The organism is Nostoc sp. 'Peltigera membranacea cyanobiont' 213, from assembly GCF_002245975.1.
Taxonomy (GTDB): domain Bacteria; phylum Cyanobacteriota; class Cyanobacteriia; order Cyanobacteriales; family Nostocaceae; genus Nostoc.
In genome coordinates this window covers 1-50,423 of sequence record NZ_NOLI01000044.1, presented here as the reverse complement: position 1 = coordinate 50,423, position 50,423 = coordinate 1, and the positions used below count along the sequence as shown (strand labels likewise).

50 protein-coding genes are annotated in these 50,423 nt (G+C 41.8%); 26 read left to right on the top strand and 24 right to left on the bottom strand.

All coding sequences use genetic code 11. The features are described 5' to 3' along the window. Positions 1 to 229: 229 nt before the first annotated feature. Complete coding sequence (locus CDG77_RS14610; RefSeq protein ID WP_094330082.1) at positions 230 to 1,375, bottom strand: site-2 protease family protein; 1,146 nt, start codon at positions 1,373 to 1,375, stop codon at positions 230 to 232. Between the two features lie 578 nt (positions 1,376 to 1,953). Further along, complete coding sequence (locus tag CDG77_RS36520) at positions 1,954 to 2,127, bottom strand: hypothetical protein (protein ID WP_190233981.1); 174 nt, start codon at positions 2,125 to 2,127, stop codon at positions 1,954 to 1,956. 96 nt (positions 2,128 to 2,223) lie between these two features. On the opposite strand from CDG77_RS36520, the gene CDG77_RS14605 reads away from it, so the two are divergent. Next, on the top strand, positions 2,224 to 3,039 hold the full coding sequence (locus CDG77_RS14605; protein ID WP_223269813.1) for a PEP-CTERM sorting domain-containing protein: 816 nt from the start codon (positions 2,224 to 2,226) through the stop codon (positions 3,037 to 3,039). Positions 3,040 to 3,330: 291 nt separating this feature from the next. Here the strand turns inward: CDG77_RS14605 and CDG77_RS14600 are convergent, their stop codons facing one another. The 14 genes from CDG77_RS14600 to CDG77_RS14535 all read right to left on the bottom strand — a co-directional run bounded on the left by CDG77_RS14600 (position 3,331) and on the right by CDG77_RS14535 (position 17,626). Beyond that, on the bottom strand, positions 3,331 to 3,693 hold the full coding sequence (locus CDG77_RS14600) for a hypothetical protein (protein WP_094330081.1): 363 nt from the start codon (positions 3,691 to 3,693) through the stop codon (positions 3,331 to 3,333). 71 nt (positions 3,694 to 3,764) lie between these two features. After that, positions 3,765 to 4,640 carry a type I restriction endonuclease gene (locus CDG77_RS14595; protein ID WP_181154460.1) on the bottom strand — a complete coding sequence of 292 codons (876 nt, stop codon included), beginning with the start codon at positions 4,638 to 4,640 and terminating at the stop codon, positions 3,765 to 3,767. 240 nt (positions 4,641 to 4,880) lie between these two features. Next, positions 4,881 to 6,191 (bottom strand): nitrogenase iron-molybdenum cofactor biosynthesis protein NifN, encoded by a 1,311-nt coding sequence (gene nifN / locus CDG77_RS14590; RefSeq protein WP_094330079.1) that lies wholly within the window; start codon positions 6,189 to 6,191, stop codon positions 4,881 to 4,883. Next, positions 6,191 to 7,615 (bottom strand): nitrogenase iron-molybdenum cofactor biosynthesis protein NifE, encoded by a 1,425-nt coding sequence (gene nifE / locus CDG77_RS14585; protein WP_094330078.1) that lies wholly within the window; start codon positions 7,613 to 7,615, stop codon positions 6,191 to 6,193. The genes nifN and nifE overlap by 1 nt, the downstream gene beginning before the upstream one ends. 379 nt (positions 7,616 to 7,994) lie before the next feature. Continuing rightward, positions 7,995 to 8,951 carry a nitrogenase iron protein gene (gene nifH, locus CDG77_RS14580; protein ID WP_094330077.1) on the bottom strand — a complete coding sequence of 319 codons (957 nt, stop codon included), beginning with the start codon at positions 8,949 to 8,951 and terminating at the stop codon, positions 7,995 to 7,997. 503 nt (positions 8,952 to 9,454) lie between these two features. Then, the gene (locus CDG77_RS14575; RefSeq protein WP_094330076.1) at positions 9,455 to 10,645 is read right to left on the bottom strand and encodes a substrate-binding domain-containing protein; all 1,191 of its coding nucleotides are present in this window, start codon (positions 10,643 to 10,645) and stop codon (positions 9,455 to 9,457) included. A gap of 395 nt (positions 10,646 to 11,040) precedes the next feature. Then, positions 11,041 to 12,183 (bottom strand): phycobilisome rod-core linker polypeptide, encoded by a 1,143-nt coding sequence (locus CDG77_RS14570; RefSeq protein WP_223269812.1) that lies wholly within the window; start codon positions 12,181 to 12,183, stop codon positions 11,041 to 11,043. A 450-nt stretch (positions 12,184 to 12,633) separates the two neighbouring features. Beyond that, positions 12,634 to 12,972 (bottom strand): CpeR family transcriptional regulator, encoded by a 339-nt coding sequence (locus CDG77_RS14565; RefSeq protein WP_094330075.1) that lies wholly within the window; start codon positions 12,970 to 12,972, stop codon positions 12,634 to 12,636. After that, positions 12,966 to 13,592 carry a chromophore lyase CpcT/CpeT gene (locus CDG77_RS14560; RefSeq protein ID WP_094330074.1) on the bottom strand — a complete coding sequence of 209 codons (627 nt, stop codon included), beginning with the start codon at positions 13,590 to 13,592 and terminating at the stop codon, positions 12,966 to 12,968. Before CDG77_RS14560 ends, CDG77_RS14565 begins: the two co-directional genes overlap by 7 nt. A 94-nt stretch (positions 13,593 to 13,686) precedes the next feature. Further along, positions 13,687 to 14,223: a phycobiliprotein lyase gene (locus CDG77_RS14555; RefSeq protein WP_094330073.1), complete on the bottom strand. Its 537-nt coding sequence runs from the start codon at positions 14,221 to 14,223 to the stop codon at positions 13,687 to 13,689. A 440-nt stretch (positions 14,224 to 14,663) separates the two neighbouring features. Then, the gene (locus CDG77_RS14550) at positions 14,664 to 15,422 is read right to left on the bottom strand and encodes a phycobilisome rod-core linker polypeptide (protein WP_094330072.1); all 759 of its coding nucleotides are present in this window, start codon (positions 15,420 to 15,422) and stop codon (positions 14,664 to 14,666) included. A gap of 349 nt (positions 15,423 to 15,771) precedes the next feature. Next, positions 15,772 to 16,635 carry a phycobilisome linker polypeptide gene (locus CDG77_RS14545; protein WP_094330071.1) on the bottom strand — a complete coding sequence of 288 codons (864 nt, stop codon included), beginning with the start codon at positions 16,633 to 16,635 and terminating at the stop codon, positions 15,772 to 15,774. Positions 16,636 to 16,725: 90 nt separating this feature from the next. Continuing rightward, complete coding sequence (locus tag CDG77_RS37600; RefSeq protein WP_094330070.1) at positions 16,726 to 16,920, bottom strand: hypothetical protein; 195 nt, start codon at positions 16,918 to 16,920, stop codon at positions 16,726 to 16,728. A 124-nt stretch (positions 16,921 to 17,044) separates the two neighbouring features. Next, entirely contained in the window at positions 17,045 to 17,626 is a 582-nt protein-coding gene (locus CDG77_RS14535) for a phycobilisome protein (protein WP_094330069.1), read from the bottom strand. Between the two features lie 100 nt (positions 17,627 to 17,726). On the opposite strand from CDG77_RS14535, the gene CDG77_RS14530 reads away from it, so the two are divergent. Continuing rightward, positions 17,727 to 18,386, top strand: coding sequence for a HEAT repeat domain-containing protein (locus tag CDG77_RS14530; protein WP_094330068.1), 660 nt, complete (start codon positions 17,727 to 17,729; stop codon positions 18,384 to 18,386). Between the two features lie 149 nt (positions 18,387 to 18,535). Beyond that, positions 18,536 to 18,736, top strand: a complete 201-nt coding sequence (locus tag CDG77_RS14525; protein WP_094330067.1) for a hypothetical protein — start codon at positions 18,536 to 18,538, stop codon at positions 18,734 to 18,736. Between the two features lie 22 nt (positions 18,737 to 18,758). Here CDG77_RS14525 and CDG77_RS14520 read toward each other — a convergent pair whose 3' ends face one another. Then, positions 18,759 to 19,598, bottom strand: coding sequence for a pentapeptide repeat-containing protein (locus CDG77_RS14520; RefSeq protein WP_094330066.1), 840 nt, complete (start codon positions 19,596 to 19,598; stop codon positions 18,759 to 18,761). 116 nt (positions 19,599 to 19,714) lie between these two features. On the opposite strand from CDG77_RS14520, the gene CDG77_RS14515 reads away from it, so the two are divergent. From CDG77_RS14515 to CDG77_RS14450, 14 genes are all read left to right on the top strand, one after another. After that, entirely contained in the window at positions 19,715 to 20,290 is a 576-nt protein-coding gene (locus CDG77_RS14515; RefSeq protein WP_094330065.1) for a phycobiliprotein lyase, read from the top strand. 154 nt (positions 20,291 to 20,444) lie between these two features. Beyond that, positions 20,445 to 21,176 (top strand): 15,16-dihydrobiliverdin:ferredoxin oxidoreductase, encoded by a 732-nt coding sequence (locus CDG77_RS14510; RefSeq protein WP_094330064.1) that lies wholly within the window; start codon positions 20,445 to 20,447, stop codon positions 21,174 to 21,176. Between the two features lie 42 nt (positions 21,177 to 21,218). Further along, positions 21,219 to 21,965 (top strand): phycoerythrobilin:ferredoxin oxidoreductase, encoded by a 747-nt coding sequence (locus CDG77_RS14505; RefSeq protein ID WP_094330083.1) that lies wholly within the window; start codon positions 21,219 to 21,221, stop codon positions 21,963 to 21,965. Positions 21,966 to 22,946: 981 nt separating this feature from the next. After that, entirely contained in the window at positions 22,947 to 23,093 is a 147-nt protein-coding gene (locus CDG77_RS36515; protein ID WP_190233980.1) for a hypothetical protein, read from the top strand. A 337-nt stretch (positions 23,094 to 23,430) separates the two neighbouring features. After that, complete coding sequence (locus tag CDG77_RS14500; protein ID WP_094330063.1) at positions 23,431 to 24,660, top strand: sedoheptulose 7-phosphate cyclase; 1,230 nt, start codon at positions 23,431 to 23,433, stop codon at positions 24,658 to 24,660. Positions 24,661 to 24,664: 4 nt separating this feature from the next. After that, complete coding sequence (locus tag CDG77_RS14495; protein ID WP_094330062.1) at positions 24,665 to 25,498, top strand: O-methyltransferase; 834 nt, start codon at positions 24,665 to 24,667, stop codon at positions 25,496 to 25,498. Between the two features lie 114 nt (positions 25,499 to 25,612). Beyond that, on the top strand, positions 25,613 to 26,641 hold the full coding sequence (locus CDG77_RS14490) for a D-alanine--D-alanine ligase family protein (protein ID WP_094330061.1): 1,029 nt from the start codon (positions 25,613 to 25,615) through the stop codon (positions 26,639 to 26,641). Positions 26,642 to 26,865: 224 nt separating this feature from the next. Continuing rightward, positions 26,866 to 28,299, top strand: a complete 1,434-nt coding sequence (locus CDG77_RS14485; protein ID WP_442946420.1) for an ATP-grasp enzyme — start codon at positions 26,866 to 26,868, stop codon at positions 28,297 to 28,299. Positions 28,300 to 28,383: 84 nt separating this feature from the next. After that, positions 28,384 to 29,712, top strand: coding sequence for an ATP-grasp enzyme (locus CDG77_RS14480; RefSeq protein ID WP_094330059.1), 1,329 nt, complete (start codon positions 28,384 to 28,386; stop codon positions 29,710 to 29,712). A 618-nt stretch (positions 29,713 to 30,330) separates the two neighbouring features. Next, positions 30,331 to 31,353, top strand: coding sequence for a tetratricopeptide repeat protein (locus CDG77_RS14470; protein WP_094330057.1), 1,023 nt, complete (start codon positions 30,331 to 30,333; stop codon positions 31,351 to 31,353). Positions 31,354 to 31,523: 170 nt separating this feature from the next. After that, positions 31,524 to 31,742: a hypothetical protein gene (locus tag CDG77_RS14465; protein ID WP_094330056.1), complete on the top strand. Its 219-nt coding sequence runs from the start codon at positions 31,524 to 31,526 to the stop codon at positions 31,740 to 31,742. Between the two features lie 147 nt (positions 31,743 to 31,889). After that, positions 31,890 to 33,056 (top strand): pyridoxal phosphate-dependent aminotransferase, encoded by a 1,167-nt coding sequence (locus tag CDG77_RS14460; RefSeq protein WP_094330055.1) that lies wholly within the window; start codon positions 31,890 to 31,892, stop codon positions 33,054 to 33,056. A gap of 51 nt (positions 33,057 to 33,107) precedes the next feature. Further along, positions 33,108 to 33,545 carry a secondary thiamine-phosphate synthase enzyme YjbQ gene (locus CDG77_RS14455; protein ID WP_094330054.1) on the top strand — a complete coding sequence of 146 codons (438 nt, stop codon included), beginning with the start codon at positions 33,108 to 33,110 and terminating at the stop codon, positions 33,543 to 33,545. A 178-nt stretch (positions 33,546 to 33,723) separates the two neighbouring features. Then, a complete protein-coding gene (locus CDG77_RS14450) occupies positions 33,724 to 34,776 on the top strand; it encodes an aromatic ring-hydroxylating oxygenase subunit alpha (RefSeq protein ID WP_094330053.1) in 1,053 nt (350 codons plus the stop codon). Between the two features lies 1 nt (position 34,777). On the opposite strand, the gene CDG77_RS14445 is transcribed toward CDG77_RS14450, so the two are convergent. Beyond that, a complete protein-coding gene (locus tag CDG77_RS14445) occupies positions 34,778 to 35,455 on the bottom strand; it encodes an SDR family oxidoreductase (RefSeq protein ID WP_094330052.1) in 678 nt (225 codons plus the stop codon). 181 nt (positions 35,456 to 35,636) lie between these two features. Here CDG77_RS14445 and CDG77_RS14440 point away from each other — a divergent pair, with 181 nt between their 5' ends. From CDG77_RS14440 to CDG77_RS14410, 6 genes are all read left to right on the top strand, one after another. Continuing rightward, complete coding sequence (locus tag CDG77_RS14440; protein ID WP_094330051.1) at positions 35,637 to 36,032, top strand: hypothetical protein; 396 nt, start codon at positions 35,637 to 35,639, stop codon at positions 36,030 to 36,032. A 412-nt stretch (positions 36,033 to 36,444) separates the two neighbouring features. Beyond that, entirely contained in the window at positions 36,445 to 38,208 is a 1,764-nt protein-coding gene (locus CDG77_RS14435) for a WD40 repeat domain-containing protein (RefSeq protein WP_094330050.1), read from the top strand. A 435-nt stretch (positions 38,209 to 38,643) separates the two neighbouring features. Continuing rightward, positions 38,644 to 38,991 (top strand): hypothetical protein, encoded by a 348-nt coding sequence (locus CDG77_RS14425; protein WP_094330048.1) that lies wholly within the window; start codon positions 38,644 to 38,646, stop codon positions 38,989 to 38,991. 126 nt (positions 38,992 to 39,117) lie between these two features. Next, positions 39,118 to 39,678, top strand: coding sequence for a Uma2 family endonuclease (locus CDG77_RS14420; RefSeq protein WP_094330047.1), 561 nt, complete (start codon positions 39,118 to 39,120; stop codon positions 39,676 to 39,678). A gap of 132 nt (positions 39,679 to 39,810) precedes the next feature. After that, complete coding sequence (locus CDG77_RS14415) at positions 39,811 to 40,002, top strand: hypothetical protein (protein ID WP_094330046.1); 192 nt, start codon at positions 39,811 to 39,813, stop codon at positions 40,000 to 40,002. A gap of 91 nt (positions 40,003 to 40,093) precedes the next feature. Next, entirely contained in the window at positions 40,094 to 41,245 is a 1,152-nt protein-coding gene (locus tag CDG77_RS14410) for an AI-2E family transporter (RefSeq protein WP_094330045.1), read from the top strand. Positions 41,246 to 41,471: 226 nt separating this feature from the next. Here the strand turns inward: CDG77_RS14410 and CDG77_RS14405 are convergent, their stop codons facing one another. Continuing rightward, positions 41,472 to 42,503: a serine hydrolase gene (locus tag CDG77_RS14405; protein ID WP_094330044.1), complete on the bottom strand. Its 1,032-nt coding sequence runs from the start codon at positions 42,501 to 42,503 to the stop codon at positions 41,472 to 41,474. Between the two features lie 514 nt (positions 42,504 to 43,017). On the opposite strand from CDG77_RS14405, the gene CDG77_RS14400 reads away from it, so the two are divergent. Continuing rightward, positions 43,018 to 43,887: a sulfurtransferase gene (locus tag CDG77_RS14400; protein WP_094330043.1), complete on the top strand. Its 870-nt coding sequence runs from the start codon at positions 43,018 to 43,020 to the stop codon at positions 43,885 to 43,887. Here CDG77_RS14400 and CDG77_RS14395 read toward each other — a convergent pair. From CDG77_RS14395 to folK, 3 genes are read right to left on the bottom strand one after another with little or no spacing between them, the layout of a single operon-like run. Further along, positions 43,884 to 44,723, bottom strand: a complete 840-nt coding sequence (locus CDG77_RS14395) for an ADP-ribosylglycohydrolase family protein (RefSeq protein WP_094330042.1) — start codon at positions 44,721 to 44,723, stop codon at positions 43,884 to 43,886. The genes CDG77_RS14400 and CDG77_RS14395 overlap by 4 nt on opposite strands. Before the next feature lie 7 nt (positions 44,724 to 44,730). After that, positions 44,731 to 45,279 (bottom strand): NUDIX hydrolase, encoded by a 549-nt coding sequence (locus CDG77_RS14390; protein ID WP_094330041.1) that lies wholly within the window; start codon positions 45,277 to 45,279, stop codon positions 44,731 to 44,733. Between the two features lie 37 nt (positions 45,280 to 45,316). Continuing rightward, positions 45,317 to 45,865, bottom strand: coding sequence for a 2-amino-4-hydroxy-6-hydroxymethyldihydropteridine diphosphokinase (folK, locus tag CDG77_RS14385; RefSeq protein WP_094330040.1), 549 nt, complete (start codon positions 45,863 to 45,865; stop codon positions 45,317 to 45,319). Between the two features lie 247 nt (positions 45,866 to 46,112). On the opposite strand from folK, the gene CDG77_RS14380 reads away from it, so the two are divergent. Together CDG77_RS14380 and psb35 are read left to right on the top strand one after the other, a co-directional pair. Beyond that, the gene (locus CDG77_RS14380; protein WP_094330039.1) at positions 46,113 to 48,494 is read left to right on the top strand and encodes a transglycosylase domain-containing protein; all 2,382 of its coding nucleotides are present in this window, start codon (positions 46,113 to 46,115) and stop codon (positions 48,492 to 48,494) included. A gap of 199 nt (positions 48,495 to 48,693) precedes the next feature. After that, a complete protein-coding gene (psb35, locus tag CDG77_RS14375) occupies positions 48,694 to 48,921 on the top strand; it encodes a photosystem II assembly protein Psb35 (protein WP_094330038.1) in 228 nt (75 codons plus the stop codon). 40 nt (positions 48,922 to 48,961) lie between these two features. Here the strand turns inward: psb35 and CDG77_RS14370 are convergent, their stop codons facing one another. Continuing rightward, positions 48,962 to 49,384 (bottom strand): tellurite resistance TerB family protein, encoded by a 423-nt coding sequence (locus CDG77_RS14370; protein WP_094330037.1) that lies wholly within the window; start codon positions 49,382 to 49,384, stop codon positions 48,962 to 48,964. A gap of 57 nt (positions 49,385 to 49,441) precedes the next feature. Then, on the bottom strand, positions 49,442 to 50,423 hold a 982-nt coding region (gene rsmB / locus CDG77_RS14365), incomplete at its 5' end, for a 16S rRNA (cytosine(967)-C(5))-methyltransferase RsmB (RefSeq protein WP_143857030.1).

Below are 50,423 nucleotides of genomic sequence, written 5' to 3'. Positions count from 1 at the left end.
TTTGATTTTTGAAAAAATATAAGTATTTGTAGGGTGTGTTAGACGGAACGTCGTAACGCACCATCAGCTTGGGATGGTGCCGTACTCTCCCTGCTAACGCACCCTACCTAAGATTTCAAAAATCAAATACTAGTCCTATACTTCCAAAGTACGGAAAAAGGAAAGGGTTTTTATCATCCCTTTCCTCTTAACCTGAGTGGAGTCGAAACTAGAATTACAAATTATTGATCTATGCAGGGTTCGGTTGAGTTCGGCTTTGCAGTAGTTGGATAATTGCAGCTTTTTCTAAGATTCCAACTAGAACGCCATTCTTACGAATCACGGGAAGCACAGATAGCTTTTGTTGTTCGAGTAACTGCATTACTTCCAGCAGAGGTTGATCGGATTGGACTGTGGTAGATTCAGTAATTGGTCGCATGACTTCTTTGACTTGAGTTTCTGACCACAGTGCTGTTGGAATGCTTTGTAAATTATCAACTGCGTAGGCGAAGCCCACCGAAGGTATCGCACCTACTAATTGTCCATCATCATCAGTCACTAAGAACCGATGCCAGTTTTGCCCACTTATGACTCGCTCATCGGCAAACTCTCTCAGGCTAAGATTAGCAGATACAATCGGGCTATCAATAGTTACAGCATCTTCAGCAGTCAAACCTGTAAGTTTTTCTTGCACTCTGGCAAATTGAGCCGCATTACCAGCATTTTGCAACAAGAAGAAGCCAACTAACAAGTTCCAGAAGTTACCGAAGCTGCCAAAGAATAGTAGGGGAACTATACCGGAAAGAATTGCTACCCAACCAAAGATTTGCCCAACTCGACTCGCAAAGGTTACACCTTTATAAGGATTTCCTGTAATTTTCCAAACAATAGCTTTCAGTATATTTCCGCCATCTAAGGGTAAGCCAGGAATCAGGTTAAATAGGGCTAATGCTAAGTTAACAGAAGCGAGAACACCAAGTATTGCTGCTAACGGGCCTGATGCAGTAGTAGTAACGCCAATAGCTGTAACGATACCACATAGTAGTAAGCTTACCATTGGGCCAGCGATCGCTACCCAGAAAGCCTCACCAGGGGTTTTTGACTCTTTTTCTAAGCTAGCCAAACCGCCAAATATAAACAGTGTGATGGATTTGACATCAATACCCTGACGAATTGCAACGAAACTGTGGCCTAATTCATGGGCGACGACAGAGGCAAATAACATCAGCGCTGTCATCAATCCTAGTAGCAAAGCTAACCCCGCAGACAATTGGGGAAATTGTGCCGCCAGTCCACTGCTATAGCTCCAAGTTACTAAACCCAGAACTAAAAACCATGACGGATGGATATAGAAGGGAATTCCGAAGAGATTACCAACGCGAATTGTGCCATTCATGTCGTTTACCTTTGATTTCAGCTTCGAGAGGTTTGTTTTTGTCCTGCTCGATGTTTTTATTGTAACGAAAGGTTAAGAGATTTTCATCTTGATGATGGTAGTAGTGTCCGTCTGTAAAGGTGTGGTTATTAGTAATATTTGCGAATAATACCTTGCCACTACTTCTTATTAGTTTTTATTAGTAAACAAAATGCGTTTGTCTTGATGTGGTGGGATCTAAGAACTATTTGACCGGTTCCTGGCGGCCTTACTCCAAAAAACTATCACACATCTATGCTTCCAGTTTGTCATTGAGAATGGAAAGGCGATCGCTTCCCTCGCTCTAGGTATCGCAAAAGCACTACAGTCGTAGTTACTCCTGAAGTCTTCTCATGTGCGTAATTTCATCAAGATAACAAAACTTTTTACTTAAAGTTTTGATAAAGTCAGTGTTCAATTACGTAGTTGAATTGATTTTTTCCAACCAAGTTGGTATTATATCTTTATTCAAAAATACAAGTACGTATAAAAAGATATGTCATAAATACTGATGAGTAATTCATAAAGTTTAAACGCTCAGATGGAGGACTGTTTAAGCATTAGTTAAGCTGCTCCACATTAATTGACAAATATATATAGCGTTTCCTAATCACATGAGGTACATCATAGTCCCCTCCCCGCAAGCGATGAGGGGATTGGGGGTGGGGTTCTTGTACCTCACTCAACTGAGAACCGCTATATAGTTCTGTTGGCTGTTGAGTGTTAACACTCAACAAACATCATAAGTAACTATGCAATAAATATGTGTTTTAGCTTGCCAAAAACGAGTTTGAAACAAGCTGTTAGTAAATCCAAGGAGAAAACAAACTATGAATAAACAAACTATATTTCCTTTCTTTCCTCAAGTAATGGCCAAGATTAGTACAACCTTGATAGCAGGACTTACATTTAGTTTATTGCTTTCTAACCCTATCTATGCTGCCACCTTTGGTACTAATTTGATAGTCAATGGTGATGCAGAACTTGGGCAAGGAGATCCAATTGGTAACGCTGTTGGGGCTGATATACCTACTATCCCTGGCTGGACTCCGACGGGTAGTTTCAGTGTATTAAAGTACGGAGCAACAGGTTTTAGTTTTACCAACCCATTAGGTAATGTAGTGAATGTTACTGTTCCTGGTACTGATGTTCCAGGGCCAAGCGATCGCGGTCAAAATCTGTTTTTTGGCGGCGCAGATCGAGCCTCTTCCAGTGCTTCGCAATTAATCGATATATCTAATCTGGCTTCAACTATTGATGCAGGTGAAGGTACGTTTAACTTAAACGGCTGGTTGGGGGGATATAGGACTGATGAAGATAGTGCAGCACTAAACATTACTTTCCTCGATCGAGCTAACCAGTCTCTAGGCATAGCAAGTATTACTTCACCAACTGCCGCGCAAAGAAACAACACCACAGGCTTATTTTTGCAGTCAGCTGATGGCTCTGTACCTGTGGGTACACGTCAAATTAATGTACTGCTGAACGCCAATTATGCAAGAGGACGAGTAAACGACGCTTACGCAGATAATCTTTCGCTGGTAATTACTAAAGTCCCAGAACCATCAATCTCTGGTTTCTTGTTAATTGGCTTATCTTCTCTCACAGCATGGAAATTGCGTAGATATCATCAAGTATCGCAGTAGATAGCATCAGATTCTGCAACGGTTGAACTTCTCTAATTGTTGCAGTCTGAACTTTAATAAAGAGTTTTCCCACGAAATAAGTCGGTAGAAATAAATCAAACTATCTTACGAAATGTAAATAGGCTTGAAATCCTTACTAATGAAAAATGACAGAAAATGGCGTATTGTCGTGGTGCGCTAGCTAGTGCAAATATTCATTCAATCATGTGTGATTTTTGACTCTAGCATTCAAACAGTCCTTAAATTTTAGACTCAATAATTTCCGAGTAAGAGTCTTATTTACATGCTTGACTAACCTGCATCACCTAATGTTTCTTCAATCTCTATTTCCCAAGATTCTCCTTTATTATCCGGTGGAAAAAGGTTAATTTTGGATTTGTTAGAAAACTGCTTCAACTGTTTGATCAAATGGGGAATAGCATCGACGATATGCAGATAACTTTCTATGTCATAGCAAATAATGATTAACATCAAAGGACTAGTATTTATCTTGAAATACCAGTGACAATTTGATAGTAAAACTCGCATGAGTGGGCCGCAGGCTTGATAAAATCGCCTGCAAGTAGCTTCTTCTAGCTGTCTGTAGAACAACTCGTTAAGTATAGTTGCTCCAGTTGGAGGTAAATCATCTGCGGGGAGTGGGGATTTATTCATAACAAGTAATTAGGAAAGGGAAATTTATAATTGTGAGTTAGTTTTTCTACTAATCACTGATAACTCAGCATTTACAAGCCTTGGCACGAAGATTTTTTGTGTTGCTTTGTCGTGCAAAAAGGTCGGCGAAGTAATTTTTTACTAATGCTGGTTCCGTTTTTCTCAAACACTATCAAGTGCAATACTTGCTCTAGGAAACGCCGTTTGTCAAAAATTCCTTGAATCAGCACTTCTAGTTCTGTTGCACCTTTGGGAGGAAAATCCTCACCATCGATTGTGTACCAAGGTAAAAACTCCTGCCAGTCGGAGGTTAAGGTACCAACTCGTGCCCGATTTTGGCAAGTAATAACTAGGAGTGTATTGTAAGAAAACAGCTTCGGTATCTGTTGAAAGTAAGATTGCATTTGCCGATAACCTGCTTGGAATATAGCTCGTTCGTTGCTTGGATGGTTCGAGACAATAATTGCCAAAGGTAAACCGTTGATAAAGACAACTACATCAGGACAGTGAACATGATTCCCCTCAACAACAGTCAAGGGATGAATAGCTAGCCAATCATTATTCAGTAGATTAGACCTATCAATGAGCCACACTTTGTCATAAATTATTTCTTCGTCATTCAGGTATTCAACTTCCACACCATCAGTCAAGAATTTGTGAAAGCGAAGGTTATTTTCCAGTAAGTCGGAACTCTGTATACAAGTAACCTGATGGATAGCTGCGGCGATCGCTTCATTCGGTTTTTTCGGGTTAATTTTCTGCAAAGCCCTATGAAGGCGCTGATACAAAACCACATCACTATAACTACTCCGCCCTATCTGGTGCTTACCTAAAGCAATGTCAGATTCTAGCAAAACTGTGTAGCCAATAACCTCGAACCAGGTGAGCAAAGATGGTGTAATGACAGATTGTGTAACGTCAAAACGGCGGCGAAGTTTTCTTGTCACACAACTCGCTTTGGCAGTTGTTTTTTTTAGCTGTGCTGGATTCATGGACAGTAAAAGACTTAATTTGAGTCAATGCAGAAGCTAGTGCCTAGTTACTGGCATTGGTTGGTATACTCTTGATGGAGTACAGGGCTTGATAGTAACTATCAAAGCTAAAGTTAATGGACAAGATTGTATCTGGCGCTACATATTACCAATATTACTGGTAATACTGTAATGAATAGTTAGAGTTAGCTCTGTTTAATGTTTAACCTTTGTTTCCTGCTCTAAAAACAGGTTGCCAATATCAAATAAAAGCTGTGTAGTACCTCGGTAGCCAACCTTGGTAAACTGACTGCAATCTAAACGGTCAAAAATGGGAATCCCTTGACGGTAGAGAGGAATTTGTAAGCGTTGAGCGATCGCAACTCCATGAGAGTTGGTAATTAGCAAATCAGATCCAACCGCCAGTTGCTCAAAGTCTTCTAAATCGCCGATAGTGATGCTCTTAATCGGAAGTTTCTCTAGCAGAGGAAAGCGTGTTGTTGTCACTGCTGAGTGAATCTCAACTCCTAGCGATCGCAAAAAAGAAACTGTTGACCAAAGTAAATCTGGTTCCAGTGCCAAAGCAACTCGCTTGCAACCAAAGTAAAAGTGATTCTCCAACATCATATATTGTAACTGACGGCGTTGACGGCGGTATTTCTCTGGCACGCTGACACCACTGATATCTGACAAAGCTTGCAGGAATTTATCTACTGCCACTAAGCCTGTTAGTTCACCAAATACCTCATAGGGTATATTGAATCTCTGCCCCAAAATTTGCGCTGCACCCCGCATACTTTCGCCTAATGCCAAAGTGAATACAGAAGTGCCAATTGAGCGTAATTGGGCTGCATTTGTGCCATTCGCTGTAATGGCACTAGAGGAATCTTCTATAGAACCATCTAGTACGCCAGAAAGATCGGGTACAACAATAGGTACAAGTCCAAAAGAGGTGACAATCTCTTTGATTTCCTGTACATCCCCTGGTGTGAAAGCAGAACTCGCCAAAATAGTGATTTGTGTGGCACAAGCGTCTTGCTTAGAGCTTTTTTGGGGAATTTCCCTGACTATACTCTCAACTGCACCAGCAAAGCCATCCTGTAATGTACCTTTGAAATCCGGTGTAGAGACAAGCACAATTGGTAAATAATCTAGTTCTGGGTGACGGTGGCGAATCTCCTTAACAAAGCGCCCCATATCATCACCTCTGGTTTCCACCAGTCCAGTGCTACAAAGACCGATAATTTCTGGTTTGGATCTTTGCACCAAAGTCAAGATTGCTTGTTCAACTCTTTCCTCGCCACCCAAAATGGTTGCAACTTCTGTCATCGCCGTACTGGAAAGGGGAATCGCCTGACGGAAATGCTGTACTAATACCGCCTTAGTCAAAGCAGTACAGCCTTGAGAACCGTGTAATAAAGGCATGATTCCCTTCAACCCCAAAAAGGCTAAAACTGCACCTAAAGTTTGGCTTTGCTTCAGGGGATTAACTGCAACTGATGTACTCGTAACGCTAATAATCGCCATCAAATTTCCTCCTCTGAAGAATTTTCTGCTCCCCCTGCTTCCCCTGCTTCTCTACCCTCTTCCCACGGGGCTGGCTGGTATACTTGTTCCCACACAGGATTGTAAAAAGCGGCATACAACTCTCGTGCTACTTCTAAAATTCCTATATACCCTGCATAAGGATGGTTGCGTTCTTGATTAATATCTAGGAATGGAATCCTAGCTGTGAGAGAAGTATCTTGATAACATTTATCAGCAATTAACATATCAGCAAGATTAGAGTTAATTATCTGTAGGATCTCTTGAGGAGTATCTTGTTCTAGAATTATGCCATCTTGACCCAGCAAACTTTTGACTCTAATTCTATCTTCCTCAGTATTATTCTTAGTAAGAATAGCAATAACTTCCATCCCTAATTTTTTAGCCGCAAAGATAATCAACCAACTCTTGAAACTTCCAATAGAAAGGATAACGCGCTTACCTTGTAATCGGGTAATATACAGAACGAGTTTTTCATCTATTGCAGCAGTTTCTTCTGCAATTAGTTTTTCTGTACGTTCCTGCAAATCAGAATTACCTAACTTTGCAGCAATATTCCTTAAACATTGATTGATTGACTCTACACCATATATAGACTCTTCAATATAGGGAATGCCATATTTTTTCTCCATACTTTTTGCCATGTTAATTAGTGCTTTGGAAGAGAGCAGCACGTTAAGCTTGGCGCGATGGGCATAGCAAACTTCTTTGTAGATAGCATCTCCTGTAATTTTTGCTAAAACTCTAATACCTAATTTCTCCAATAACGGTAGAACATTCCATATTGCACCTGCAATATTGTGTTCACCAATTAAGTTGATGTCATCAGGTGTAATAGTATCTGGTTCAGCAGTTCCAATAACGTGTGAAAGCATTGCTTCACCAGCAACGCGGTTGCCCAAATTTTGGTTCCCAATGAATCCAGGGCAATGTACTGGGATAGTGGGTATTCCTGTTTTCTCGGTAGCATCTTTGCAAACTCCCTCAATGTCATCTCCAATCAAAGCGGTGATGCAAGTAGAGTAAACAAATACCGCCGTAGGTTTGTAGCGTCTTTGTAATTCTAAAATGCCTTTGTATAGCTTTTTGGCTCCACCGAAGATGATATCGTTCTCATCAATGTCGCTGCTAAAACGTATTTTATACAGCATCGAACCAGAGGAGAGACTGCTGTAACTTCCCCAAATACTGGCAGCACAGCCACTTGGCCCGTGAACTACATGAGCAGCATCGGTAATTGGTACTAGAGTCATCATTGCACTATCAAAAGCACAACTTCCTTGAGTAGTTCCAGGTTGGGGTAATTGTGTGGAGGACTTTTTTTTATGCGGTATCTGCTGCTGACGAGCATCTTCGGGATTTGAGTCACTGAGTGAATCGTTGGTTTTTCCTGGGGTGGGATTCATTTGTTTGGTGACAATAGGTAGAACTTGTTAGGTATTCACTGAATTCCCAAAGGCTGAGGAGGATTTTAATTTATTCACCGTGTATCTAAAGATGGAATAAAAGGGAATGAGAAAGGGAATTTCCCATCCCCTACAACATAAACATCATCTAGGTTAGAGAAGGAGAAACAAAAACATTAACTAGACTATTAAAGTATTAATGTTGCCATGTACGCATTCGTTGATTAGTGTTAACACGGTGAAGATAAAACGCACAGAATTAAGATTAGCTATTCGACTACCTCCATTTTAAATGATTGGTGAGAAGGTGGGCGGAAATAGCCCACCTAATATTTACTCTGTATTTAGCACCGGAGTCTGAACAAAAACTTTACTTGTTCTAGCTACCAGAAACTATTTCTACGTTTCCTTTTTTCACTGCTTCTAGTGCTTCACCTTGAGTGTCTTCTAGCTTTTTAGCAGCATCTGCTTGGCTAATCATTTTTGCAGCATTTTCTTCACTTTCAAGGATGCCGAACTCAATCAACAAATCTTCTAGCTCATCCATCTCGATGGGTGTAGGAACTGTAAGGTTTGTATTGCCGATAATCTTGTCCGCTAATGTGCGGTATTCATTAGCTTGCTTGCTATCAGGTGCATACTCGTTCACTGTCATCCGGCGTAATTCGGCGTGTTGCACGATATTGTCACGGGGGACGAAGTGAATCATGTGGGTATTCAATCTAGCTGCCAGGGTGCTAATCAGTTCATCTTCCCGGTCAGTTTGACGGCTGTTACAAATCAGCCCACCCAAACGCACACCACCAGTGTGAGCATATTTGAGAACGCCACGAGCAATGTTGTTGGCAGCAAACATCGCCATCATTTCACCAGAGGTAACGATGTAGATTTCTTGGGCTTTACCTTCACGAATTGGCATGGCAAAACCACCGCACACAACGTCGCCCAGTACGTCGTAGGATACGAAATCTACATCTGAGTAAGCGCCGTTTTCTTCGAGGAAGTTAATAGCAGTGATGATACCGCGACCGGCGCAACCTACACCAGGTTCTGGCCCACCTGATTCTACGCATCTGATATTTCGGAAGCCAGTGATTACCACTTCTTCGAGTTCGATATCTTCCACAGCGCCCCGTTCAGCAGCTAAGTGCAACACGGTGGTTTGGGCTTTACAGTGCAGAATCAATCGGGTAGAGTCAGCTTTGGGGTCGCAACCTACAATCAAGATGCGTTGACCCTTTTCTGCCATAGAGGCGAGGGTATTTTGGGAGGTAGTAGATTTACCGATACCACCTTTACCGTAGAAAGCAATTTGTCTAATTTTTCCGTCTGACATGATGATTTATCCTGTGATTGTTTGTTTGCTGAGTCTGTCGGTTTGTGAGGCGTTGGCACTTTGTGCCTACCGGAGGTACTCGCACTGTAAAATTACAGCAGCGACCATCTGTAGAACGTCGTTGGAGGCGCTCGCTCTACAGCAAAAAGAGTCCGAAGAAAGAACATATTCAAGTTGTGGTCAGTTTTCGTTGACCATTAGTCATTGTTTTTTCTGACTAATGGCTAGAGCGATAAGACATCACTCAAAGAATATTGCAAGTATTACCAGACCCTCACTCAAATGATTTCTCTGGCGGTAGTAATACCAATTGAGAAAAAGCTACAGATTCCAAACTGGAAACCCAAATTCAATCCGAATTCCTTAATTACGAATTACGAATTACGAATTACGAATTAGTTGTAATCTCCTGAAGGTTGCTCATACCTCAAGAGTGGTTGCAGCAGGATTGAAATTTACGCCAAGTTTTCCCTAAAGCACACAACCAACTATTGCAATCCACTCTAAACAGTCGCTACAACTTCCCCGATTTTGCTGATATCGTAACCGCCGAGAATTTCAAATTGGGAGTGAACCATCCGATGTCCCAAAGTACTCAGCAATTGCTGTACAGGTGCAACTTCGAGATATTCTTTGAGAATCACCAAATCATATCGTGACTGATGTAAAGGGATAAATCCCAGCCCAAAGGCAGTAGCTACAGATGCCGTACTCATACCAGCATCAGCAATTCCTCCTACTACAGCTTGGGCAACATCTTGGTGACTTTTGAGTATATTGTCAAAGCCCTGAACAGCATCGAACGGTATCTGCTCTTTTTGGAGTGTTTGTTCCAAAAGCATCCGACTACCAGAACCGATTTCGCGGTTGACAATAGTCGCTCCCCCAGCTACTAAGTCACTAACTGTTCTAATTCCCATCGGGTTGCCAGACTTAAACAAAAGTCCTTCTTCCCAGACACCAAGGGTAATCAGAACTGCTTCCCTCCCAGCCAGAACATCTCGAACAAAGGGAGTATTATACTCACCAGTCTCAGGATCGTACAGATGCATCCCAGCGATGTGCGCCTCACCTCTGCATAGACTGTGCAATGCAGCCATGCTATTGGCGAAGTTATATTGAACTCGCAGTTGGGGATGCCAGCGTTCGGTGGCTCTTGCCCATAGTGAAATCACTGGGGCACAACCAGCAATCACAACTGTGTTGTGAAGTGTGTCGAGATTATCATCTAGTAACCTGACTCGAACTTTATTTGTACCCGTTTGGCTAGTGCTTTCACCCTTCGGGTTCGACAGTTTGCTTATGCCGGGGAACCCGTCCACCGCAACTGTCTCACCATCAGCCGGAATCATATCTTGGCGAAAAGCATCCTTACCAATCAAGGGATAAGCTATCCATTGTCCGCCCACACGAGCCATGCTAACTCGTAATTGCTGACCATTAGGAACAGGTTTGGTAAGAACGGCTTCAATTTCAGGTAAATCCCGCTCTAACCAGAATAGATCCTCAACTTGACAGCCAAGCGCTTTGGCCAAGCGAAGAGTTGTGGCAACTGAGGGAGCATATAGTCCCGACTCTACACCACTAATAGTCTGACGAGTCACACTAGCGATGTTAGCCAAATCTTGTTGGCTCATGCCTAAGCGAGTTCTAATTGACTTCAAGTTATTACGGAGGTCGCTATCCTGCTTCATTGGCTTTGTCTCTTAGTTTCAAAAAGCCGTAGCGGATTTAAACATTGCATCTGCCAAGGCGAAAGTGTGGTCTTTGAGTTTATATCATTTCTCTTTGACGACTTTTTGTGCTTTCGCTGTCTTGATTCCCCATATAAAAAGACTATCACAGAAATTGCCAATTTACTTGCCAAGCGCAAATTATTTTTGCAGATGGTTGCTTTTTAGTCGGCGATTATCGCTCAAAAGCCCCAATTTCTAATAGACAGAGCATTGTCTAGCAAAAATAGCATACCAATTTTATTGGTGAAAAGTAGTATTTAATCCAGTTTTAGAAATTAGTTTTAGATTTTATGCTTGAGAGAAGATTGACATACTCCCCCGAACTCTATTCGGGGGTGCGATTCGTAAAGAAATTAACCATTAAAAACGCGACTGCGCCACTTATTCAATCGGGCTTCCCCAATTGTCGCAGAACGTCGGGCATCAGCAACTTGCTCTTGCAAAGCTGCAATCTGTTTTGCTTGCGCGTCAGCTTGTTGTTGTAAAGATGTATATTCACCTGTGCTGGTTACGTAACTGGAAGACTGCCAACTACTACTGAATTTTGTTGTACCGATGTTGGCAAAGGGTCTTAAGTCTGCTAGTTGTTGTTGCAAAGTTGCAATCTGGCTTTCTTGCTCTTGAATCTTTTGCCGCAAGCCTTGTTCAGCTTCTGTACGAGCTGCAATAAACGGATTAACTGGAGCAGCAGTTTCTGGTTTTGGCTTGAATATTTCAGCAAGTATTGCACTCACATCCGTGGGTTTCTGTTTACCGTAAGGAGTGTTGTTAATTAGCGATCGCACCAGTTGAGGTTTATTATTGGTTACTAGGTTCTTATCGCTACTAGAATTGCTCCGCAGCAGTTGCAGCATATTGCTAAATTCCAATATCTTTTTGCCCGTCTGGGTTTTATAGCCCCGGTAATATGGCACTATGTTCTCCCCAAAGGCATCTAAATACTCGTCGCTATCTAAATAAGAATCAATATCCGCCTCAAAACCCTGCTCATCAAGAATATTGCTGTGATATATCGTCTCAGAATAATCATCGGGAGCGCGTCCTAGTAAGTGTTTGAAGTTTAGTTCAATAGCACGGTAGCGGTAAATGTTATCAAAAAATCTGGAGCGATACAACTCTGATTTGGCAACCTGACGCACAAACTCACGGACATCGATTATACCTTGCTTGAGTTGGGATTCGGGAACGATCGGCCGTTCACTTTCCATAATGTAAGCATTACCCAACACTTGCCGATAAGCTGCCCTAATTACAATTTCAATGTCATCAGGTGAAGCAGTACTCCACAATTCGATGGGTTCTGCTTGGCGAAAGGCTTGATATTGGCTTCGTCTGGTTTGATCGTTTACGAAAGTCTGCATGGGGTTAATGTAGGTAGGAGGAACTAATGGCTGAGTTGAGGATGTTCGCAAGAAATTTAAATTGTTAAAGGTAATGGGAGGTAAGTATTTGTTAATGGTTAGTAAAGCTAATACCAATTCTTTATGAGACTGCATAAAACAAAGCTTGGTAAGACTTAGGGCTTAACATGAGTTTGACAAACCTCTCCCTACCTTGAACTAATGTTCAAGTTTCTCTCCAACTCGGAGAGGAATAGTTTTGCGTAGTAAAACCTCTTAGAGGTTTCAATATTTAAGCTAATTAGGCGGTTACTATATGAGCCGTCGAATTTACCTTGTCTTAAGTGCCAAGTTTTAAAGCAATCTCAGACGTAATCAGTATAAGCACTAACAAATTTTAATTCCCTTTACAGTCAGGATTAATTTATCAAGTTTTGGGGACTTTTTTAGTTACATTTTCTAACAAACTTAGACGGCTAACTGTTAATAAGTAACAGCTAATTATAGTAAACAATTAGCAATTAAACATTAACAATTAGCCGTCAACCCCCTTGGGGAGTATTTAAAATTCAAAATGTCAGAAGAATTTCCGTAGGAAAGTAATTTTCAAGCTCGCTCATCAAATCTAGTGTAGAAACCACCGTATTTTATCCAGTATTGTTTCAAAGTATGATGAGGGGTATGTAAACTAGCTTTTGCCTGATATAAAATTACTTGGCGATGATCGCCCATCCAAATTTTATTAACAGAATCAACGGATATTACTGTTCCTCCTAAAGAAGCAACACATTCAGAAAATCTTTCAATCGTTGTGTATTCTAATGTCTCGAATATAAAAAAGTTACCCGAACAAATTAAGTGGCGGCTGCGAATCCAGCAACGCATCTTTTTTTCAGCTAGCGGAGGTAACATTTTATATTTAACAGATTCAAGCTGAATCAACATAATGCTTTCACTGCAAGTAATTCATCAGCAAAACTTTCCCTTTTTTCAAACTGCAAAGGGCCAGCAGTCGATCCCCATATTTGTTGGTGGGTTTCAATATCCATACCTTTATCTAGACTTATCCAAGTATGCTCGGTTAGTTCTACTTCGCTGACAAGATATGTTTGGCATCCATTGCGGTTAATCAGACATTGATTGCCCTCGACGCTACCCCGAAACATTTCACCCTCTCGTTGGAAAACCATTGAACAGTTATAACGCCGTTCAATGCTCTCTGGGGTGATGGTTTTGAGGATATCTAATTCACGAGCAGCACCTGCATAAAGCATCTGGTCTTTCAGGCTGTAATTTTCGATATAAATGCGATCGCCACAATCAACGAATCTATGTACTCCTTGGCGATAAGGTGTCCATAAATCGTGGTCATAGACTTGTTCTGAATAAAAACCGATGGCAGAAAAAAATTCAATCGGTAAAGGACGGAAAAAAATGTGAATGTGGGCGTAAAGTTGCGGATTTGCAAAAGATTGCTTGTAGTTGCTAAAATCTCCTGCCATCCAACAGGCTAAGGTGAGCAAATCGCTAGCGTTGGCGCTAGATTCAGTGGGCGCTATCGTCACGTCGCTTCACTCCAAATTCAAAATTCAAAATTAATAATCCCCATAAATAAATTTAGAAGCTTTTATCCTTGTTATTGTTTTAACCTAATATTTGTTAACTGCTTGAATTTGACAAAGAGCGAATCTCTGAAGAAAAGGAAGCTGTTGTTACGCCTTTCCCATCACTGGTTTTAATTGTCGCTACCCGAAACCTCAGATTTGGGGTAGCAAACCAAATTCGTTCTTCAGCAGCAGCGAGTTCATAAGCTGTTACCAGGGTAAAAATACCATCGTCACTCAAGTGATATTCACCCACTGCTGGGATTGTTTCGGCATATCCTTTGTCACGTAGGAGTTTCCCTCTAGAAGGATTTTCTCTATCTGGAATTGGCACCAGCACGGTACTACCAGAGATTGGTTTATCGTCCCAGTCTGACTCGCCCTCCCAAGTCATCCGAAAAGGGTGAGTGATACTGGCGGGGTCAGTGTCATACAATTGACAGATTGCTAGGACTGCCGGATCGCTGCTGGATAGAGACTCAATATTAATGTCAGACAGTACTTGTTCAAAGTGGGCGAATGCTAAATGATGACCGCTACGCTGCGATCGCCATCGTCCAATTGAAAGTTCAAAGAATTCAGTAATTTCCATTAGAAAAGTGATTTTAAAAAGTAGCCTAGAATTTAAGGGATATCTTGGCTTAATATTTATTCTCCCAATTTATATACTAGCTTCATTGACCACAACTGCATTTGGGAGTTTTGAGTTATTATTCTCCTCCTTCCAATACCTCGGTCAAAGGCTTGCTCCTGCCTAACCTTCCTTAAAAAGGAGGGAATTAACCCGCATTTCTCACAAGCTTCAGGCGTTTGATAGAGCAGAGGGGCAGAGGGGCAGAGGGGAAAGAATTTGGTATTTTTGTTCTCTCCCCTGCTCCCCTGCTCCCCTGCTCCCCTGCACAAGCACGGGCTTTGAGAGGTGTGGTGAGAAATCCGGGATTAAGCCCCCCTTAAAAAGGGGGGTTGGGGTATCTTCCGGGGCAAAATATCACTAAACCAAGTGGATTTCTTCAGCCCCGTAGTTAGGAAAATCTAAGCAACTTCAGTGATGCTGATGATTTTGCCGCCCGTTCTGTGAATGTTTTGCACTTGTCCAGACAGTTGGTTGTAGTTAACTATATATTCGAGGTTGCCCAAACGAGTGCGGAGATTAGCTGAACCTTTGACTGCCTTAATCAAGAAGCGCTTACTGGTGCTGTTTACACTAGAACCAGCAGCAGGAGCCTTGATCGATGTGGGTAAGTTTGAACCTAGATCGCCGATCAGTTTGGCTTTGCGATCGCTATCGCTGGTAGCTACTCCTCTGAGTAAGGTAAAGGTGCGGTTAAAGGTAACATTCTTAATCCCTACTTGGGAGCTAGTGCTGCGAGGATAAGGGACAATATTCTCGCCGAAACTCTGCTGATACTCTTCGCTATCGATATAGGATTCGATTTCAGCATCGTAGCCCTGTTCGTTGTAGATACGGACGTGTTCGGAAATTTCTGCTCGATCGGCAGGAGGACGACCTAGCAGGTGTTTAAAGTTCAGTTCGATAAACCGATACTGAGAAGAAGAACTGAAAAACAGGGATTGATAGAGTTCTGATTTTGCAACGATGTTGACGAATTCGCGGACGCTGATTTTGCGATCGCGCAATTGCGATTCCGCAGAGGCTAGGCGCTCGCTTTCTAGCAAGTGAGCATTTCCCAAAACCTGTTTGTAAACTGCTCTAATCAGTGTTTGTAGTTCGCTTTCGCTGGTGTTAGGACGCAGTTCAACATTCGGTGAATCAATAGCCCAAAGTGACATGGAAGTATCTCCTTAAAACGTGAATTAAATGAAATTTTCGAGCATTCTCCCCCTGATGGAGGTAGATTTTTGCCTCAGCTGTCAGTTATTTTTGCTACTGACTAGCATTTGTAAAACTTTAGTTTTTTAAAGTGCGTTAAATATCTTCGTATATGACAACTGACGGCAGAATTGAGTAAACCCTAGATGAGCGATCGCTTTTGATGAACCATCAACACCGGATATTAGCGATTGGAGACTGAGGACTGCGGAAATTCTTCCCCAATCCCTAATCCCTAATCCCCAATTTCTCTTCTTTAAACAATCTTGGTGATGCTCACCTTTTTCCCAAGCTCAGTTTATAGATTCTTTAGTTGACAGGAGTAATACTGGCAATCACACCGCCTTGCTTGTGAATCCGTTGATACTCTTGTGAAAGTTGATTGTATGGCACGAAAAAGACCTGGTTGCTGCGGCGAAACTTGGAAATGTTATTTACCACATTTGCCTTATAACCAGTGACTTCAACTCGGTATACCTTACCATCCTCACTAGCTCCCACACCTTGACGAGTGCGAGGCGTAGATACTGGGTTACGGAATGCAGCGCCTTTGCTGGCTGGTGAAATCACGGCGGTAGGCGTGCTTTGAATTACCAGACTGTTCAATTTTGGTTGTTTACCAGCTAAATCACCTTTCAGGCTGCTGCTAGAGGAACCACGTACTAGTTGGAATAAGTGGGTAAATTGAACCAAACTCTGGATAGCTTCGGTTTTGTAGCCCCTGATATAAGGCACAATGTTTTCCCCAAAGTTCTCTTGGTATTCGTCGCTGTCTAGATATGAATCAATCTCAGCTTCAAAGCCTTTTGTATCCAGAATCGTGCTGTGTGTACGCGTTTCTTCTAGATCCAATGGCGCACGACCAAGAAAATGTCTGAAATTTAATTCAATTGCCCGATAGCGGGGGGTGCTATCAAAAAACAGCGAACGGTAAAGTTCTGACTTCCCAACTTGACGCACAAACTCACGAAGGCTAATTTCACGCCCTTTGAGTTGGGATTCAGGAACGGAAAGCCGCTCACTCTCCATTACATAAGCATTGCCTAGAACTTGCTTATAAACTGCTCGAATTACGGCTTCAACTTCCTCATTAGAGCGACTTGGCCACAGATCGATAGGATCGGTATCTTCAAACAGAGCGACCCCTAATCGTGATGCTGGTCCAAAAGCCATTCAAACTATCTCCCAGTTAACAACTAAATTTTATGAGAAGGATATTCAGCAGATGTTAAAAAACTTTACATCGTTGTGATGAAGGATAGGTCATGGAGACTTTAAATCCTTATTAGCCTTGATGATTTCAGTTTCTACATCCTTAGGGACTTCCAATAAATAAATTACCCAATCTTGTGGGGTGGGCATCTTGCCCGCCTTTGTATATGGGCGCTCATGTTGCCCACCCCACAAGAAGTAGTTGAGTATTTTTTTATTTGGAAGTCCCTTAATGCCTTCATACATTCTGATACGATGCTGAAACCATATTTATTAAAATTTATTAAGTTAGATAATACTTGAGAGAAGTCTCAGCTTGTTTTTAGTATTTGGAGTTCCCTTACTAAAAACCTTCTCGAATTTGGAAACCTTATCGAATTTGGAAAGTAGCTAGTTGGCCGATCAAATGGTCAAAATAGGGAGCAAGAGTTTCCTGCTGATGGGCTGGAAGGGGTTTCAAACTAGCAGCCTTGATGCTTTTTAAGCCTAAGAGCATGGCATCTAATGGAACTTGTAATTCCTGATAGAGCAAGTTCATATAGTGCAGTCCTGTGGGATTTGTATACTCAGTGTGTCCACTTACGATGCTGTATGTAATACAACGGAGAAAATGCCAAAAATCTCGCCAACAAGCTTGGGCGCGTTCAGGCGGATAAAGACCACCTCCAGGCTGGATAATCTCAGGATAGGTTGCTAAAACCTGCTCTCTAGCTTCATCAACAATTTCGGTGGCGCGATCGCGTAACAATTGAGCAACAGGAATCAACTCAGAATTATTGGGTGATAAGGTTGTAATCTGTGACAAGTCTTCATCGCTCAGATAACGGAAAGCATCATCCGCAGCTTGGAATATGGCGATCGCTGTTTTTGAATGGGACTGTTCCCACTTAGCAAAGCTGATAATTCTTGCTTTGACTATTAATTCTTTGACGGTTTCGCTTAATTGAGTCATTGATTTAGGGCATTAGGCATTGAGTTAAATCTTCCCAAATGCGATCGCCATTTTTTGACATCTGTAAAATAAAGTAAAGATAGCTCTACCAAATGCACTTATGGAAATCCATCAAATCCAAACTGAACTGAAGAACCCAGATTTTCACTATCGTCTGAAGGCGATCGCAGCCCTTAATGATTATGAATCAGAAGTTGCAGTTCCTCTGCTAACGACTAAACTTCATGACTCAGAATTTTTAGTGCGTTCTTTTGTCGCTAGGGGTTTGGGTAATCAACAATCAGCAGAATCCTTTGCTGCTTTGATGCAAATTATGAAGTTTGATGATACTCCCAACGTGCGGGCTGAAGCGGCAAATTCTTTATCGCTATTTGGTAGAGTCGCAGTTTCTCATCTAGTTATGGCATTTTATCAGGATGACCACTGGCTAGTTAAGCGAAGCATTTTAGCTGCGATCGCGGAAATGGATTGTCCCGAAGAACTATTTGATATCTGCGTCCAGGGTTTGAAAGATGAAGATTTCACAGTTCAGGAATCCTCTGTTGATGGACTCGGCTTACTAGCTAATTCTAGCCAACATAGTGCGGCACTATCCCAAATACTAACCTTAGTGAATGATGAATCTTGGCGGATGCGCGTCCGAGTTAGCTATGCCCTCAAACGATTTGACGAGCCGGAAGCCAAAGCAGCCCTAAACCAACTCAGAAAGGATGAAGAGCATCGGGTTGTCGGCGCTGCTTTAGAAGATTTGTTGCCCTAATCGCGATGTGGATTTGTGCGGAATATTGCGATCGAACTCATTTGAACAATAGCTGATATATTATTTTACCTTAAATTTGACCAAAATATCCGGGTAATCTGCCAAAATCTGGAATAAAAGATCAACTTTTTCGAGATGAGGAGGCATTTGTGACTGATATACCAACTGGTCAAATGACTTGGCGACTACCAGGTTCCTCAGAATGTGCTTTACATTTGCGGCATAATGCTTCGGAACCCTGGCGATCGTATAAAGAATTTCCACAATATGTTCTACCCGACCCGCCAGGTTTTTCTGAAGGATACGCTACATTTTTAGCACTCCTAAAAAAGAACTGGCAGCCTTTATGACTCATAACTCCAAACTCACAACTCAGCCCTGTATTGGTAAAGCATTCAAACTCTCACGAGTTGTTGTGCGAGTGTAGGCGTTCCAAGCGTCGAGTTCGGAATATGGACGGCTTTTAAGCATGGCTTGAGTTGCTTCTGTGAGTCCTTGGGCTAAAGTAAAATCTGCCCCAGCAATACTTTGAAGATGCTCCATCTCTGCGTCACAGAGGTCAGTTGCTCGTAGGTCTGCATCCCGCAAATCGGCTCCTGTCAATCGAGCATTCCGCAAGCACGCCCCAGTTAAATAAGCTTTTGTCAGGTCAGCGCCACTTAAAGCTGCACCTTGCAAATTTGCTCCCGTCAAGTCAGCACCACTCAAGTAGGCTCCACGCAGATTAGCACCTTGTAAATCTGCGTTTCGCAAAGAAGCTGTATTGAGAAAAGCACCATTAAGATTAGCACCCGGCCCCACCGCGCCCGAAGTTTTGTAGTTATATTCTTGGGGCCATTTCGTTTGTGTATCATAACGCGCTACTTGCAGTTTGGCTCCCTCCAAATTTGCGCCACTGAGATTTGCTTGTTGGAGGTTAGCACGATTTAAATAAGCACCTTGCAAATTAGCCCCACTCAAATCCGCTCCTTGCAGATTAGCGCCTCGCAAATCTGCCCCACTCAAATCAACATTACTCAAAACTACATCCCTGAGATCGGCTCCTAGTAACTTGGCTTTGCTCAAGTTAGCTTGTTGGAAATCGACTTCCCTGAGATTGAATTGGTACAAATCGACCCTATCCACAGGGATTCCACCTTTAAGGGCTTTTAAGATTTCTGGAGGTGGACTTGGGCGAACGCTTGTAATAAGTTGAATTTCACTATTTGTCATCAGTTGATAAAAATATAACTTTTGGAGTTATTCTACACTTTAGCGAAATCGGGACTTCATCTTATTAGTCAGTACTCAAGAACGCCAAAATTTGATAAAACGAGGTTTTAAAACAGATGCATCTAATACCGCCTTTGTCAATGATCGACTTTTTCCGTAAAAGCGAGGGTACATGGTTTACGGAACGCTCCGTTCATCATTTTGACTCAGCAGCCGATGAGTCGGGGGAGTCGAATTTGATTATTCAAGTTATAGAAAAGAACGATCCGAAAGTCCAAGAAGTCTGTAAAGCCCAAGGGATAGACCCTAGCAAAGCAACAGGCGGTGCTAGTTTTGCATGGCAGGCTAACCTAGATACCAGGCTACCGAATACAGATAATGCTGCCATTTTGGTTGATGTTCCCGACGAAACGAGGCGTTCTGGAAAACTGATTCGCAACCAGGGCTATGTTGAGAGCATTCCCGTCGTGAGCCGATATCAGTTTGCCGATGATGGAGTACTGACGATTGATACTGACTATGACAATAACCAAGGTCAAGAACGTTGTTGGTTTATTACGGATGATTTTCGTGTCAGAGTCAGTACCGTGCGAATGATGAACGGTATCAACTTAATGACTTATTGTTCTGAACGTCGTTGTGTTTCCCAAGAACTGCTAGAGCAAATGATCGGTCGGAATGATGCGAGGTAGGGGGCAGGGGAGCAGGGGGGAGAATAGAAAATTACCTCTTTCCTCTCTGTCTCTTCCCAATTCCCCATTAAGGAATGTTGCTTTGTTTCTCATAAATGAGACGTGCATGTTTGACATCATTTATTTTCATGCAAGGGTTAATAAGTAATGCTCTATGTATAAGCCTTTCCTGGAATTTTTAGAAAAAGAGCTATTTCAGCGCTTTGATTTACAAAGTAGGGTCATTCCCCCTGGTTTGGAATTCAAAGTTAGCGATCGCGGCAGAAACCCTGCAACCATTCAGAGTTGGTGTTACCAATCTCAAGAGTTGCGGAAAATTCGCTATACCTATATTGATGCCGGAGAAAGCGCCCAAATTTTTAACAGCGTGATTTATCCTAGTCATCACTACGATTTACCTCTGCTAGGGATTGATTTTTTATCCTTTGGTAAAGTCAAAAACTTGATTGTGCTTGACTTTCAGCCTTTATTCCAGGATGAAGATTATCAAAACAAATATATAGCTCCGCTAAAATATCTCCATAATAAATACCCGGATTTGGCACAAAACTTAGAAATGAAGTTTTACGATGCTAATCAGTATTTCTCTAAGTACCTATTGTTTGCCAAAACCGATCCTGAAACAGTTGCAACGCGAGTGTTTGAAGCTTTTCAGGATTATTTAAACTTGTATTGGCAAATGCTAGCAGATGCCCAAGCGCTTCAAGATCCTGAAGATATCCAACGGATTGTTAAAGCTCAAAAAGACTATGACCAATATAGTGCAGACCGAGATCCAGCATCTGGTTTGTTTAGCAGTTATTTTGGTCATGAATGGTCAGAGCGCTTTCTCCATGAGTTCTTATTTGAAGATGCTGTTCCCCTAGCAGTTGCCAGCAAAAGATAATCGTTGGTTGAAGTTGGAATTTTGAATTGGAGCGAAGCTACCTTGACACTTTATCAGCCATTTCTGGATTATGCGATCGCCTACATGCGATCGCGCTTAGACTTACAACCCTACCCGATTCCCACTGGGTTTGAGTCCAAAAGCGCTGTTGTGGGCAAGGGCAAAAATCAGGAAGAGGTTGTCACCACAAGTTACGCCTTTCAAACCGGAAAATTACGGCAAATTCGTGCCGCTCATGTCCAGGGTGGCAATTCGCTGCAAGTACTGAATTTTGTGATTTTCCCCCGTCTCAACTACGATTTACCCTTTTTTGGGGCAGATTTGGTGACATTGCCAGGAGGACACCTAATTGCTTTGGATATGCAGCCTTTATTTCGGGACGATTTAGCATATCAGGCAAAATATACAGAACCAATACTACCTATTTTCCATACTCATCAACAGCATCTATCTTGGGGAGGAGATTTCCCTGAAGAAGCACAGCCATTTTTCTCTCCCGCTTTCCTGTGGACTCGTCCCCAAGAAACGGCTGTAGTAGAAACTCAGGTATTTGCCGCTTTCCAAGACTATTTAAAAGCTTATCTGGATTTCGTAGAGCAAGCGGAAGCTGTAACAGATTCCCAAAATTTAGCGGCCATTGAGCAAGCCCAACTGCGATACCTGCGATATCGGGCTGAAAAAGACCCAGCACGAGGGATGTTTAAACGCTTCTATGGTGCCGAATGGACTGAAGAGTATATCCACGGCTTCTTATTTGACCTAGAGAGAAAATTAACAGCCATCAACTAAGCTCAACTTTATCCATTTTTTTTCACAACGCGATCGCTGAAACCTTTGTGGGACGATCTTTTTGCGTGTCAATATTTCTGTCCGATTATTTAGAAGCTCTTTTGACACTCCCCGGCGTGTTCGCCCTTGGCGTTCCCGAAGGGTACACACGGGGATTCTTGGATCTAAGACATAACTTGCTCAAACAGGTTTTCACCAATCTGAGTAGAGGTTGCATCTCCCCAAGTGCAAAGTGCATTGCATACAAACGAGAAGCACCATATTACTAGTAAGTAGCTTAGATATACCTGCTGTATAAAATATCTATCTTTAGACAGGGTTTATTAAAAATATTTGGTCGCTCAGTACACTCCCGATGGTGGATTGACTTAATTTATTTAAATATGTTATGATTTGTATAGTTCTAATGTTATGATTTGTATTGTACTTTTAAGTTACTAATCAGTAAGCTATTTGCTGATTTAAGCTAAAATAACCCAATTTAGCACTATAAAGGCAATTCAAGCAAACTTAGAAATGTTTTAGCACACAACTGTTCCTTAATAAGATTAAACTTTTATTACGATTAGCTCAGATATATTTAAATTCTGAGTTTTCAAGAGTTGCTGAGGTGGTTTTGTTGAATACTGAGCATTAACTTGGCTGAATTCAAGATAAATCATACTGACATCCTGAATAGAGTGTACTGATTTACGTATGTTTTTAGCCGTTTTATGGTTTGAGACTATTGTTAAAAAACAGTGAACTGAGGATTAATTATCCCTCCACTCTCAAATGTCATCCTAGGGATAGACAATTAATAGACAATATCAGTAGTTTACTAAAGTAGGAGTTTTAGAAAGTCTAATAGTCGGAAATTTGCTAGAGACAAACATAGTGGATAGTGGAGTTAGTAAAAATGTAGATAAAGTTCCTAAAACTCTACTGTCACTCTGAAGCAAATACAATCTAACAAGTTTAATGATATAAGGTTTGATACAAATGCTAGAAAACAGCGAACTAACGATTAATCAGGGTTCTAATCTCAAATTGAAGCTTGGAGAGCAACGATACGAACAGTTTTCTAGGGTAGATTTTTTGCGGAATCGTACAGTTGGAAAGCCATTAGATTTAAATATAGTGGAATAAATCTTATATATATTAAGATGTATTTCACAAATTTAAAATCAACAATCCCGGAAGAAACACGCAAGTATTATGTCAATATTTTGCTAGTGGGACTAGTTGATTAGTTTGAGGTTATGCCGAATTAAAGGTTAACCCACATACAGAATTTACTCAAATGAGTGGTGTTGTTTAATAACATAGCCAGTCAGCAATAGTTATTAGCTTTTTATTGAAAGCTAATTTTATAGTGACTTTTATCTAATAAAGATAAAAAGCATAATTTATTGCTGGCGTGCATTCAGGTAAATCGCAATTATTACCGAAATATCCCAATTTTTTGCAATAAAGGTCAACAGACATGAATAAGGTTCAAGCATCCTTTGAAGCTACAGAAACTGCATTTCACGTGGAAGGTTACGAAAAAATCGATTTTAGTCTTGTTTATGTGAACGGTGCATTTGATATTAACAACAGAGAAATAGCAGATAGCTACGCAAAATTTGGTCGCTGTCTGACTGTGATTGATGCCAATGTTTATGAACTTTATGGAAAGCAGATCAAGTCATATTTTAGGCACTATGACATCGATCTGACAGTATTTCCCATCATCATTACAGAGACAGCTAAAAGCCTTGAAAGCTTTGAGAAAATTGTTGACGCTTTTTCCGACTTTGGCTTAGTTCGTAAGGAACCTGTCTTAGTTGTTGGTGGTGGTTTAATTACTGATGTGGCTGGGTTTGCTTGCGCTGCTTACCGTCGCAAGAGTAACTTCATTCGGGTTCCGACAACGTTAATTGGTTTAATCGATGCAGGTGTAGCGATTAAGGTAGCAGTTAATCATCGCAAGTTAAAAAATCGCTTGGGAGCATATCATGCACCTTTGAAAGTTATCCTCGATTTCTCATTTTTGAAAACCTTACCAACGGCTCAAGTTCGTAATGGGATGGCAGAGTTAGTAAAAATCGCTGTAGTTTCTAACTCGCAAGTGTTTGAGATGCTATACGAATATGGCGAAGAACTACTTTCCACTCACTTTGGACAGGTGAATGGGACACCAGAACTTAAAGAGATTGCCCATAAACTTAACTACGAAGCAATCAAAACTATGTTGGAGTTAGAGACTCCAAACTTACATGAAATCGACCTCGATCGCGTCATAGCCTACGGACATACTTGGAGTCCTACGCTAGAGTTAGCGCCTCACGTACCCCTATATCATGGTCACGCTGTCAATATAGATATGGCTTTATCTGCAACCATTGCAGCACAACGAGGCTATATTCCAACTCTTGAGCGCGATCGCATTCTAGACTTAATGAGTCGCATCGGTCTATCACTAGATCATCCTCTACTAGATGGGGATTTATTGTGGGATGCTACCGAGTCTATAAGCTTGACGCGAGACGGTAAACAACGCGCAGCTATGCCTCGGCCTATTGGTGAGTGCTTCTTTGTCAACGATTTGACTCGTGAAGAACTTGATGCTGCCGTAGCTGAACATAAACATCTTTGTGCTAGATACCCTCGTGGTGGTGAAGGCGTTGATGCCTACATCGAAAGTCAAGAAGCTCAACTCTTGGGGGTGTGAAGATATGACAAGTGTTTTAGGACGAGAAACAGCTAGACCGATAACGCCACACAGTATTTTAGTAGCCCAGCTACAGCAAACTCTGAAATTAGCAGAAGAAAGCAATATCCCCATAGAGATATTAGATTCTCTGCGTCAGGGAGTTGAATTAGCGGCGGGTTTAGATCCCTATCTGGATGATTACACCACTCCAGAATCGAGTGCCTTGACAGCATTGGCGCAAAGAACAAGCATTGAAGACTGGAGTAAACGTTTCAGCGATGGTGAAACAGTGCGTCAATTAGAACAAGAAATGCTCTCAGGGCATTTGGAAGGACAGACATTGAAAATGTTTGTTCACATGACCAAGGCAAAGCGCATCCTAGAAGTAGGGATGTTTACAGGATATTCAGCCTTGGCAATGGCAGAGGCACTACCAAGCGATGGGCAACTTATCGGTTGTGAGGTTGACTCTTATGTAGCTCAATTTGCTCAAGCTTGCTTTAGTGAATCTGCACACGGTAATAAAATCGTTGTAGAAGTAGCACCTGCTTTAGAGACACTCCACAAGCTGGCAGCAAGAAAAGAATCATTTGATTTAATCTTCATTGATGCCGATAAAAAGGAGTATGTAGAGTACTTCCAGACTATCTTAGATAGTGACTTGCTAGCTCCTGACGGGTTAATCTGCGTGGATAACACTTTGTTGCAGGGACAAGTTTACTTACCACCCGAACAACGCACTGCCAATGGTGAAGCGATCGCACAATTCAACCGTGTTGTCGCCGCCGATCCTCGTGTAGAGCAAGTTCTGTTACCCATCCGCGATGGTATAACTCTGATTAGACGCGTGGCGTAATCGCAGGATAAAAGCAAGGGGAGAAGGGGACAATTCTTTCTCTCCCTGCCTCCCCTGCTCCCCGATCTTTCCCTACTTTCAAAGACTTATGGCAAAATCAATGGAGGATGAATCATGCCAGTACTTCGTATCCTTCATTTAGTTGGATCTGCATACAATGATTTTTACTGTGAGTTGTCACGCAATTACGCCCAAAGCTGTCTGCTAGCTACAGCAAATCCATCGCTCTATGACTTTCTGATTGCATACATCACACCCGATCGCCAGTGGCGATTTCCTTCGTCTCTGAGTCCTGAAGATATAGCTGTCGCCAAACCGATGACTCTGTTAGAGGCTATACAGTTTATAACAGCGCAAAACATTGACCTTATGTTGCCACAAATGTTTTGTATCCCTGGAATGACGCATTATCGCGCCCTATTCGACCTGCTTAAGATCCCTTACATAGGTAATACTCCAGATGTCATGGCAATAACGGCCCACAAAGCCAAAACTAAAGCAATTGTCGCAGCGGCAGGGGTGAAAGTACCTCGTGGAGAACTGCTTCGCCAAGGAGACGTGCCGACAATTACACCTCCAGCAGTCATCAAACCCGCAAATGCTGACAACTCTTTAGGGGTGTCCTTAGTTAGAGAAAAGAGTGAGTATGACGCTGCCCTGAAGAAAGCATTTGAATTTGCTTTGGAAGTGATCGTAGAAACATTCATTGAAGCCGGTCGAGAAGTCAGATGCGGTGCTATTGTCAAAGATGGGGAGGTAATCAGTTTACCCCCTGAAGAGTATCAGATAGACCCTAAAGTAAGACCTATCCGCAGCTATACTGACAAATTCAAAATACCAATCGAGGGCGACTTGGATTCAACTGCTAAAAATTATGTCCCAGGTTGGATTGTAGATATTAATGACCCGATCGTCCAAAAGGTTCAGCAAGAAGTTAAGAAGTGTCATTTGGCTTTGGGCTGTCGTCATTATAGTTTATTTGACTTCCGAATCGATCCACAGGGCGAACCTTGGTTCTTAGAAGCCGGGTTGTTTTGTATTTTTGACCACAAAGCGGTGATTGCCTCTACAGCAAACGCAGTGGGAATTCCTTTAAATGAGTTATTTTTGACGGCAATCAATGAAGCGTTGGGCACGATGTGACGATCAGGCAAATCACCTTTTTAGCTTTCTTTTGAATTGGAATAGCACAAGGTTTTCGCTAGCTGCAAGTAATAAGCTGTCGTGTATTTAATTTGCACAGCTAGGGCGGGCAAGATGCCCACCCCACAAGAGATTTATTTTTTGGAGGATGCAAATTAAACTATTTTCAACTTAGAACTCGAATGTAAAATGTAACGCTTACTCTATATGGCGATGAACAGAAGATGAAACAATCCTCAGTGGTTGATAGGTTCCAGTATGATGTCATAATTACAACTATGAAAAACCAGATTTTTGCAGTGTTCCAAAACTTGGGCACTCTTGGATTATTGGCGATCGTATTTCCCTTCAACTTCATCGTCGTACTCATATTGCTGCTGTGGAATTTTTTCAAGCGATCGTTAAGCAAGCAAGTGGTTTTGAACGAGAATCCCAAAAATATCTTGATCGGTGGTGGTAGAATGACCAAAACCCTTCAGCTAGCGCGATCGTTTCACGCTGCTGGGCATCGAGTCATTTTATTTGATCTTGACAAATACTGGTTCAGTGGTTATCGATTTTCTAACGCTGTGGCTGGCTTTTATACAGTTCCTGACTCGCAAGAAGATTTAGAAGGCTATACTCAAGCCGTGCGTGCGATCGCTAAAAAAGAAAACATAGACTTTTTTGTTCCGGTAGGCATTTTCGCTGGCAGCTACTTTGACTCCGAGGGCAAGCCAGTGTTATCAAGCTGTTGCGAGAATTTCCACTTCGATGCCGATACAATGAAGCTACTGGATAACAAGTTTACCTTTGCAGAAATTGCCCGATCGCTCTCGCTATCTGTTCCGAAAACCTTCCTAATTACAGATTCAGAGCAAGTTCTTAAATTCGATTTTGCCAACGAAAAGCGCAAATATATTCTCAAAACTATTGTCTATGACTCTGTTTTACGCTTGGATCTGACTAAGCTACCAATGGAGTCTCACGAAAAAATGGCGCTTCACGTTAAAAGTAAGCCAATTAGTAAAGATAACCCTTGGATATTGCAAGAGTTTATTCCCGGAACAGAATACTGTACTCACAGTACAGTGAGAAATGGTGAATTAACAGTACACTGCTGCTGCAAATCATCTGCTTTTCAAGTCAATTACGAAAACGTCGATCGCCCAAAAATTAAGCAGTGGGTGAGTCATTTTGTCAAAGAATTACAACTGACTGGACAAATCTCTTTTGACTTCATTCAAGCGGAAGATGGGGCGATTTATGCGCTCGAGTGCAACGCTCGGACTCACTCTGCAATTACAATGTATTACAACCATCCAGGTTTAGCGGATGCCTATCTTAGTAAAGAGCCTCCGGTTGAACCTCTGCAACCTCTGAGTAATAGTAAGCCCACTTATTGGCTTTATCATGAACTTTGGAGACTTAATGAAATTAGATCGTTAAAGCAATTGCAAAAGTGGGTTAAAAATATTTGGCGAGGAAAAGATGCAATCTTTGAAGTTAACGATCCACTTCCTTTCTTAATGGTACATCACTGGCACATTCCTTTACTATTACTCGATAGTTTGCGTTCCTTAAGAACCTGGGTGAGGATTGATTTTTGCATCGGCAAACTCATACAGTTTGGAGAAGACGTAAAATATAAAACCTTTACCTCTGCAATCCCTAAATGATAGAGCAATTCGATTTGATTTATAAAATTATTTGCGTAAGTAGGGAAAGCGAATGATTCCACTATTATCTCAACAATTATAATTATGAGAAAGCATATTTTTGTAGTATTCCAAAACTTGGGTACTCTTGTATTACTGGCGTTAGCATTTCCCTTAAACTGCACCGTTGTCTTAACTTCGCTACTGTGGAACTTTCTCAAGCAACCATTCAGTAAGCCAATTGTTGTCAACCCCAATTCCAAAAATATCTTGATCGCTGGCGCGAGAATGACTAAAACGCTTCAGCTAGCGCGTTCATTTCATGCTGCTGGGCATCGGGTTATTATAATTGACATTGAGAAATTCTGGTCAAGTGGTAATAAATATTCAAACTCTGTTGCAGGTTTTTATACCGTTCCCGATCCAAGCAAAGACTTAGAAGGCTACGTTGAAACCCTACACGCGATCGCTAAAACAGAAAAAATCGACTTTTTTATCCCGGTAGCGATTTTTTCCGTCATCCACTACGATCGCGACAAGCCACCATTACCAGACTTTTGTGAATTTTTCCACTTCGATGCTGATGTCACAAAGAGCCTGGATGACAAGTTTGCCTTTGCCGAAACAGCGCGATCGTTCGGTTTATCTGTCCCCAAATCCTTCAAAATTACCAATCCCGAACAAGTCCTCAACTTCGACTTTTCTCAAGAGAAGCGTAAATACATTCTTAAAAGCATCCCCTACGATCAAATACGTCGCTTGAATCTCACTAAGCTACCTTGCGATACACAATCAGAAACAGCAGCATTTGTCAAGAGTCTGCCCATCAGTGAGGAAAATCCCTGGATTATGCAGGAATTCATTCCTGGAAAGGAATACTGCACTCACACTACCGCGCGAGATGGAGAGTCACGAATGTACTGCTGCTGTGAATCATCCGCCTTTCAAGTCAACTACGAAAACGTTGATCAGCTAGAAATTATGCAATGGGCGAGTCATTTTACCAAAGAACTAGGAAAAACCGGGCAACTTTCCTTTGACTTCATCCAAGCACAAGACGGAACTGTTTATGCTATTGAGTGTAACCCCCGGACTCACTCGGCCATTACGATGTTTTACAATCATCCAGGAGTAGCGGATGCCTATCTTGGTAAAGAGCCTCTGGCTGAATCTTTGCAGCCTCTTGGTGATAGTAAGCCAACCTATTGGCTGTACCACGAAGTTTGGCGGCTGAATGAGATTAGAAATTTTAAGCAACTGCAAACCTGGGTAAGAAATATCAGACGGGGGAAAGAAGCAATGTTTGAGGTGAGCGATCCTTTACCCTTTCTGATGGTACATCACTGGCAGATTCCCTTACTCATTCTCGACAATTTACGAAGACTCAAAGGTTGGATAAGAATAGATTTTAATATGGGCGAGCTTATAGAGTAATACCATGTCCGCATAATTAGTTATGATTTCCACAGTCATTGCACCCCACCCCGCCAAAGCTATGCTTTGTCTCCCCTCCCCGCTTGCGGGGAGGGGATTAATGGGAGCCAGTGCCAGGCAAACGCATCTAAATTACTCTCGATCGCAACGAAGGTTAAGAACCAACGAAAAAATCTTTCCTTTCGCGTTTGATTATTTTTTAAGCCCCAAAGCGCTCGCCTAAATTTTTCGCAATCAGGCATCATATAAAAATAAGTTGTACAAATTTAATTTGGAATAAGCTATTAGCCTTAAGTAGAACGACTTGAAAAAAACAAACTATGTAAAGTAATGTAACTTTAGCGAAAATCAGTTCGTAGTAAGGACTTTAGTCCTGATTTGAGAACTAAAGTTCAAATGGTTTACGTCTTCTGCGGTAGGCTGCTAACTCATGCCTCAGCCCTCTATTTGTATTAATTGCTTCATAAATATTTCTGTAGATATGGCAAGATAGCATACTTCTCTATATAAGTCTTATATCTAAAGATAGAAGAGAAAGGTGAAAATTTGGGAAACCTAAGAGAGGTTCATACCCAAGAGATGTCCTGCCTACTTATCGCAGAATGCAACTGAGGTTAGATGACGCAACCTTTAAATCAAGTCAAAGAGTGGGAACAACGTCGTGATGAAGCAAACCGCTACTACCAGCGCGGTAAATTTCAAGAATCTCTCGATCTTGCAACCAAGAATTTACATTTGGCTAGAGCAATTCAAGATCGGGCTAGAGAAAGTCATACATTAAACGATCTCGGTTTAGCTCACCTCAGTTGCTGGCAACCTCAAAGAGCATTAGAACGCTTTCATCAGGCGCTTTCGGTTGCTATTGAAATTGGCAACGCGCCAGCAAAAGCAACTGCACTTAGCAATCTGGGTTCTACTTACAGCCGTCTTGGACGCTTTTCGCAAGCGTTGGAATATTTTGACAAAGCACTGCCAATTTTTAGGCGATCGCAAGATACTCAAGGTGAAGTTTCTACTCTTAATGATATCGCGCTAATTTATACCCGCTTAGAAGAACCAAAACGGGCACTGTTGCTACAACACCAAATTTTGAGGATGCGGCGATTGTTAGGTGATTTTTCTGGTGAAGCAACAACACTCAATGGCATTGGGTTTGCTTATAATGTCTTGGGCAAGTTTGAGCAAGCACTGGAATTTTTTCAAGCAGCACTGCCAATTCAACGAGCCGTCAAGAATTTGCTTGGTGAAGCAACCACTTTGAATAATATTGCCTCAATCTATAGCGAGCTAGAAAAACCTAAACAAGCCTTATTGCTCTACCATCAAGTTCTTTTGACACGTCGAGCAATCAGCGATCGCTCTGGGGAGGCTACAACCCTTCACAACATTGGTTTTACCTACAGCACCCTGACAGAGCATCGCCAAGCAATGAAGTTCTACAAGCAAGCCATTGCGATCTATCAACAATTGGGCGATAGTCTCGGAGAAATTTCAACTTTACTGAATATGGGAACCCTTTACGCCACAACGAGACGCAAAAAAATGGCGCGATCGTGCTACCAAAATGCTCAAGAGTTAGCAGAGCAAATCGAACACCAGCCACTCCTAGAAAAAGTACAGCAGTTTATAGATTCACTCTAGTTAGATGCAACAGGCTCAGATTCCCGACTTTTTTAAGAAGTGGGGAATTTTTTTGTTCGAGTTGAAGCTCAAAAAGTTCGCAACTTCGTTACCACCGACCATATACTAATCAACAGGTTACGATCGATTAAGAAGTAATAATTTTTTATGGCACCGCCAGGAGTTTTTTTATGTTCATTAATGAATTGTCACCTCTATTTAGAGAATTTATCCAGCATCCAGCCTCATTTGTGGGTGGGTTATTCTCTGGTGTCCTTCGGCTGAATCTTGCGGACGATCCTGTAAAAAGCTGGCTGGATCAACAGACTCGCTCAAATAGTTATACCAGCAGCACAACAGATAGACATAATGGCAAAACAAGTGGGCCTCAACAGATTTCGATTGACTAAATTTTTGAGTAATCGTAAATCCGGTTAATTATTTTGGTGACAGACTCCCACATTGATGCAAGCACCATTGTGGGAGTCGATCGCAGAGTAACTTTCCATGTCTTCCACATTAAGAGATACTAAGTCCAAGTACATAGGCAAGGAAATATGGAATCCCTAACCTCTCGTATGCAGGGTGTACAGTCGCCAATTATTCCTGTGGTTGGGGAACTGATTAAAAATTATCCTGGAACAATCTCTCTAGGACAGGGTGTTGTTTCTTACAACCCACCACCGGAAGCCATCGAATTTTTACCCAAATTTTTCGCTGAACCCACTAATAATTTATACAAATCAGTTCAGGGAATTCCGCCGTTGCTGACAGCACTTGCAGGAAAATTGCAAGCCTTCAACGGTATTGAAATCAACGAGGAAAATTGCATCGTTGTGACAGCAGGGAGCAATATGGGATTTATGAATGCCATTCTTGCAATTACTAACCCAGGCGATGAAATTATTCTGAACACGCCTTACTATTTCAACCACGAAATGGCGATCGCAATGGCTGGTTGTCGTGTAGTGTTAGTGGCGACGGATGAAAATTACCAACTGCGAAAAGAAGCGATCGCTCAAGCAATTACTCCTAAAACACGGGCTGTAGTGACAATTTCACCAAATAACCCGACTGGAGTTGTCTATTCAGAAGCAGCATTGCGCCAAGTAAATCAAATTTGTGAAACTCGCGGCATTTACCACATCAGCGATGAAGCTTATGAATACTTTACCTATAACGGCGTAAAACACGTTTCTCCTGGTGCATTTGGGAATAGCAAGTCTACTATTTCTCTCTTTAGCCTTTCCAAAGCATACGGTTTTGCTAGCTGGCGCATTGGCTACATGGTGATTCCCAAACACTTATTTGTCGCCATCAAAAAAGTCCAGGATACGATTTTGATTTGTCCGCCAGTAATTTCCCAATATGCAGCTTTAGGGGCATTGCAAGCAAAAGCGGAGTATTTGCAGAGTAATATAGGTGCAATCGCTCAAGTACGGCAATTAGTACTCGACTCCCTTAACCGCCTACAAGGTTTATGTAGCATTACACCCGCTAATGGGGCTTTCTATTTTTTCCTGAAAGTTAATACCCAGATGGATGCTTTTGAGTTAGTTAAAAGACTAATCCAAGAATATAAAGTAGCAGTTATTCCAGGTACAACCTTTGGTATGGATGACGGATGCTACCTGCGTGTTGCTTATGGGGCGCTGCAAAAAGAGACAGCCCAAGAAGGTATAGAAAGATTAGTGCAAGGTTTGGAAACTATAGTCAGGAGTTAAAAGTCATTCCTCCTGCATACTATTGCAATCTTAGAATATAAAATTGAACAGATGCCGATTATTAATAAGCTAATTGAAATTGAAACTCAGCCAAAAATTAATATTCATAATATCACACCACAAATTCAAGATTTTCTGGCTTCAACATCAATTAAAAATGGACAAGTTTTAGTATTCTCTCGACACACAACAACAGCCTTAGCTATCAACGAAAATGAAGTCAGATTGTTAGAAGATATAAAAATATTCTTGGAAAAATTAGCACCTGCATCAGACAGTTATTTGCATAATGACTTGCATTTAAGAGATGTCCCAGAAGATGAGCCGATTAATGCTCACTCTCACTTAATGGCAATGATGCTGACCACTAGTGAGATAATTCCCATTGTGGATGGTAAATTAGCTTTGGGAACTTGGCAATCTGTATTGTTTTTTGAGTTGGATGGGCCGCGCAAAAGAACGGTATTTGTGCAAATATCTGGCGAATAATGCAACTTCACACCTGCAATTATCCCAGATAACCCAAAATAAAATTACGAAAGCGATCGACAAGTGCATCAGTTAAATTTACTTACAGCAATTAAAAACCTGAAAGAATGTTTCTAAACATAACCTTCCTTTCCACAAACCAGGACTTTCGTTGTGTCAAAGGCAGAGGCAATTAGTGATGAAAAATAACGATAACTTTGTATTACGTAATACTTGGTACTATGCTCTGCCTAGTAATCAAATCAAGCCAGGTATGATGGTTAGCCGCATCTTTTTGGATGAACCGGTGCTGTTAGTTCGAGGACAAGATGGCAAAGTCTCGGCGATGAGAGATATTTGTCCTCATCGTGCCGTGCCTTTGAGTTGTGGTAGATTCGATGGTCAGGAAGTGGAATGTTGCTATCACGGTTGGCGCTTTAACCCGGCGGGACGCTGCACTGCAATTCCATCTCTTGTTGAAGAGCAGCAGATGGATTTGAGTCGCTTTGACGTACAATCCTACGAAATCCGGGAAGCCCAAGGGAATATCTGGATATATATGGCCGATCCCGATAAACCTAAACCGGCTTCTGAGATGGAGATTCCGGTAATTCCAGGGTTTGATGAGCGATCGCCACAATTCATAGAAGTGATGAGATTTCCCTGTTTTATAGATCATGCAGTGGTAGGTCTGATGGACCCTGCCCATTCACCTTATGTTCATCGCGCTTGGTGGTGGCGAAACGAACAACTGCACGAAGAAGTCAAGCAATTCGATGCTTCGTCCTACGGCTTCACCATGCGACGACATCAATTACCAGATAATGGGGGTCGATTATACTGGCTGATTGGCGGTGGTAGACCAGAAACGGAGATTTCTTTCCGTTTACCTGGAGTCAGAATAGAAGAAACCACAATTGGCAACCAGAGAGTCGTTAATTTAACGGCAGTTACACCTATTTCAGACACAGAAACCGAAGTAACTTTTGCTCTTTACTGGACTGTTCCTTGGGCAGGATTTTTCAAGCCACTGCTGCATGTGCTGGCGCGGACTTTTATTGGTCAAGACCGAACGGTTGTCGAAAAGCAGCAGATCGGCCTCAAATATAATCCTGTGCTGCGACTGATTAAGGATTCAGATATGCAGGCACAGTGGTATTACCAGTTAAAGCGTGAGTATGCCAGGTCTGTCGCTGAAGGACGAGAATTTGTGAACCCTGTCAAGGATCAAATACTTCGCTGGCGGGCCTAAATTACTCCAAGCTAAATTCTGCAAATTCTCTTTGCCCGAATTGCATATTTCGGTCTATTGCTGACAAAATTTTGTTATTGGTGCGTTGGCTATTTAAACAACGACCAACTAACTGCGCGACATCTGCACGATTTATGCTACCAATAATCTGCGGATCTTCCGTTAAAACACCATTACCCGTTGCTGGTTCTGACTTTAGTCCACCTGGGCGGATAATTGTATAGGTAAGTCCACTGGCAATTAAGTGTTGTTCAGCTTTGTCTTTCTCAGCTAAAACTTTTCCTAGTACCGCTAAAACTTGCGGTGACGCAGCAACAACACTATTGCCAGTACCAATGGAAGACACAAGAATAAACTTTTGCACTCCAGCTTTAACTGCTGCATCGATCAGATTTTTATTACCAGGGTAATCTGGCCTTTCTACATCTGATGGTAAACCGCCAATTGTACTGATAACGGTGTGAATAGGTTCATCTGTAAGCATTGCGCGTTCTACATCGCCAACATTCAAGGCATCTCCCTGAACTACCTCAATACCAATTTTTTCTAGTTCGCCAGCAACTGCTGCTGTTCTCAGGAGTGCTTTAACCTTTAGCTGTTGCGCTGTCAGATATTGGGCAATTTCTCGACCAACACCGCGACTTGCTCCAGCCAGAAAAATGTAAGATGCACTTGTCATAATAAACTTAACTATTTACGCTCAAAGGATTTTATCAGAGGCTTGGCAGTATTTATTTAGCGGCTGGGAAAAAAGCCCGAACTGTCATCTTTCGTAGAGCAATTATACTTAACCCCATTGTAGGAAGTATTTTGGTAAGCAATTGTGCGAATCTAACAAATAACTTTTCTTGGATAGACTTATGGCTAAGAAATCTCAACCAAATCTAGAACAATACCAAGATGTCAGGTTATCTGCCACCACCAGAATCTGGGTTATTACAGTCGCCATTCTTGGAGTTTGCGTTCCACTGTCAGCCGTTACTAGAAGCGGTGCGATTCTCCCCTTAGTTGCTATTGGTGGCGCAGCTGTTGGTACAGTTGCTGTTTGGCGTTCTGATGAACAAAAATTAAAAACTAACTATTTGCAACAGCAGCAAATAGAACTGTTAGAGCGAAGATTAGCGAATTTAGAAACAATTGTTAGCAGTGATGACTTAAATTTGCAAATGAAAATTAAACAGATTGAGACAAGAGATACTTTTGGCGACTCTTCTGATGTAAGTACTATCCCCAGACAACCAAAACGCAAAGGTTAAAATTAGCCGAACTTTACCGTTTACGCCAATTTAAGATAATCTCCCCGAAAAACACTGTTACTAAGTCAGTCTAGTGGAGGTATTTGTTGACTTAACGTTGGCGCAACCTTTAAAATGCCTCTCATATTAAACTTTACTTTGCAGCTAGAAGTGTTTCCTTAGAAACAGTATCTTGTTATCCATCTCCGTTAGAATTGACTGACATCATTTAATTCTATATACTTCAACTGCATCAGTTCATGAAATGTCTAAGTGCTATCTATCTTTATCCTTCCCGGAAACATCTGCCAATGGCTGTGTTTTATTAGACTACTAACATTACTGAATTTTTAATTAACTAAGGTTATAAACTTGAGTAATTGCATTGGTATAGCTTACCGTAGGTATGCAATAGTTTGCCGTAGGAATGTAGATGGATTGGATTAGCTTGCTTAAAGCTCAACAAACTGACTTCCTTCAACGTGTGAAGAAACCTAAAACTTATGACTTATCTTTACTGGAAAGTCAAGTCAAAGGTTGTCACACTGAAATTATGGCTTTTTGGGGCGAACCATTGGCTAGACTCCAAGAACTTTCTCGCCAACAAGCAGAAGTTATCGCCAAAAATCCACCGCCGATACCGCCTGAATATCCTGAGCCTCCCGACTGGACGATACCTTTTCCCAAATACTTCCAGCAACAAGCCCAAGATTATCTTTTGCGGGAATTAATCGTCGATAGGGTGATAACTGAACGTTTGGGGAAGTTGGTGAAAAAGGTATCACAAGATACTTTGCAAAATATGGTTTTAGATGATGAAGGAAGTTTGTGTGGCGAAAGCAAATTTTCTTATGTATTAAAAGATAACCCTCAGCTAAGTGTTCAAGTTTATGTTGCTGATGGAGAAAGTTTTAATGGTATTAAGAAAGACAAAATTAAGTGGTCGGTTACTCAAGAAGATTTAAAAAATCACCAAGTATTAATTTTTCTCTGTTTGTTTTATCCATCTACAGGTCAGTTAGGATACGAAAGACAAAGTATAATTACAGGCTTTTTACCTGCCGATCAAATTGAACTTACTGAAACAAAACTCTACATTAATCCGAGTAACTTGTTATATGCCGGGGGGGTGAGTTGGTATTTAGAATCACTTGTTGGTAAAAAAGACACGTCGCCAGTTATTAACGATCGGGCGATCGCAGATACAATACAGACTTTACCATCAGAGCATTGCCTTAAGGAGGTAATCGGTGACTGGGAATGCTGGCAAACTTTGCAAGGACACAACAGAGGTATTAATTGTCTAGCTTTTAGTTCTGGGTGTAAGAATGGTAAAGCCTTACCCATATTGGCAAGTGGTAGTCGGGGAGAGACGAAGCTCTGGGATTTAAGCAAAGGTGAATTAATAGATACATTATCAGAGTATCCTTGGGTGATATCTGGGCTAGTGGATGAAGTGAATTCCCTAGCTTTTAGTTCAGATGGACAGACTTTAGTGAGTTGCGGTGCAGATTCCACAATTAAACTTTGGCACGTAGGTGCTTTAGACTTAATAGATATTTTGCACAAACATAATGGAGTAGTGCGGTGTGCTGCCTTTACCCCAGATGGGAGAATGTTAGCTACTGGTGGAGATGACAGAAAAATTCTGTTTTGGGATTTAATGCAACGTCAGGTTGCGATCGCCCTTTCTCTAGATGATACAGCTGCTCATTCCCTGGTTTTGAGTCGAGACGGGGAAACTCTGGTTACAGGTAGCTATCGCAAAATCAAAGTTTGGCGCACCTTACCCCAGACGGGGATAAAAAGTTTAAAGGACGCAGAACCACTGCATACCCTCATGGGTCATTCTCATATCGTTCGTTCCTTGGCGATTAATGCAGATGGTAGAATACTCGTCAGTGGTAGCTGGGATCAAACGATTAAAATTTGGCAATTGGAGACTGGGGAATTACTGCATACTCTGAAAGGACATAGAGATAGAGTATATGCGATCGCACTAAGTCCCGATGGACAAATTATCGCCAGTGGTAGTGCCGATAAAACCATCAAATTATGGCATTTACAAACCGGGGAATTGCTAGGTACGTTTACAGGTCATGGGAATATAGTCACAGCATTAGCTTTCACAGCTTCCGGCGAGATGTTGGTTAGCGGGAGTTTGGATAAGACGATTAAAATTTGGCAACGCAGTTAAAATAATTCGTAATTATAGAGTATTTGAACTGGATGAATCCACCTTTTATCTCCGTTGACGAGTATTTGAACTAGATGAATCCACCTTTTATCTCCGTTGACGAGNTATTTGAACTGGATGAATCCACCTTTTATCTCCGTTAACGAGTATTTGAACTGGATGAATCCACCTTTTATCTCCGTTAACGAGTATTTGATACTCGCGAACAAGAAACTTTCAAAATTCTCTGCGCTTCTGCGCCTCTGCGTGAAACTTAAAACTCTGCTAACAGCGTTTCCAAGTAGCGAGTGAAGTTATATACAATAAATTATCAGTTGCCTATACTCAATGATGCCGAGTTAGAACTGACAATTAAACAAGTTTTTAGCTAGTTGACTCTGAGTTAAGTAATATCAAGTGCATTTTTACCAAATTTATGGTATTGGAGAATAGTCTATGGGAATGACGAAACTCTGGAAGTTTTTGCGAAATATTCAAGAGTTGAACTGGGGACAAGGCGTAGAGGTAACAAAGACTGGAGCCGAAGCAGCTAAAGCCGTACTTGATTTGGCAAAAGCAATCAAAGAGCAAAAACCCAACGTTCAAAACTTCAAACCCTATCTAGAACAGATTTCGTCCCTATTAGATGTATTTAATTCTCCTCTCGGTCAAATTACCAAAGAAATATTTGATTACTCAGTCCATGTGAAGCAGCGACGGCTACGCTGGATAAAAGCACTCAAATCAGGAAATAATCCCCTCACGCCAGAAGAATTAGAGGCACTGCGGCAGGTTGAGGGCTAGGGCGTAGTCTCACGCAAAGATAAGATTGCGATCGCACTTCATACCAAAATATCTGTCACTTGGCGATGCCTGCGACGAATTTGGCGATCGCCCATAATAAAACCATCCCCTCTATTTCAATCACTTATGGCGATCGCAATTCAACCTAAACTAACTTTAGATGAGTTCCTCAAACTGCCGGAAACTGAACCAGCATCAGATTTTATCAACGGGAAAATCATTCAAAAACCAATGCCTCAAGGTGAACATAGCCGACTACAGGCTAAATTTTGTAATGTCATTAATAACGTAACTGAAAGCCAAAAAATTGCTTACGCTTTCTCAGAACTACGTTGTACCTTTGGCGGTGCTTCTATTGTCCCTGATGTCTCTGTGTTTCGCTGGGACAGAATTCCTAAAACTCAATCTGGCAGAATTGTAAATCGCTTTGAAATTCATCCCGACTGGGCAATTGAGATTCTTTCCCCAGACCAAAGGTTAAAAAAAGTGTTGAGTAAATTATTGCATTGTTCGCGCAATGGTACTGAACTAGGCTGGTTAATCAACGCTGAAGATGAAAGTGTGCTGGGGATTTTTCCTGGACAGCGAGTGGAATTATACGAAGCTACCGATAAATTACCCATCCTGGAGGGTATTGAGTTGGAATTGACTGGAGAACAAGTTTTTGGTTGGCTGAGTTTGACGTAAATAAAGCGTTCCGCAAGGTTGCCGAACTCGGCATCGCATTTCCTCAAGAAAGTTGCAAAGGATTGTATCTGTAGGTTTATTCTAGAAACTGGGCGATACAGCCAAAATTTTTATATCTACACAAATATTTTTATGGAAAATCAACTAGGATTGGTTCTGAAACTGCTTTTACTCTCGGCTTTGTTATCGTTCTTGATTAAGTATGCAGGGCCAAATCTATCAATTCCGGCGACAGCAACCAACGCGCTAACCATAATATTGTTACCGATCGCAATAATTGCGATCGCTCTCCTGTGGCGATTTCAAGCACAGAAACAAAATTAACTTGGGAGCATCTACGCACAAGTTACTAAAATCAGCTAACCTAGCTTAATTACAATAAAATTGCATCTCGCCAACCGTTGGGAGTCAGCCTGTGAACCTCGGTCAATGGATCGGCTTAATCGCCATACTTCTTTCTTTATACATCCTGTGGCAAATTCGGGAAGTGCTTTTGCTGATGTTTGCCGCAGTTGTCTTAGCCACCACCTTAAATCGGCTAGCAAAACGCTTTCAACGCTTTGGAATGAAGCGTGGATTCGCTGTACTCCTAGCAGTAGCTATCTTTTTCGCAGGTGTTGTGGGTTTTTTCTGGCTAATTGTGCCGCCATTTGCCCAGCAGTTTCAAGAACTAACCTATCAAGTTCCTAAAGGGTTTGGGCGCTTTAATAGTTGGCTTGATGCCCTGAGAACTCGTATTCCTGACCAGTTAGTTTCATATATCCCAGATATCAACAGTCTCATCCAACAAGTACAACCCTTCGTCAATCGCTTGCTGGGAAACTCTTTTGCCTTTGTATCTGGCTCTTTGGAAGTCGTCCTCAAGATTTTGCTAGTGTTGGTTTTAACAGGAATGATGTTAGCCGATCCCCTAGCTTACCGGAAAGTATTTGTGCGGCTTTTCCCCTCATTTTATCGACGACGGGTAGATGGGATTTTAGATCAATGTGAAGTCTCCTTGGAGGGATGGATTACAGGCGCTTTCATTGCCATCTGTGTAGTGGGGGTGATGAGTTTTATTGGCTTATTAATTTTGCATGTCAAGGCAGCACTAGCTTTAGCGGTTTTAGCGGGATTTTTTAACTTAATTCCCAACCTGGGGCCAACGATGAGTGTAATCCCAGCAATGGCGATCGCTTTCTTAGATGAACCTTGGAAAGCGATCGCTGTTTTGATTCTCTACTTTATCATTCAACAGGTTGAGAGCAATTTCATTACGCCCGTCGTGATGGCGCATCAAGTCTCATTGCTACCCGCCATAACCTTAATTGCCCAGCTATTTTTCGTCACTTTCTTTGGCTTTTTAGGATTATTTCTAGCGCTACCCCTGACTGTTGTCGCTAAGATTTGGTTGCAAGAAGTGTTAATTAAAGATGTTTTAGATGAATGGGGAAATAATCATAACAAAGAGACTGAGTTGGTGATAATTTCTGAATCTGCGAGAGTCGATGATAATTGGACAGCAGATAGTCCCAATGTGAATCGGGAGCCATCGATTGATGATGATATCGTCCAAAAAGGAGATTAATTAATAAATTTTAGATTTTAAATTAGCCCCATACCTCAAGGGAAGTAGCTAGGCGTAGGCGGAAATAAATTAATTTCAGCTAAAACGTCCTGCTGTTTCCATGTTTATCGCGTAGTTTTTTGGCCCGCGGCGCGGTTACACCGCGCCATTGCTTGTGACAGATGCGTAAGTCCTGTCTATAATTAAAGCCAAAATTTAGAATTTATCCTTCATGCCCAACAAATAATTAGGGTAGATTACTGATTTTTGTCCGATCGAAGTAGCCATACATTACCCGAGAAACTTGACGAATAAAATCCCTAGCCCTAATGTCATTATTCGGTCTACGCACGAAAATTCCTGCTAAATAACGCTTACCTGATGGCGTTTCAATGATACCCGCATCACCTAATACAAATCGGAGAGTACCTGTTTTATGAGCAATATTTGCACCAGAACCTAAGCCAGATGGGAGCAAACTTTTATTGTGACAACGAATCATAATACCCAAAACTTGGGATTGACTTGTACCAGAAATTAACTGATTATTTGTAACCAATGCTGACAGTCGTACCAAGTCTTTTGCACTAGTTTTATTAGTTCCTTTAAAGTCTCCAAGCATATTGTGAATCACAGTACTTTGTAATCCCCAAGTGCGAAACTTTTGATTTAATTTAGATGCACCACCTAATCGATCGATAATCATATTTGTAGCAGTATTATCACTAATCGTCATCATCTTGGTTGCAGTTTGCAAGAGACTCAGCTTAGTTCCCACTCGTTGATACTGCATATCTCCAGAACCACCAGCGACATGTTTCCGTCGCATTATCAAAGTTTCACCTAGTTTGATTCTTCCTGCATCTACTTCCTGAAACAAAGCAATCAAAATTGGATACTTAATTGTGCTTGCGGCAGAAAAAGCTTTATCACCGTTAAAACTAAAATAATCCCCTGTTTGTAAGTCCATAAAAAAGATTCCGGGGGTGAGGAATCTATAACGAGCCATTAATGCTTTAATAGGAGTTTTTAGTTCTGATATCTCGCGTCCCAGAGGGACTATACCAGTGAATTTAGAATTATTTATAGGGTTGACAGAATCTCCTAGAGGAACCGGAGGAATAAATTTCAGTTTTGGGAGTTGTAAATCAGAAATAGCTGGTTGATTTGCACTCCAGTCATTTACATTGCCAACTTGATTTGTGTTGGGATTCGCTTTTGCTGGGGATGATAGTAAAAGAATACTTGTAAAACTCAGTAACAACCAGCGTAGTTTCATGTAGTGCTGTGAGGATAGTGTTGGATTTATTTACAGAGATTTTCCGAAGAAGTTAATGAGATCCGGATTGATTGACATAGTAATTACTAAGATATCCCATATCAACAGAAATTCGTAACAGATTCATTGACCTATTTAAAAAAATAATTATGCTAAAAAAACACAAGGTGGAATATACAAAAGATGCTTAGATAACATTAATTGGTTATGTAATTATACAAGTACTAAGAACTAAATAATTATGTTTTAATTTTTCTTGCAATTATTTATACATAGAGATGGTGAGAAAAAAGGATTCTGTCGTCAGCGCCGCACCATAACTGGACTCAAGAGAACTTAGCGATGCTGGGTTATTTTACTTTGAATTTTCGACTCTCGCCTTGATTTTAAAACAACACAGGCACAAAAGTTCTCTCGTAACATTCAACATTCATTCTTCTGTGATTTGCATTCCAAAATGCAAATCTACCGAGCGCGATAATGCCTAATGGTACGATAACAGAAGCATGAAAGCGTGAATACAAAACTCCTCATTTCTCCTCAAGAACTCACGTCCCTGTTAGCAGAAAAGTCATCACAGGCTGTCATTATCGATACGCGAACTCCCGAAGACTATGCTATTTCTCATATCCCTACATCCATAAATATTAGAGATTTTTTCACCTATCTTTTAGAGAATTCTTCCCCAGCAGGATTAAAGGAATTACAAGAGTATTTTGCAGAAATTATGAGCAAGCTGGGAATATCGGGTGTAGAACGATTAATTGTGTATGAAGATAGTCTAAATAAAGGTTATGGTCAATCTTGTCGAGCAGCTTTCTTACTGAAGTATTTGGGTTGCACTCAGGTATCTATTTTACAGGGAGGATATAGAGCGTGGCTGACAGAAGGATTGCCTACTACCGATGAAGTACCATTACCTGAAAGCAGCATATTTAGATTGCATCCCAATGCTGACATGATGGTGACTACTGCCGATATGTTGCAAGCAGTTACCAATCCAGCAATTATAAAATTAGATGTGCGCGATCGCAATGAATGGTTTGGACTGAGTTCTTCTCCCTACCATGCTGATTTTTGTCCTCGCAAAGGTAGAATCCCTAACTCAGTATGGTTAGAATGGCATCGGCTGATGAATTCGGAATCGGAAATCCCTACATTCCGTTCGCCAAGTGAAATTCTCGAAATTTGTCAGTCTGTAGGTATTACTTCAGAGTCTATTGTATACGTTTACTGCTTTAAGGGTTCAAGGGCTGCTAATACATTGATAGCCCTTGAAGAGGCGGGAATTTCTGCCAGAAATTATTTTGGCTCGTGGAATGAATGGTCGCGTGATTTCTCACTACCGATTGATAGTAGAGTTATCCAACCAACAGAAAGTTAGGGAACTGATTTAAGCTGCATCAGCTGCTTATCCAAGTCGATGAGATAATCTCTACCGTAAGCTCCATTTTCCAACCCTGTAACGAGATGATTGGGAATGTCTTGTGTAATTTCTTCGCTACAAGAACCAGCAGCCAAAGCGATCGCAGCTACTGTATCTACATCTCCAGTAAAAGCGATACAATCTTGTAAAAGTTCGCTCATACTGTCATTTCGGATTACCGCAGTAATTGCAGCCCTGACACTCATCCAGCCTTTGGATTTTACTTTACCTTCCCAAGGTTTATTCCATTCTCCAGAGACATAACCTTTGAGAAACTGTCCTAATTTACGTTTTTCTCCCAATCGATAGATAAAGTAATGCGACATTAGAGCGGCGGCAACGGCAGCATTGATCCCATCGGGTGTATTGTGGGTAATTGCTGCTTGAATTGTTGCCGCTTCAATTACTTTTTCTGGTGTGGGATAGATGCCAATGGGTGCTGCACGCATTGCACCCCCGCTTTTGTCACTATCAGGGTTAATTTTGCTTAAAAATTCTTCCCCATCCTGAATTTCTCCCAGAAAATGGTAGAAGTTTCGAGAATACCCTTCTCTCTCATCGCGTTTAAAAGCTCTAACAAAGCTATGGGCTAAAACTTCTGGTGTCCACGGTGCTTGAGAAACAATCACTTCCGCAATGGCAATGCTCATCTGGGTGTCATCGGTATAGCTGCCAGGAATGAGTCGAAAACGGGGATGTTGAACGTATCGACTCAAATCGTTGTTAACGATTGCTTCGTCAGCATATTCAAAACCTGCACCGTAAGCATCTGCAATTGCTAACTCTAGCAGCATAAAGGTATTAAACTAAAAATGGACGCGCCAGAAAAAAGCTAGAAATTGATTTAGCATCTACTGGTTCTCCCTCCAGAATCGCTTTCTCTAATTCTTCGGGAGTCAAAAACACAGTTTCGATATCCTCGTCTGCATCTTGTTCTGGTGGTGTCTCCAGCTTTTCTAAATCTCGCGCCAGAAAAGCATAGATAATTTCATCAGAATAACCAGGCGCTAAGAAAAATTCGCCTAATTTGTCCCATTTTTTGGCAGTATAGCCAGTTTCTTCTTCGATTTCGCGCTGTATTGTCTCCAAAGGTTCTTCCTTTGCTTCCAAAGTTCCCGCCGGAAATTCTAATATCCGTCCCTGAATTGCAAAACGATACTGGCGCACCAGTACAAGTTTACCTTCTGGTGTCACCGGTACAGCGAGAGCGCCACCAGGGTGACGAATACATTCCCATTCTCCTTCCGATTTATTAGGCAAACGCAAGCGATTGACTTCAAAATCAAACTTGCGTCCTTTATGAAACAGGCGTTGTCTTAGTAGTTGTGGTAATTCTCTACCTAATGGCATAGTAAAATCTGATTATCTGTTAAGTACAGAGGTGATATCAGTCTTCTTCTGTGTTTAAGGATGGTAATTTTAATTGCCCATCAATTAAACATACATCAGAACAGTCTACCTCTTTCAGCAGTCCTTTAATAACACACCCAGAAACTGGTTCTATCCAATCTGGGGCAATTTCTGCCAGTGGTACTAACACAAAGGCCCGATCCCGCATTCGTGGATGGGGAATTTGGAGATTTGGTGTATCCAGTATAAAGTCATCATATAATAACAAATCTAAATCCAGGGTTCGCGGCCCCCAGTGTTCTTGACGCACGCGCCCAAATTGTTGTTCAATTCCTAACAAAATTTCTAATAACTGCTGGGGTAGCATCTCTACCTGCAATGTGACGCAGCCATTTAGATAATCTGGCTGTGGTGGCCCCACAGCTTTGGTTTGGTACCAATTGGATCTAGCTTCTAAAATAATTCCTGGGGTTTGGGCTAAAGTTTGGATAGCTGCTTCTAAAAGTGTCTGGGAATCGCCGATATTACTACCAAGGGCGACAGCGCTTCTTTTCGGCTGAGTGTAGGCGTAGTCCAACCCAGGCATTGCACTCTCCTGATGTAAGCTATTTTTGGAATGTCTTTGTGGATACTTCTATGTACTTATATTCCGAATAGTTGGGATAATTGCAGCATTTGTGACAAAACTAAATTAACTAAATCTAAAAAACATTATTTTATGGATGAATCTAGTTAATTATTTATAGGATATTATACTAACACAATGGTGGTGCTATAACCCCAAAGCTGATTGATGGTGGTTAGATATTTACTACTTTGAGCGAGGAACTGACGTGGGGAAGCTTACCTCCTGGTTCAAGCGAAGACCAACTAATTTGAGTGACTCTGGACAAGGAGGAACAAATGAGAGCTTACCACCAGCACATCTGGCGCAGACGAGGCAGTTACTGAGCAAAATGAAAATTTTACCATCTAGGATGAAGACCAATCAGGCAACTGGCGGTAAAGCACTCTATCGTCGCTTATGGTTTTGGGCAGGTTTAGGTGTCGGTGGTGGGATAGTTGCCTTCATCTACGGCATCAGTCTAATAGACCGCACTTTGCCAAATCAGTCCGAGTTGAATGCTGTCTTGAGAGAGCAAACACTGACGATCAAAGCTGCTGATGGAAGTATATTACAACAACAAGGTGAAGCGACTAGAGAACAGTTAAAGCTAGAACAAATACCAGATAATTTAAAAAAAGCTTTCATCGCCTCAGAAGATAGAAGATTTAAGCAACACAACGGAGTCGATGCACAAGGAATTTTGAGAGCAAGTTTGAATAATTTGCGATCGCAAGGTGTAGTAGAAGGTGGTAGCACCATCACCCAACAGTTAACGCGGATTCTGTTTTTGAAACAAGAACAGACAATCTGGCGCAAACTCAAGGAAGTCCGCCTCGCCCAAAAAATGGAGCATGAGCTAACCAAAGACCAGATTCTAGAGCGTTACCTGAATCTGGTTTATTTGGGATCGGGAGCTTATGGTGTGGCAGATGCCGCCTGGGTATACTTTAGTAAATCGCCAGATCGGCTTTCTCTTGCAGAAATGGCAACGATTGCGGGATTAGCTCCTGCTCCTAGCTTATACGCTCCAGATAAGAATCCCGAAGCGGCAATCCGGCGGAGAAATCTGGTATTGCAACGGATGCAAGAGGATGGAGTTATTACACCAGAGCAAAGACAGACAGCAGCCCAAGAGCCACTAACCCTCAAAAGCAGTTTACCCAAGCGAGTGCAAGTAGAATCACCCTACTTTACCAGCTATATCCAAAAAGAATTGCCGAAATACGTTTCTTCTAATGTGCTAAAAAGTGGGGGTCTAGTAGTGGAAACTACGTTGAATCCGACTTGGCAGAAGGTAGGAGAAGAAGCAGTTGCCAAAACACTGCGAAATCAAGGACGCTGGGAGAACTTTAAGCAAGCAGCAATGGTGGCCATTGACCCCCGGAGTGGTGAAATTAAGGCAATGGTTGGGGGAAAAGACTTTGGTAAAAACCAGTTTAATCGTGTAACCCAGGCACAACGGCAGCCAGGATCGACATTTAAAGGGTTTGTATATGCTACTGCGATCGCTAGCGGTAAAAGCCCCTACGATACCTATGAGGATGCACCCCTTGTAGTAGATGGTTATGAACCAAAAAACTATGGTAAAAACTTCCACGGTTCAATGAACATGCGAGATGCCCTCACCCGCTCTATTAATATTATTGCGGTGAAGGTATTGATTGATGTGGGATTTGCCCCAACGATTAAACTTGCCCATGATATGGGGATAAAATCTGAACTCAAGCCCACCTATTCCTTAGCTCTCGGCTCAAACGAAGTGAATCTGCTAGAGTTGACCAGCGCTTATGGTAGCTTTGCTACTCTTGGATTGCACACAGAGCCTCATGGTATTACTCGCATCCTCAACCGCCAAGGCAAGGTGATTTGGTCAGCTAATTTCAAGTCTCAACGGGCCGTTGACGCTGATAGTGCCGCCATCATGACTTGGATGCTACGCAACGTCGTAGAAGCTGGAACTGGTGGTGCTGCTCAGTTAGATAATAGACAAGTTGCCGGCAAGACCGGCACCTCCGACGAAGCCCGCGATTTGTGGTTTATTGGCTACATTCCCCAGATGGTGACAGGGGTGTGGTTAGGTAACGATAATAACCGCCCCACAGATGGTAGCAGTAGTAGCGCCGCTTACACCTGGCACGAATTTATGGAAAAAGCGGTAGAGGGGATGCCAGTAGAAAAATTTCCCAAACGACCCAAGTTAGAAGGTCGTAAAGGTACTATTAAAGCCCAAGCAGTCAAGCCGAAACAATTGCTGAATCGTTCTATTTCTGCTGATGAGGATTCAGTTGAGGAAAGTTCTAGAAATTCTAATTCTGAAGATAGTGATTCATCGAGGAGACGTAGAAGCAGGAGAAGCTATTCTCAAGAAGACCAGCAATCTAGCGACTATACCCCAAGACGGAGAAGGCGCGATCGCAGTGAAGAATCAACTTCCAGTAACTCTTCTTCAGAATCATCTACTCCCAGGCGGCGCTCTAGAAGAGTAGAATCTGATTCTTCCTCGCCTCGAAGAACTCGGCGATCTTCCTCTCCCGACAATAGTTCAGGTTCTTCAGGTTCTTCATCGCCACAACCATCCTGGCGGGATCGGCTTAGACCTTCTAATTAATGATGAGTGGGAATTGGGAATTGGGAATTGGGCATTGAGTATAGCTATTCTCCTTGTCCCCCTTGTCCCCCTTGTCCCTTCCCTCTACCCTTTTCTATGCAATATGAAGTTGCTAAAACTAAACTAGGGGAGGATGTTAAGTGATACGCTCATTCTATAGTGTGTCAAGTAGTGTTACTTAACATTGGAGAATATACTCATGCATATATTGATGCAGGCAGCAGATTCAGTCGCAACAGGTGGTGGGCAGTTTCCTTATGCTTTCACTTTGGTCTATGTCGTCGGTTTTATTGCTGCTGTAACCATAGGTTCAATAGCTTGGTACAACTCGAAACGCCCCGCAGGTTGGGAAAGCAAAGAGCGTCCTGATTTTGTACCTAAAGTTGATAAAGAAGAAACTCCGGGTCTGGGTGAACCGAAGTCATAATTTAGTCATTAGTCATTAGACTATGAACTTTTAACTGTGATTAGTTTTGCACTTCAACCCAACGACGGTAAAGCTTTTGAATTTGTTTAAGAAGTGCAGTGTGAGCCGGTTGAATTGAATCATTCGGCTTCACTATATGCTGCAATTCCGTCAAGAGTCTGGCTTCTTCGACGGCAACTTCACCATCGCTATAAATTAAGCCACTGATGGCTTCAATCAGATTTTCACAATCTTCAAGACTTGGGCGATCGCCTAAATACTCCTGCACCCACTCATAGCACTCTTTTGGCTGTACAGGAACTAATTCGTACAGCCAAGGCTTAATTTCTGGATCGTTAGCCAAACCTTTTGCTTGGGCTATTTCACGGAGATATTGCCGTTCTTCCGGCTGGATTCTGCCATCAATCCAGGCGGCTCCAATCAGGATTTTAACTAAGTTTTTGACATTGGAAGGGCTAACCATTGCTGCCTCCTCTGGTAGATTAAGACCTCCACCAAATCGTACAATCCTAAACAGTATTCATTCGGAATTATTGGTTTTTCTTAAGCGAACTATAAAAAAGCCATCCATGTCTTGTTGATGGGGCCAGACTTTAAACCAACCTTGAGGCGTGCTACGGACAAACTCAGGTAACTCAAAGCCCGCGGGAGACTCAATTTGCCAATCAGGTGACTTAGCTAAAAATGCCGAAATCACTTCTTCGTTTTCTGCTGGATGCAATGTACAGGTGGCATACACTAATACACCACCAGGTTTGACAAAAGTTGATGTATGTGTTAACAATTCTTTTTGCAGCACCGAAAGTTCCCGGACAGATTCTGGTGTCTGTCGCCAACGAGCATCAGCATGACGGTGCATTGTTCCCAAACCGGAACATGGAGCATCTAGCAATACCCGGTCTGCGGTGTTTTGAAATTGGTTAAATTGGCGGCTGTCGCCAGTATACATTTGAATAGATTGTAAATTCAGGCGTTGAGAATTTTCTTGAAGTTTGCGAAGACGAGAGGAAGTGCGATCGCAAGCCCAAATTTTTCCCTTATCTGCCATTAACTCAGCGATGTGGGTTGTTTTACCACCTGGTGCAGCACAGACATCAATTATCACCTCATCTGGTTGGGGGTCAAGCAAATGACTTACTAATTGGGCGCTACTATCTTGTATAGTCCACCAACCTTCTTTAAAACCAGGTAGTTTTTGAATTGACCCAGTATTACCAATAAATCGTAAAGCTTGGGGTAAATGAAGAATCCGCTTTACCAAAATACCAACAGATTGCAAAGCCGCCTCAACTTCCTCGGTGGAAGTGCGAAGAGGGTTGATACGCAAGTCAATCGTTGGTGATTGGTTCATCCATTCACACAGTTGTTCTGTCTCTTCAAAATCTAGTTGTTCTAACCATACTTGAATAATCCAATCAGGAAAGCTGTGTAAAATACCCAGGCGTTCCACTGGGTTTTCTGGAAGTTGTAACGGATCGAAATGGGGTATTGGGGACTGGGGA

What these genes read in the sequence shown, in the direction of transcription:
- CDG77_RS14610 (WP_094330082.1), bottom strand. Translation starts at nt 1,375, where the DNA reads ATGAATGGCACAATTCGCGTTGGTAATCTCTTCGGAATTCCCTTCTAT.
- CDG77_RS14605 (WP_223269813.1), top strand. Translation starts at nt 2,224, where the DNA reads ATGAATAAACAAACTATATTTCCTTTCTTTCCTCAAGTAATGGCCAAG.
- CDG77_RS14600 (WP_094330081.1), bottom strand. Translation starts at nt 3,693, where the DNA reads ATGAATAAATCCCCACTCCCCGCAGATGATTTACCTCCAACTGGAGCA.
- nifN (WP_094330079.1), bottom strand. Translation starts at nt 6,191, where the DNA reads ATGGCGATTATTAGCGTTACGAGTACATCAGTTGCAGTTAATCCCCTG.
- nifE (WP_094330078.1), bottom strand. Translation starts at nt 7,615, where the DNA reads ATGAATCCCACCCCAGGAAAAACCAACGATTCACTCAGTGACTCAAAT.
- nifH (WP_094330077.1), bottom strand. Translation starts at nt 8,951, where the DNA reads ATGTCAGACGGAAAAATTAGACAAATTGCTTTCTACGGTAAAGGTGGT.
- CDG77_RS14575 (WP_094330076.1), bottom strand. Translation starts at nt 10,645, where the DNA reads ATGAAGCAGGATAGCGACCTCCGTAATAACTTGAAGTCAATTAGAACT.
- CDG77_RS14570 (WP_223269812.1), bottom strand. Translation starts at nt 12,183, where the DNA reads ATGCAGTCTCATAAAGAATTGGTATTAGCTTTACTAACCATTAACAAA.
- CDG77_RS14565 (WP_094330075.1), bottom strand. Translation starts at nt 12,972, where the DNA reads ATGTTGATTCAGCTTGAATCTGTTAAATATAAAATGTTACCTCCGCTA.
- CDG77_RS14555 (WP_094330073.1), bottom strand. Translation starts at nt 14,223, where the DNA reads ATGGAAATTACTGAATTCTTTGAACTTTCAATTGGACGATGGCGATCG.
- CDG77_RS14550 (WP_094330072.1), bottom strand. Translation starts at nt 15,422, where the DNA reads ATGTCACTTTGGGCTATTGATTCACCGAATGTTGAACTGCGTCCTAAC.
- CDG77_RS14545 (WP_094330071.1), bottom strand. Translation starts at nt 16,635, where the DNA reads ATGGCTTTTGGACCAGCATCACGATTAGGGGTCGCTCTGTTTGAAGAT.
- CDG77_RS37600 (WP_094330070.1), bottom strand. Translation starts at nt 16,920, where the DNA reads ATGTATGAAGGCATTAAGGGACTTCCAAATAAAAAAATACTCAACTAC.
- CDG77_RS14535 (WP_094330069.1), bottom strand. Translation starts at nt 17,626, where the DNA reads ATGACTCAATTAAGCGAAACCGTCAAAGAATTAATAGTCAAAGCAAGA.
- CDG77_RS14530 (WP_094330068.1), top strand. Translation starts at nt 17,727, where the DNA reads ATGGAAATCCATCAAATCCAAACTGAACTGAAGAACCCAGATTTTCAC.
- CDG77_RS14520 (WP_094330066.1), bottom strand. Translation starts at nt 19,598, where the DNA reads ATGACAAATAGTGAAATTCAACTTATTACAAGCGTTCGCCCAAGTCCA.
- CDG77_RS14515 (WP_094330065.1), top strand. Translation starts at nt 19,715, where the DNA reads ATGCATCTAATACCGCCTTTGTCAATGATCGACTTTTTCCGTAAAAGC.
- CDG77_RS14510 (WP_094330064.1), top strand. Translation starts at nt 20,445, where the DNA reads ATGTATAAGCCTTTCCTGGAATTTTTAGAAAAAGAGCTATTTCAGCGC.
- CDG77_RS36515 (WP_190233980.1), top strand. Translation starts at nt 22,947, where the DNA reads ATGCTAGAAAACAGCGAACTAACGATTAATCAGGGTTCTAATCTCAAA.
- CDG77_RS14500 (WP_094330063.1), top strand. Translation starts at nt 23,431, where the DNA reads ATGAATAAGGTTCAAGCATCCTTTGAAGCTACAGAAACTGCATTTCAC.
- CDG77_RS14495 (WP_094330062.1), top strand. Translation starts at nt 24,665, where the DNA reads ATGACAAGTGTTTTAGGACGAGAAACAGCTAGACCGATAACGCCACAC.
- CDG77_RS14490 (WP_094330061.1), top strand. Translation starts at nt 25,613, where the DNA reads ATGCCAGTACTTCGTATCCTTCATTTAGTTGGATCTGCATACAATGAT.
- CDG77_RS14485 (WP_442946420.1), top strand. Translation starts at nt 26,866, where the DNA reads ATGAAACAATCCTCAGTGGTTGATAGGTTCCAGTATGATGTCATAATT.
- CDG77_RS14480 (WP_094330059.1), top strand. Translation starts at nt 28,384, where the DNA reads ATGAGAAAGCATATTTTTGTAGTATTCCAAAACTTGGGTACTCTTGTA.
- CDG77_RS14470 (WP_094330057.1), top strand. Translation starts at nt 30,331, where the DNA reads ATGACGCAACCTTTAAATCAAGTCAAAGAGTGGGAACAACGTCGTGAT.
- CDG77_RS14465 (WP_094330056.1), top strand. Translation starts at nt 31,524, where the DNA reads ATGTTCATTAATGAATTGTCACCTCTATTTAGAGAATTTATCCAGCAT.
- CDG77_RS14460 (WP_094330055.1), top strand. Translation starts at nt 31,890, where the DNA reads ATGGAATCCCTAACCTCTCGTATGCAGGGTGTACAGTCGCCAATTATT.
- CDG77_RS14455 (WP_094330054.1), top strand. Translation starts at nt 33,108, where the DNA reads ATGCCGATTATTAATAAGCTAATTGAAATTGAAACTCAGCCAAAAATT.
- CDG77_RS14450 (WP_094330053.1), top strand. Translation starts at nt 33,724, where the DNA reads ATGAAAAATAACGATAACTTTGTATTACGTAATACTTGGTACTATGCT.
- CDG77_RS14445 (WP_094330052.1), bottom strand. Translation starts at nt 35,455, where the DNA reads ATGACAAGTGCATCTTACATTTTTCTGGCTGGAGCAAGTCGCGGTGTT.
- CDG77_RS14440 (WP_094330051.1), top strand. Translation starts at nt 35,637, where the DNA reads ATGGCTAAGAAATCTCAACCAAATCTAGAACAATACCAAGATGTCAGG.
- CDG77_RS14435 (WP_094330050.1), top strand. Translation starts at nt 36,445, where the DNA reads ATGGATTGGATTAGCTTGCTTAAAGCTCAACAAACTGACTTCCTTCAA.
- CDG77_RS14425 (WP_094330048.1), top strand. Translation starts at nt 38,644, where the DNA reads ATGGGAATGACGAAACTCTGGAAGTTTTTGCGAAATATTCAAGAGTTG.
- CDG77_RS14420 (WP_094330047.1), top strand. Translation starts at nt 39,118, where the DNA reads ATGGCGATCGCAATTCAACCTAAACTAACTTTAGATGAGTTCCTCAAA.
- CDG77_RS14415 (WP_094330046.1), top strand. Translation starts at nt 39,811, where the DNA reads ATGGAAAATCAACTAGGATTGGTTCTGAAACTGCTTTTACTCTCGGCT.
- CDG77_RS14405 (WP_094330044.1), bottom strand. Translation starts at nt 42,503, where the DNA reads ATGAAACTACGCTGGTTGTTACTGAGTTTTACAAGTATTCTTTTACTA.
- CDG77_RS14395 (WP_094330042.1), bottom strand. Translation starts at nt 44,723, where the DNA reads ATGCTGCTAGAGTTAGCAATTGCAGATGCTTACGGTGCAGGTTTTGAA.
- CDG77_RS14390 (WP_094330041.1), bottom strand. Translation starts at nt 45,279, where the DNA reads ATGCCATTAGGTAGAGAATTACCACAACTACTAAGACAACGCCTGTTT.
- folK (WP_094330040.1), bottom strand. Translation starts at nt 45,865, where the DNA reads ATGCCTGGGTTGGACTACGCCTACACTCAGCCGAAAAGAAGCGCTGTC.
- psb35 (WP_094330038.1), top strand. Translation starts at nt 48,694, where the DNA reads ATGCATATATTGATGCAGGCAGCAGATTCAGTCGCAACAGGTGGTGGG.
- CDG77_RS14370 (WP_094330037.1), bottom strand. Translation starts at nt 49,384, where the DNA reads ATGGTTAGCCCTTCCAATGTCAAAAACTTAGTTAAAATCCTGATTGGA.